The sequence below is a fragment of the Crenalkalicoccus roseus genome (assembly GCF_004761865.1).
GTDB lineage: Bacteria > Pseudomonadota > Alphaproteobacteria > Acetobacterales > Acetobacteraceae > Crenalkalicoccus > Crenalkalicoccus roseus.
In genome coordinates, this window is sequence record NZ_SJDM01000008.1 from 55736 (window position 1) to 110555 (window position 54820).

The following is a 54820-nucleotide window of genomic DNA, read 5'->3' on the forward strand; positions in this document are numbered from 1 at the left end:
GCCCGGCGGAGAGCACGAGGCGCGGCCAGGGCGGGCGCAGCGCCCCGCGCGCCGCAGGCGCCAGCCCGGCCCGCGTCGGCCAGGGCCAGGGCAGCCGCGCCAGCGGCCCCCATTCCAGCGCAAGGGCGCGGAACGGCGCCCCCAGCCGCTCGGCGATGCCGAGCGCCTGCGCCGCGGTGCCCGCGCGCGGGTCGGCCAGCACCCACACCGCTTCCTCCGTCATGGACGGCGCGGGGTGCTGCGGCTACGAGAGGCCGACCGCTGGAGGACGCTTGCCATGAGCGCGCATCATGCCTCGGACTGGGACCGCGACGCGGCGCTGACCACCGCGCGCATCCTGCTGGAGATCAAGGCGGTGAATTTCCGGCCCGAGGAGCCCTACACCTTCACCAGCGGCTGGAAGAGCCCCGTCTACATCGACTGCCGCAAGATCATCTACTTCCCCCGCGCGCGCAACCGCATCTGCGACCTCGGCGTGGAGAAGATCGGCCGCCACGTCGGCTATGAATCCATCGACGTGGTGGCGGGCGGGGAGACGGCGGGCATCCCCTTCGCCGCCTGGATCGCCGACCGCATGCTGGCGCCCATGGCCTATGTGCGCAAGAAGCCGAAGGGCTTCGGCCGCGGCGCGCAGATCGAGGGCGACGTGCCGGAGGGGCTGCGGACGCTGCTGGTCGAGGATCTGACGACGGACGGCGCCAGCAAGATCCGCTTCGCCCAGGCGCTGCGCGACGCGGGCGCGATCTGCGACCACACCTTCGTCGTGTTCTACTACGGCGTCTTCCCCGGCAGCTTCGAGACGATGAAGCAGATGGGGCTCGCGCTGCACCATCTCTGCACCTGGTGGGACGTGCTCGAGGTGTGCCGCGAGCGCCCCTATTTCGAGGAGAGCGCGCTCAAGGAGGTGCGGAAATTCCTCGAGGACCCGGTGGCCTGGTCCAAGGCGCATGGCGGCATCGGCTCGGTCGAGGAGGCGCGCGCGCCCCGCGACGCGGCGGAGTAGCGGCGGCGCGGCCGACGGCGGCCGCGCCCCGGCCCGCTCAGGCGAAGGCCTGGTACACGAGCTGGCGGATGGCGTAGCGGTAGTACAGCCGGTCCGAGGGCCCCTGCATCATCAGCACCGCGTAGAGCTCCTCCCGGGGGTCCACCCAGAAGTAGGTGCCGGTCGCGCCGCCCCAGAAGTAGTCGCCGACGCTGCCGGGCACCGGGCTGCGCCCCTGATGCGTGCGCACCGCGACGCCGAGGCCGAAGCCGTACCCGGTCTCCGGCGCGGGGGCGAGGCCGCCGAAGATCGGGAACAGGCCGGGGCCGTACTGCACGCCCGGCGGCAGATGGTCCGCGGTCATGAGCTGGACCGTCTTGGGCGAGACGATCCGCGCCTCGCCCAGGCGGCCGCCGTTCAGCAGCATCTGGCAGAACCGCGCGTAGTCCATCGCCGTGGTCACCATGCCGCCGGCCAGGCCGGCCATGCCGCCGCCACCCGAGAACAGGCGCGGCCGCTCGAGCGCGTCGGAGATGGTCATGCGCTGCCCGGTCGCGGGATCCACCTGCGCCCTGGCGATCCTTCCGGCCGCCTCCGGCGGGTTCTGGAAGCCGGTGTCGGCCAGGCCGAGCGGCGCCGAAATGCGCTCGCGGATGAAGCGGTCGAGGTCCATGCCGGAGACCACCTCGACCACCCGGCCCAGCACATCCGTGGAATGGCTGTACTCCCAATGCGTGCCCGGCTGGTAGCGCAGCGGCAGCCGGGCCAGCCGGGCCACGAATTCCTCGCTCGTCTGGTTCGGATCGTTGACCCTCGCCTCCGCATAGGCCTGCTGCACCGGATCCACGGCGCCCCCGCCGGCGACCGGCAGCGCGCCATAGGTCAGCCCGGAGGTGTGGCGGAGGAGATCGAGGATGGTCATCCCCCGCTGCGCCGGCGCGCGCTCCATGCCCACGGCCTGCTCGCGGAACGCCGGCAGGTAGCGGCTGACCGGATGCCAGAGCATGAGCCTGGCTTCCTCCATCAGGATCAGCGCGGCGAGGGAGGTGATGGGCTTGGTGAGGGAGGCGATGTGGAAGATCGCGTCGGCGGTCATGGGCGCGCCGGCGTCGCGGTCGCGGAAACCCACCGCCTCATGGTAGGCGAGCCTGCCGCCCCGGCCGACCGCCACGACGGCGCCGGGGATGCGCCCGGCCTCCACCTCGGCGCGCAGCCAGGCGGCGATGGCGCCCAGCCGCTCCGCGGAGAGGCCGACATCCTCCGGCCGCTCGGCGCGGGGCAGGGCGGCGGGCGCGCGGGCCGCCGCGGTCGGGGCCTCCGCCTGCTGCGCGGCGGCCCGCCGCGAGGCGGCGCCTCCCGCAAGGGCGGCGCCGGCGATGAGCGACAGCGTGGCGCGTCGGTGCAGCATGCGTTCTCCCCCTTTCTCGCCCGCCGCGGCGGGTTGTGCGGCATCGTATCATATCGCGGCCCCGCGGCGTTGACGCTCCCGTGACGGCCACGCCGGAAGGGCGCCGCGGGCGGTCGCAATGCCTCCGGCCCGCTCAGCCATCCTCCACCGCCGGCCGCCCGGTCACGAACCGCCAGTGGTGCCAGAGCAGCCGCGCGGCGAGCGCGCGCCAGGGCCGCCACGCCTCGGCGATGGCGCCGAGGGCCGCGGGCGAGGGGCGCGCCGGCAGGCCGAGGAGATGCGCCGCTGCCGCCGCCAGCGCCAGATCGCCGGTGGGAAAGACATCCGGCCGCTGTTCGGCGAAGAGGAGGTGGATCTCCGCCGTCCAGCGGCCGAGGCCGCGGATGGCGGCGATGTGCGCCACCGCCGCCTCGTCCCCCATCCCCGCCAGCGCCGCGAGGTCGAGCCGTCCCTCCAGGCAGGCGGCGGCAAGGGCGCGGGCATGCGCCGCCTTGGGCCGCGACAGCCCGGCGACGCCGCAGAGCGTGGCATCGTCCAGCGCCAGCAGCCCGGCGGGTTCCAGCGCCCCGGGCAGGGTGGAGAGGCGGCGCCAGATCGCCGCCGCGGCCTGGTTGCTGATCTGCTGGCCGCAGATGGCGCGGAGCAGCCCGGGAAAGCCGGGCGGGCGGGTGCGCCAGGGCAGCGGCCCGGCCGCCGCCTCGATGCCGGCGAGTCGTGGATCGGCGGCGGCCAGCGCGGCGAGGCCGGCACGCGCCCACGGCGGCGGGTGGGGAAAGGGGGGCGGCGGGGAGGCCATGGGGGAAGGGGGAGCCATCCCCGCCGCCTTAGCGGGTCGGGCGCCGGGCGCCAGACTCGATCGGCGCGGCGGCCCCGAGGGGGGCGGGGCGTTGCCGTCCGGTGGCGGCAAGATGGGGATGTTTTGGTCTCGAGCCTACATCCGGGAGGTTGTGAATTGTAACGAAATGCAACAAGGCGCGTTGCGGCAACCTGCCGCAACAGGTGCCCCGCGCAGCCTCCCTCGGGCGCGCTATGTTACAGCCATGGAGCCGCAACCGCATATCCTGGTCGTGGATGACGACCGCGAGATCCGCGACCTGCTCTCGAGATTCCTCGAGCGCCAGGGCATGCGCGTCAGCGCGGCGCGCGATGCCAAGGAGGCGCGGCGCCTCTGGCCGCTCGGCCGCTACCATCTCGTGGTGCTGGACCTGATGCTGCCGGGCGAATCGGGCCTCGACTTCGCCCGCTGGCTGCGCGCCCAGGACGACGTGCCGATCGTGATGCTCACCGCCATGTCGGAGGAGACGGACCGCATCGTCGGGCTGGAGCTCGGCGCCGACGACTACCTCGCCAAGCCCTTCAACCCGCGCGAGCTGCTGGCGCGCATCCGTGCCGTGCTGCGCCGCGCCGGCGGCGAGGGCGGCGGGCCGAAGGAGCCGCCGGCGCGGGCGATCCGCTTCGCCGGCTGGACGCTGGAGCCGGCGCGTCGCCGCCTGCTCAACCCGGAGGGGGTGGAGGTGCCGCTGACCGGGGGCGAGTACGAGCTGCTGCAGGTGCTGGTCGAGCGGCCGAACCGGGTGCTGACCCGCGACATGCTGATGGACCTGCTGCACAACCGCCAGGCCGGCCCCTTCGACCGCGCCATCGACGTCGCCGTCTCGCGCCTGCGCCGCAAGCTCGAGGATGACGGGCGCAACCCGACCCTGATCAAGACGGTGCGCGGGGGCGGCTACGTGCTGGCCGCGACGGTGGAGCGCGCATGAGCGAGGCGGCGCTGCCGGCGGAGGCGGCTGCCGCCCCGGAGCGGAGACCTGGTCTGCTGCGCCGGCTCTGGCCGCGCAGCCTCGCCGGCCGCACCGCCCTCGTGCTGCTCTTCGGCCTGACGCTGGTGCAGGCGGCGGGGCTGCTGATCCACGCGCTGGACCGCGTGGACCTGCAGCGGCTGATCCAGGCGCGGGAGATCTCGGGGCGCACCTTCGCGGTGTGGCGCACCGCGGTGCTGACGCCGCCCGACCGGCGCGCCGCCATGCTCGCCGACATCGAGCTGCCGCAGGGCCTCGCCGTCTCGCTCGACGAGGCGCCGCTGGTGCCGCCCGGGGCGCCGCCGCCCCCGCCGCACATCGTGCGCCTGTTCCGCCTGGACCAGATCGCCACGGCCGGCCCGCGCCACTTCCGCCCGCGCGAGGCGCGCTTCGCCGCCCTCGGCCCGCCCGACGCCTTCGCCGCCGCGCTGCGCCTGCCCGACGGGCTGTGGCTGAACCTGCGCGTGCACCTGCCGCCGCCCAGGCCCTGGCATTCCGAGACCTTCCTCGCCGCCTTCGCGGTGATGACGCTCACCGCCGTCGCGCTGACGCTCTGGGCGGTGCGGCGCCTGACCCAGCCGGTGCGGGCGCTGGCCGCCGCCGCCGAGCGGCTCGGGCGCGACGTCAACGCCCCGCCCCTGCCCGAGACCGGGCCGGCCGAGGTCGCCACCGCCTCCCGCGCCTTCAACACCATGGCCGAGCGCATCCGCCGCTTCGTCGGCGACCGCACGCAGATGCTCGCCGCCATCGGCCACGACCTGCGCACCCCGATCACCCGTCTCCGCCTGCGCGCCGAGTTCATGGAGGACGAGGAGCAGCGGCGGAAGATGCTCGCCGACCTCGACGAGATGGAGGCGATGATCACGGCAACCCTCGCCTTCGCCCGCGACGACGCGGCGGCAGAGCCCTCGGTGCCGCTCGACCTCGCCGCGCTCTGCCGCACCGTGCTCGACGAGGCGGCGGATGCGCGCCCCGAGGCGGCCGAGCGCCTGGCCTATGCCGGGCCCGGGCACCTGACCGTGCAGGCGCGCCCGACCGCGCTGAAGCGCGCGCTCGCCAACCTGGTCGGCAACGCGCTCGACTATGGCGGCGCGGCACGGCTGACCCTGACGCCGCCCGAGGCGCCGGGGCGGCCGGTCCGCCTGACGGTGGAGGATGACGGGCCCGGCATCCCGCCCTTCGCGCTGGAGGCGGTGTTCCAGCCCTTCCACCGCCTCGAGGCCAGCCGCAACCGCGAGACCGGCGGCGCCGGTCTCGGCCTGCCGATCGCGCGCAACATCCTGCGCGCCCATGGCGGGGATGTGGTGCTGCGCAACCGCCCCGGCCGCGCCGGGCTGCTCGCCGAGGTGACGCTGCCGGGCTGAGGGGCGCCCGGCCCGCGGCGCCGCCCCCTTCGCGCGGGGCCGCGTCACAGCCGCGGGAAGCCGGCCGCCGCCGCCGCGCCCGCGCGTTGTGGCGGCGACGGATCCTTCCCGGAGGAGAGTGACCGATGTCCCCTTCGCTGCGCGCCGCCCTGCTCGGGGCGGCCCTTCCGCTCCTCGCCCTGCCCGCCGTCGCGCAGGAGCGCGCCACCGGCACCGTGACCATCGAGCGCCCGCCGCCCGAGCCGCGCGGCTTCGTCGTCGAGCAGCCGGGCCGGCCGGGGACGGCGGTGGAGGTGCCGCGCGGCGCCGCGGCCGACATCCGCGGCGCCGACGTCGTGGTGGTGCAGGAGACACCGCGCGGGGCGCGCCTGACCGTGCAGAACGACGTGCTGTTCGACTTCGACCGGGCGGAGCTGCGCCCCGAGGCGCGGGAGGCGCTCGGCCGCGTCGCCGAGATCATCCGCGAGCGCCAGCCGCGCGCCGTGCGCATCGTCGGCCACACCGATTCGATCGGCTCCGAGGCCTACAACCAGGAGCTGTCGCTGCGCCGCGCGCGGGCGGTGGAGCAGTGGCTCGCCGCCAACGCCCCCGGCCTGCCGCCGATGCAGGTGGAGGGCCGCGGCGAGGCGGAGCCGGTCGCGCCCAACACCATCGGCGGCCGCGACAACCCGGAAGGCCGGCAGCAGAACCGGCGGGTGGAGGTGCTGCTCGAACGCTGAACCGGCGGCGGCCCTACCGCTCCGCCAGCATCCGCCGCGGATGCACGAAGCCATGGGCCGGCCAGACGGTGGCGCCCCAATCGCCGCGCGGCGGATACCACACCCGCACCAGCGACCAGTCGTTGCGCGGCGAGACGTCGCGCACCGGCTGGTCGCGCGCCACCCGGCCCTTGCCGGCGCCCGAACCCCAATTCGCGTGGTCCACTCGCAGCTCCCGCGCCGAGACGATGCGCGAGACCACCGCGACATGCCCCTGCGGCAGCCGGGCGGTGCGCGCCAGCACCAGCACGCTGCCCGGGCGCGGCGCCCGGCCGCGCTCGTAGCGCCCCGCCGCCTCCTCCCACCAGCGCCAGGCGTCGCCGCTGAGCTGGATGCCGGAACGGGTGCGGGCATAAGGCACGCAGGACCAGACGCCGCCCTCGCGGCCGGGCGCGGCGACGCGCGCCGTGCCGCAGGCGGCGAGCGGCAGCAGGGCGAGAAGCGCGGCGCGGCGCGCGAAGGCGTGCATCCCCTCGGAACCCCCTCCGTCCCGGCCCGCAGCCTAGACGAGCGGGGCGGGCGGCGGAATGCCGACTCGAGGGCGCAGGCGGGCCGCGCCCCCCTCCCGCGCGCCGCGAATCGGGCGTGCGGTGGCAGGTTTGCCATGCCGCGCCTCCGTTGCGCAGAACGGGATTGACCGCGCCGCCAAAGCGGAGGATGCGGCACTTCGCCCGACCGAGGGGCACGCGGCGGCGGATGCGGCCGCCGCGGACATGCTTGAACGCGAGGCCCGATGACCGAGAGACTCCCTGACGCCCGGCCCGAGCGGCGCGGTTCGGCCCGACGGGCCGGCGCCGCGGCCCTGACCGCCGCCCTGCTGCTCTCCTCCGCCGCCGTGGCGGCGACCCGCTGCCCGGACGAGCAGCACCAGGCCATGCACGAGGTGGCCGCCCTGAAGACCGAGCTGCTGGTGGTCGCCCTCGCCTGCAAGCAGGAGGACCGCTACAACGAGTTCGTCACCCGCTTCCGCCCCTATCTCGGCGAGAACGACAAGGCGCTGCTGCGCTACTACACCGGCACCCGCGGCCGCGCCGGGCAGCGCGACTACGATGCCTACGTCACCAACCTCGCCAATGCCCGCGCCAAGCTCGGCCAGGAGCTGGGCAGCGACTTCTGCCCGCGCAACAGCGCCCTGTTCGCCGAGGTGATGTCGCTGTCGGGCGGCAACGATCTGCCCGCCTACGCCGCCGGCAAGGACCTCGTTCCCGCCACTCTCGGCGCCTGCGCGGCGCAGGCGGCGGCCCCGGCCGCCGCGGTGCGGCCCGCCGCGGCCAGCCGGAGCCGCGGCCGATGAGGCATGCCCTGCCTCTCGCCGCCCTGGTGGTGGCGCTCGCCGGCTGCGCCCAGCAGCCGCAGCCGGTGGCCGCGCCCCAGGCGCGGGTCTTCGCCGTGGACATGCAGGGCGGTGCCCGGGTGTGCAACGCCACGCAGAACGTCGCGCTCGACCCGGCGCGGCCGGCCGAGGCGCAGATGGTGCTGGTCAATGACGGGGGGTGGTGCGGCATCTCGGTCGCCCAGCCCGGGCCGCGGCCCTACGCCGCCGGCCTGGTCACGGCGCGGCCCGCGCATGGGCGGGTGCACATCCGCACCGTCGGCGACCGCACCCGGGTGGACTACATCCCGGACCGCGGCTTCGCCGGCACCGACAGCTTCGCCGTGCGCATGCTGCCGGGCGGAGCGCAGATGCGCGTGGCGGTGACGGTCCAGCCCGGCCAGATCGCCGCCACCCCGGCGGCGGCGACGGGCCGCTAGAGCAGATCCCGTTCAGGCGGATCCGCCTGAACGGGTGAAGATGCCCGCACATCGAAAGACTGGAGCGTTTGCCGCGAGCCAGGGCGAACGGAAGGCGCTCCAGGGCGGATCGCGGAGGGCCGGAAACGGCCGGCCGCGCGACTCCGCCCCGCGAAGAGGCCGGCGCCGTTGCCGCCTCATGCTCGCGGCAACGGCGCCAGGAGCGTCAGCGCCCCGCCCCCTCCTCCGTCCAGGGGGGCGGCGCGTCGTGCTCGGGCCGGCCGCGGCGCATCCGGCCGCGGGAGAGCTCGGTCACCACCCCGTGCAGGGTGCGCAGCTCCTGCTCCGTCACCTCGCCACGCTGGAACCAGTGCCGCAGGTTGCGCACCATTCCGGCGCGCTTCTTCTCGTGGTCGAGGAAGCCGCTGGCGTCGAGCTCGGCGACCAGGCGCTCCAGGAATCCCTCCAGCTCGCCCTTCGCCGCCACGCGCGTCTCATGGGTCGCCAGCAGGCGCGGCGGCGCCGTCTCGGCCACGGTCCACCACTCATAGGCCAGGATCATCACCGCCTGCGCCAGGTTGAGCGACATGTGCGCCGGATTCAGCGGGTAGCGCACCAGCGTGTCGGCGCAGGCGATGTCGTCGTTGTCGAGGCCGCTGCGCTCGGGTCCGAACAGCACGGCGGCGCGCAGGGACCGGGCGTTGATCGCGCGCAGCTCCCCGGCGGCGGCGCGCGCGGTCAGCACCGGCTTGACGATGTGGCGCGGCCGCGGGCAGGTGGCGAGGACGCGGTGGCAGTCCGCCACCGCCTCGGCCACCGTGGCGTGCACGGTGGCGGCATCCAGGATGCGGTCGGCGCCGGAGGCGGTGCGCCAGGCGCGATCCTGCGGCCATCCGTCGCGCGGCGCCACCAGGCGCAGGTGGAACAGCCCGCCATTGGCCATGGCGCGCGCCGCGGCGCCGATGTTGTCGGCAAGCTGCGGGCGCACCAGCACGACGACCGGGCTCTCCCCCGGCGGCGGCGCCAGCGCCGCGCGCTCGCGCGAGCCGCGGTCCCACGCCTCCGGCAGCACGCGCCGCAGGCCGAGGGCGAAGGCGAATTCCGGCCGCAGCGTCCAGCCGCCCTCGCCGGGTGCGGCGATCAGCGCCAGCGGCTCCTCCGGCGGTGCGGCGCCGAGCGCGGCAGCCAGCGCGGCGGCGAAGGCGCGGTATTCGGCGATGGGGCGGCCGGTGGCGGCCTCCAGCGCCGCACTGTCGGCACGGCAGCCCGGGGCGGCGAGGTGGGCGCGCAGCCAGGCGCGTACCGCGTCGGTCAGCGCCACGCGCTGCAGCGCATCGGCCCAGGCCTCGGCGGAAGGGGTCATGCCCGGCGCCAGGTCGTTCCCCGCGGCCCGTCCTCCAAGATGATGCCCCTGGCGCGCAGCGCGTCGCGGATGCGGTCGGCCTCGGCGAAGTCGCGGGCCTTGCGTGCGGCGAGGCGCGCGGCGATGGCGGCCTCGATCCAGCCCGTATCCTCCCCGCCGTGCAGCCAGCGCACGGGATCCCCGCCGCAGAGGCCGAGCACCCCCGCCGCTTCGCGGAAGGCGCCGGCGGCCAGGCCCGGCAGCGCCGGCCAGTCGCGACCGACGCGCTTCAGCACCGCGGTGGCGCTGCCGCCGACGGTGGCGGCGTTCTCCAGCGTGCGCAGATCGCGCAGCCGGGTCAGCGCCAGGGGGGTGTTGAGGTCGTCGTGCAGCGGCTCCAGCGCCCAGGCCGCCATTTCCGCCCGCACCGCCTCCCGCTCCGGCGGCGCGGGGGCGCGGGAGAGCATGGCGTAGTCGTCGTCGAGCTCCGCCTTCGCCTCCTCGAGCGCGGCGAAGGTGAAGTCGAGCGGCTGGCGGTAATGCGTCTTCAGCGTCAGCAGCCGGAACGCCTCCCCCGCCCAGGGGCCGCGCTGCAGGATGTCGCGCACGGTGTGGAAGTTGCCGAGCGACTTCGACATCTTCTCCCCGTCCACGCGCAGCATGCCGTTGTGCATCCAGTAGCGCGCCATCAGTGCCGTGCCGAAGGCGCAGCGGGTCTGCGCCACCTCGTTCTCGTGGTGGGGGAAGATCAGGTCGTGCCCGCCGCCGTGGATGTCGAACACCTCGCCGAGATGCTGCCAGGACATGGCGGAGCACTCGATGTGCCAGCCGGGCCGGCCGCGGCCCCAGGGGCTGTTCCAGCCCGGCAGCTCCGGCGGGCTCGGCTTCCACAGCACGAAATCGCCGGGGTCGCGCTTGTAGGGCGCGACATCCACGCGGGCGCCGGCCAGCAGCTCCTCCGGGCTGCGGCCGGAGAGCCGGCCGTAATCGGGGAAGGAGGAGACGGAGAACAGCACGTGCCCCTCCGCCACATAGGCGTGGCCGCGCGCGATCAGCCGCTCGATCAGCGCGATCATGGCGGCGATGGATTGCGTGGCGCGCGGCTCCACATCCGGCGGCAGGGCGCCGAGGGCTTCCATGTCGCGGTGGAAATCCGCCGTGGTGCGGGCGGTGATGCTCTCGATCGGCTCCCCGGTCTCGAGGGCGCGGGCGTTGATCTTGTCGTCCACGTCGGTGATGTTGCGGACATAGGTGACGCGCGGGTAGAGCCGGCGCAGCAGCCGCACCAGCACGTCGAACACGATCACCGGCCGCGCATTGCCGAGATGCGCCAGGTCGTAGACGGTGGGCCCGCAGACATAGAGGCGCACATGCGCGGGGTCGAGCGGCTCGAAGCGCTCCTTGCGGCGGGTGAGGCTGTTGTGCAGGTGGAGCTCGGGGGTCATCGGGCGCATCCATAGGCCAGCCGGGCGCGGAACGCATCAGGCCGGCGAAGGAGGCGGTCCCTTCCCAGGGCGAAAGGGGCGGCCGCGCCGGCCGCCCCCTTCCCTTGCCGGGATTCGGCCGAAGCTCAGTTCGCGGGCTCCAGGCGGAACACCCGCCCGTGGATCTCGTCGGTCAGCACGTAGATGTGCCCGTCCGGCCCCTGGCGCACCTCGCGCACCCGCTGGCCGATGCGCAGCGATTCGTGCTGCGTCACCCTGTTATTGTCGTCGAGGACGACGCGGCGGATGTCCTGGGTGGCCAGCCCGCCGGCGAGCACGGAGCCCCGCCAGTCGGGGAAGCGCTCGCCGTCATAGACCGCAAGGCCGGAGGCGCCGATCACCGAGGTGGTCCAGACCAGGACCGGATCCGCCATCCCCTCCTGCGAGCGCTGCCCGGTGCCGATCGGCGTGCCGCCGACATAGTCCCTGCCCCAGCTCACCACCGGCCAGCCGTAATTCTGGCCCGGCCGGACCAGGTTCAGCTCGTCGCCGCCGAGCGGCCCGTGCTCGGTGGCGAAGATCCGTCCGTCCGGGTGCCGCGCCAGCCCCTGAACGTGGCGGTGGCCGTAGGAGAAGATCTCGGGCCGCGCATCCTGCCGCCCGGCGAAGGGGTTGTCGGGCGGCGCCGAGCCGTCGTCGCGCAGCCGCAGGATCTTGCCGAAATGGCTGTTCAGGTCCTGCGCCTTCTCGCGCACCAATCCTCCGCCCACCGAAACGGGCGGGTTACCGCCATCTCCCACGCTGAGCAGCAACGTGCCGTCCGGCAGCCACAGGATCTTGCCGCCGTAGTGCTGGAACTCCGGCTTGCCCTCCGAGACCTCGAAGATCACCTGCAGGTCGGAGAGCGCGTTGCCCTCGAGCTTGGCGCGCGCCAGGCGCAGCCGGTTGTCCTGCGCGGTGCCGTGGGCGTAGGTGAGGTAGATCAGCCGGTTCTCGGCGAAGTTGGGGTGCGGCGAGACCTCGAACAGGCCGGACTGGAACACCAGCCCGCGCTCCGGCGCGACGAGCACGGGCGGCGTGCCGGAGATCGGCTCGGGATCGAGCCGGCCGTTGCGGATGGCGCGCAGCCGCCCCGGCCGTTCGGTGACCAGCGCCGTGCCATCCGGCAGCCAAGCGATGGACCAGGGATGCTCGAGCCCCTCCGCGACCGCCACCTGGCGGAAGCCGACGTTCAGCGGCGGATCGCCTGATGCCTCGTAGGGCTGGGCGGACAACGCGGCAGTGCCGAAGACGATGGCGGCGGCCAGGGCCGCGCCTGCCGTTCTGCGTCGCATGGTCTCTCCCTCGGCGCCGCCTTCTTCGGGTGGCATGGACGGGTCCGCGGGCGGCGCGCCGAGACGCTAGCGGGCGCGAGGCGCCGGCCGCAATTCCCTGTTCCAGCCATGGCGGAAGCGGCGGGGGTGATCGCGGCATCGTGCGCGGCGCGCCGCCTCCCCCCGCGCGCCGTTGCGGCGGCAGGCGGTCCGTGCCCGGTCAGCCCCCCCCGGCGCTGAGGCGCAGGCGCGCCGCCACCCGCTCCCGCCCGATCAGCGGCAGCAGCGCGCGCAGATCCGGCCCCTGCTCCTCCCCGGTCAGGGCCAGGCGCAGAGGACGGAACAGCGCCCTGCCCCCGCGGCCGGTGGCGGATTTCAGTGCCGCGGTCCAGGCGGACCAGGTGGCCTCGTCCCAGGGTTCGGGCGGCAGCGCGTCCAGGGCGGCGCGCAGGAAGGCCTCCTCCCCCTCCTGTACCGGCGGCACGATGGTGCCGGCGACCACCTGCCACCACCCCCGCGCCTCCCCGAGCAGGTCGAGATTGCCGCGCACCGCCTCCCAGAAGCGCGCATCGGCGCCCGCGGGCAGCCGCTCCCGCACCGCCTCGAAGGGGGCGGATTGCAGCCAGCGGCGGTTCAGCGCCAGAAGCTGCCCCACATCGAACCGCGCCGGGGAGCGGGAGATGGCGGAGAGGTCGAACCCCGCGACGAGGTCGCGCGGCATCCCCGGCACCGGGTCGCGCGCGGTGCCGAGCGCGGCGAGGTAGCCGGCCAGCGCCGCCGGCTCCACCCCGTCCCGCCGGAGCTGGCGGAGCGAAAGCGAGCCGAGGCGCTTCGAGAGCGGCCCGCCCTCCGCATCGGTCAGCAGCGGCAGATGGGCAAAGGAAAGCGCCGCCGGATCGCCCCCCAGCGCCTCCCACAGGTCGAGCTGCACGCCGGTGTTGGTGACGTGGTCCTCGCCGCGGACGATGTGGGTGACGCCGCACTCCAGGTCGTCCACCACCGAGGTGAAGGTGTAGAGCGGCGTGCCGTCGGCCCGGATCAGCACCGGGTCGGAGAGGGAGGGCAGCTTCACCTGCCGCTCCCCCAGCACGCCGTCGCGCCAGGAGACGGTGCGGGAGGAGAGCAGGAAGCGCCAGTAGGGCTCCTTGCCATTGGCCCGCGCCCGCGCGAGCTGCTCCGGCGTCATGCGCAGCGCGGCGCGGTCGTAGACGGGCGGCCTGCCCTGGCGCAGCCGCTGCTCGCGCTTGGCGCGGAGCTCCTCCTCGCTCTCGAGGCAGGGGTAGAGGCGCCCGGCGGCCTTCAGACGCTCCGCCGCCGCCTGGTAGCGCGCCATGCGGTCGGACTGGCGGAAGCTCTCGTCCCAGTCGAGGCCGAGCCAGCGCAGATCCTCCTCCAGCGCCGCGGCGTACTCCGCCCTGCTGCGGGCGGTGTCGGTGTCGTCGAGGCGCAGCAGCACCGTGCCGCCATGCCGGCGGGCCAGCAGCCAGTTCACCAGCGCCACCCGGGCGTTGCCGACATGCAGCAGCCCGGTCGGCGAGGGGGCGAAGCGGAGCCTCATGGCGCGCGCCCCGGCGCGTCCCGGTGGCTCACTCCTCCTCCTCCGCCTCCCCATCCTCGTCGCGGCGGGGGTCGAGGACGCGCCAGTTCCGCTCCTCGGCATCGCGCACCGGGCGCGCGGCGAAGTCGGAGAGCTCGGCGGCACTGTGCCAGCCCTCGCCGCCGGCGCCGACGACCTCGGCATCCTCGCCGAAGGCGAACCAGGCGGCGATCACCGCCTCGGCCGACATGCCGGCGGCGCGGCAGCGCTCCACGCTGTCGCGCACGTAGCGGCGGGCGAAGGCGTTGGCGTGCTCCAGCGTGCGGAAGCCGCGGATGGTCTCCACCGGCTCCGCGCCGTTGCCGCCCGAGAGGTCCATGATGCGCACGGCGTAGCCGCCCTGCCGCCCGAACAGCCCGGTGTCGAAGACGCCGCCCTCCCGCCCGCTCACGACACCAGCTCCGTGTAGCCGTTGGTGATGGGATAGCGCCGGTCGCGGCCGAAGGCGCGGCGGGTGATCTTCACCCCGGGTGGCGCCTGGCGGCGCTTGTACTCGGCACGGTCGAGCAGGCGCCATACGCGCAGCACCGTGGCGCGGTCGTGCCCCTCCGCCACCAGCGTGTCGACGCCCTTCTCGCCCTCCACCAGCCCTTCCAGGATGGCGTCCAGCACCTCGTAGGGCGGCAGGCTGTCCTGGTCCTTCTGGTTCGGCCGCAGCTCGGCCGAGGGCGGCTTGGTGATGACGCGCTCCGGCATCACCGGGCCCCGCGGCCCCTTCGCGTCCGGCGGCACATGGGCGTTGCGCCAGCGGCTGAGCGCGAAGACGGTGGTCTTGTACACGTCCTTCAGCACCGAGTAGCCGCCGGCCATGTCGCCATAGAGGGTGGCGTAGCCGGTGCTCATCTCGCTCTTGTTGCCGGTGGTCAGCAGCATGTCGCCGAACTTGTTGGACAGCGCCATCAGCGTCACGCCGCGGATGCGTGCCTGGATGTTCTCCTCGGTGATGTCGGGCGGGCGATCCCCGAAGGCGGGCGCGAGCATCGCCCGGAAGGCCTCCATCGCCGGGACGATGTCGATGGTCTCGTACCGGATGCCGAGCAGCCCCGCGCAGGCGGCCGCGTCCTCGAGGCTCTCCGGGCTGGTGTAGGGCGAGGGCATCGCCACCGCCCGCACCCGTTCCGGCCCCAGCGCGTCCGCCGCCACCGCGGCCGAGAGCGCGCTGTCGATCCCGCCCGAGAGGCCGAGCACCACGCCGGGGAAGCGGTTCTTCTCCACGTAGTCGCGGAGCCCGAGCATCATCGCGCGGTAGATCTGCTCGAGCCGCGGCACCTCGGGCGGGATGGGCTGCGGCGCGCAGACCAGGCGCTCCCCTTCCCGCCGCCATTCGGTCAGGCGGATCTCCTCCTCGAACAGACGCATCGCCACCGCCAGGCTGCGGTCCGGGTTGAGCACGAAGCTCGCCCCCTCGAACACCAGCTCGTCCTGGCCGCCCATCTGGTTGAGGAAGACGAAGGGCAGCCCGGTCTCCACCACCCGCCGCACCGCGAGGTCGACCCGCCGCCGCGGCTTGTCCGCCTCGAAGGGAGAGCCGTTGATGGAGAGCAGGATCTCCGCCCCGCTCTCCGCCAGGGTCTCGCTGACGCCGGGGAACCACCAGTCCTCGCAGATCATCAGGCCGAGGCGGAAGCCGCGGAACGCCACCGGCCCGGGGCAGGGCCCCGGGTCGAAGACGCGCTTGTCGTCGAAGACGCCGTAGTTGGGCAGCTCGTGCTTGGCCCGGCGGGCGAGGATGCGCCCGCCCTCCAGCACGAACAGCGCGTTGTGGAGCCTGTCGCCCTCCTGCCACGGGCCGCCCACCACCAGACCCGGCCCGCCATCGGCGGTCTCGGCGGCGAGGTCGGCGATGGCCGCGGCGCAGTCGGCGACGAAGGCGGGCTTCCTCACCAGGTCCTCGGGCGGGTAGCCGGCGATGGAGAATTCCGGCGTCACCACCAGCGCGGCGCCGAGCCGCGCGCCCTCGGCGCGGGCGGCGCGGATGCGCTCGGCATTGGCGCGCAGCGCGCCCTCATGCGGGTTGATCTGGGCGAGGGCGATGCGCAGGGTGTCGGCCATGGACGGAAGCTAGGGTTCGGGTTGCGGGGGGTCAACGCGCGGGGCCGGGGGCGGTGCCCGGCCGCCCCGGCGTATCCGCTCCGGAGCGCGAGCCCCTTGCGTGGACCGCGCTTCCGGCCGTTTCCAGCCCTCCACAATCCGCCCCGCAGCGCGATCCGCTTCGGCGGATCGGGCGCTAGCCCGGCACCCCGCCATTGCGCCGCCGCCCGCCGTTGCGGCGCAGCAGGAACTCGCGCCCCACCTTCACCCGCGGCGCGCCGTCATAGGCGACGATGTCGGCGGTGGCGTAGGTCTCGGACCACACCTCGGGGATGAAGCTGCCGGTGCCGACCACGTCGATCGGCGCCTTCGCCTCGGCCATGACGCGGCATTTCTGCACGTTGAAGCCGGAGGAGGCGACGATGCGCACCCCCTCGAAGCCCGCCTCGTCCAGCGCCTCGCGCATCCGCCAGATGGCGGCGGCGGAGACGCCAGTGCCGACCAGGTGGCGCAGCTCCGTCTCGCTGCGGTAGCGGCGGATCGCCGCCGGCGCGTGGCGCTCCAGCACCGCGTAGCTTTCCGCCGGATCGAGCCCCTCCAGGAAGCGCCCGCCATGGGTGTCGAGCCGCACCGCCAGCCGCCCGGCGGCGGCGAGTTCCGGGAAGCGGCGGCAGACCGCGAGCGCGTCCGTCACCTCCCGCCCGAAATAGTCCACGAGGACGGTCAGGTCCTCCTCTGGGAAGGTCTCGTGGAACATCTCGGCGGCGCGGACGGTGGAGTTGGCGTAGCCGATCAGCGCGTGCGGCATGGTGCCGCGCCCGCGCGGACGCTCGCCGCCGAACCAGTGCGCCGTGGCGTCCGTGGCGTTGCCGATGAAGCCCCGCGCCCCCTCCGCGCGCGCCGCGGCGCTGCCGACCGAGGCGGCGTAGGCCATCATCTCCTGCATCTCCGCCCCCGCGCAGTGCCGCGCATCCATGGCGAGGAAGGCGACCTTCGGCAGCTCCAGGCACATCTGGTAGGCGTTGTGCGCGGCGACGCAGGGCGGCCCGAGCTTCTGCAGGTAGAGGGTCTCGAGGTCCACCAGCTCGGCGAAGGAGCCCGAGAGGTAGAGGATGGGATCGCCGGCGCCGACCCAGCTCCCCTCCGGCCGCATCACCTCGATGTCGAAGGTGGTGCCGCGCGCCTTCGCCACCGCCGCGATCCAGTCGAGCATCAGTCTCGGGGCGCTGATGACCGGGCGGCGCATGAACACCGCATAGGTGACGTGGCAGTCCCCGAAGCGGCGGACGATGGCGCGGGTGCGATTGAAGTAGGTGTCGGTACGCGCCGCGATGGCGGCGTCCGGGCCCGGCGCGGCCTCGGTCGTCCTGCCGGCCCGTCCGCCGCTCATCGCGCGCCCCTCACTCCGCCGCCTGCGCCGGCCGGCGCTCGGGCCGGGCGCGGCGGGCCTTCAGCTCCTCGGCGATGAGGAAGGCGAGCTCCAGCGACTGCTCGGCGTTCAGCCGGGGGTCGCAGAAGGTCGCGTAGTTGGCGGCGAGGTCGGCCTCGCCCAGGCGGTGCGCGCCGCCGAGGCATTCGGTCACGTCGCGCCCCGTCATCTCCACGTGCACGCCGCCCGGGATGGTGCCCTCGGCGTCGTGGGCGGCGAAGAAGCGGCGCACCTCGGAGAGGATGGCGTCGAAATTCCGGGTCTTGTAGCTGCCGGCGGTCACGGTGTTGCCGTGCATCGGGTCGCACAGCCAGGTGACGTTGCGCCCGGCGCGCTGCACCGCGCGCAGCAGCGGCGGCAGCCTCGCCTCCACCTTGTCCGCGCCCATGCGGGAGATGAGGGTGAGGCGCCCCTTCTCGTTCGCCGGGTTGAGCGCGCGGGTCAGCTCCACCAGCTCCTCCGGCTCCATGCTCGGCCCGACCTTCATGCCGATCGGGTTCCTGACGCCGCGCAGGAACTCCACATGCGCGCCCTCCGGCTGGCGCGTGCGGTCGCCGATCCAGAGGAAATGCGCCGAGCAGGCGTACCAGTCGCCGGTGGTGGAATCGACGCGGGTCAGCGCCTGCTCGTAGGGCAGCAGCAGGGATTCGTGCGAGGTGTAGAAATCCGTCTCGCGCACCTGCGGCAGGTCGGACATGCCGCAGGCCTGCATGAAGGCGAGCGTCTCGTCGATGCGGTGCGCGAGGTCCTGGTAGCGGTCGGCGAGCGGGCTGCGCGCCACGAAGCCGAGGTTCCAGCGATGCACCTGGTGCAGGTCGGCGTAGCCGCCGGTGGCGAAGGCGCGCAGCAGGTTCAGCGTCGCCGCCGACTGCATGTAGGCGAGCTCCATCCGCTGCGGGTCCGGCACCCGCGCCTCGGCGCTGAATTCCGGACCGTTGATGATGTCGCCGCGGTAGGAGGGCAGGGTGATCCCCTCCCGCGTCTCCACCTCGGAGGAGCGCGGCTTGGCGAACTGCCCCGCCATGCGGCCGAGCTTCACCACCGGCAGGGAGCCGCCGAAGGTCAGCACCACCGCCATCTGCAGCAGCACCCGGAAGGTGTCGCGGATGACATTGGCCGTGAAGTCGGCGAAGCTCTCGGCGCAGTCGCCCCCCTGCAGCACGAAGGCCTGCCCGTCCCCGGCGCGGGCCAGCGCCGCCTTCAGCCGGCGCGCCTCCCCGGCGAAGACCAGGGGGGGAAAGCGGGAGAGCTTCGCCTCCATCGCCGCCAGCCGGGCCGGGTCGGGGTATTCGGGCACCTGCCGGATCGGCATCTCCCGCCAGCTTCCGGGGTGCCACGCGCGCGCAACCATGTCAGCCATCCCTCATCCGGCCGTGACAGTAGCGGCGCGACCGGGCCTGGCCAAGCGCCACCCCCCTCCTCTCCGGCGGGCGCTGGCGCCCGCGGCACCGGGCGCGCATGATGCTCCGCGCCCCTGGCCTGCACATGGAGGAAGCATGGAGCGACGGATCCTCGGCCGGCGGAGGCTCGGCCTCCTTCTCGGCGCCGCCCCGGCACTGGCCGCCCTTCCGGCCCGGGCGCAGGGGCGGGAGCGCGTCGTCGTCGCCTCGAAACTGGACACCGAGGGCGCGCTGCTCGGCCACATGATCCTGCTCGCGCTCGAGGCCGAGGGCGTGCCGGTGGAGAACCGGCTGCAGCTCGGGCCGACGCGCGTGGTGCGCGAGGCGCTGCTGGCGGGCGAGATCGACCTCTACCCCGAATACACCGGCAACGGCGCCTTCTTCTTCCGCAGGGAGGAGGATCCGGCCTGGCGCTCCCCGCAGGCCGCCTACGACATGGTGCGGCGGCTCGACGCCGAGGCCAACCGCCTCGTCTGGCTCGACCGCGCCCCGGCCAACAACACCTGGGCCATCGCCGTGCGCGGGGACGTCGCGCGGCGGGAGGGCCTTGCGACCATGGAGGATTTCGCCGCCGCCGCCGGGCGCGGCGTGCTGCGCCTCGCCGCCTCGGCCGAGTTCGTCGAGAGCCCCGCCGCCCTGCCCGCCTTCGAGCGCGCCTACGGCTTCGCCTTCCCGCGCGAGCGCATCGTGGTGCTGCCGGGCGGCGACACGGCGGTGACCATGCGCGCCGCCGCGCAGGGCATCGGCGGGGTGAACGCGGCCATGGTCTACGGCACGGACGGGGCGATCGCGGCCCTCGGCCTCGTCGTCATGGCGGACAGCAGGGGGGCGCAGATCGTCTACGAGCCGGCGCCGGTGGCGCGCGCCGCGGTGCTGGAGCGCCATCCGCGGATCGCCCCCGCCCTGGGGCGCATCTTCCCCGGGCTGACGGCGGAAACGCTGCGCGCGCTCAACGCCCGCATCGCCGTGGAGGGCCAGCCGCCGCGCGAGGTGGCCAGGCGGCACCTCGCCGAGGCCGGCCTGCTGCGCTGACCGCGCCGCCCCCGCGGGCCGGGGACGCCGCCCCAGCCCTGCCGCTCCTCCTCGCCGGCCTTGCCCTGTTCGGCCTCTACGCGCTGGGCTGGCTGTCGGTGGCGCCGAACCGCCTGCTGCCGGGCGAGGCCATCGGCGCCCCGGCGGCGCTCGGCCCGGCGGCGCACCTGCCGGCGCTGCTGCTGGGCGGCGCGCTCCTGGCCGGCCGGCTCCGGTCCCGCCTGGCGCCGGCGCTGCCGCTGGCCGGAATCGTGCTGGCCCTGGCGGCGACCGGCCTCGCCGCCGCGCGGCTGATGGAGGGGCAGCCGCCGGCGGCGCGGGCGAGCCTCGGGGCGGGGTTCTGGCTGTTCCTGGCGTCGGCCGGTCTCCTTGCGCTGGAGCAGGCGCGCGCCGCCGGGCTGCGGCCGGCCTGGGCCGGCCTCGCCGCCCTGCTCGCGGGGGTGGCGCTGTGGCGCTGGGGGCTGCTCGACGCCCTCTCGCTCGCCGTGGAGTACCGGGCGCGGCAGGAGGCGGTGCAGGCGGCGCTGTGGCGGCACCTGGCGCTGTCCGCCGCCGCCCTCGGCCTGGCCCTGGCCGTGGCGCTGCCGCTCGGCTGGTGGGGCTTCCGCTCGGCACGGGCGGAGGCGGCGATCGGCGCGGCGCTCAGCTTCGTGCAGGTCGTGCCCTCGCTCGCCCTGTTCGGGCTGCTGATCCCGCTGCTCTCCCTGCTGCTCGGCGCGGTTCCCGCGCTGCGCGCGGCGGGGCTGCAGGCGATCGGGCCGGCGCCGGCGCTGATCGCGGTCGCCGCCTATCTCGCCCTGCCGCTGTGGCGGGCCCTGCTGGGCGGCCTCGGCGCCGCCGATCCGGCGGCGGTGGAGGCGGCGCGGGCCATGGGCATGACGGAGCGGCGCATCACCGCCGAGATCCGCCTCCCCCTCGGCCTGCCGGTCTTCGCCGGCGGGCTGAGGGTGGCGGCGGTGCAGGCGATCGGCCTCGTCGCCCTGGGCGGGCTGATCGGCGCCGGCGGGCTCGGCGCTCTGGTCTTCGAGGGCATGGCGCAGTTCGCCGCCGACCTGATCCTGCTCGGCGCGCTGCCGATCATCCTGCTCGCGCTCCTGGCCGACGCGGCACTGCGCGGGCTGGAGACCCGCCTTGCGGAGGGCGGGCGGTGATCGCCTTCGAGGGCGTCTCCGTCGTCTTCGGCGGGGTGCGGGCGCTGGAGGGCGTCACCCTCTCCGTCGGGCGCGGCGCGCTCTGCGTGCTGGTCGGCCCCTCCGGCTCGGGCAAGTCCACCCTGCTGCGCCTGGTCAACCGGCTGGTCACGCCGAGCGCGGGGGTGGTGCGGGTGCGCGGCGAGGATGTCGCCGCGCTGGACCCGGCCCGGCTGCGCCGCTCCATCGGCTACGCCATCCAGTCGGTCGGGCTGTTCCCGCACCGCACGGTGGCGCAGAACATCGCCACCGTGCCGCGCCTGCTCGGCTGGCCGCGGGCGCGCATCGCGGCGCGGGTGGAGGAGCTCATGGCGCTGCTGCGGCTCGATCCCGCGCTGGCGGGACGGCTGCCGGCGGCGCTCTCCGGCGGCCAGGCGCAGCGTGTCGGGCTGGCGCGGGCGCTTGCCGCCGATCCCGACATCCTGCTGATGGACGAGCCCTTCGGCGCCGTGGACCCCATCATCCGCCGCGGGCTGCGGGCGGAGCTGCAGCGCATCCACCGGGAGACGGGGAAGACCATCCTGCTCGTCACCCACGATCCGGGCGAGGCGCTGGAGCTCGCCACCCATCTCGTCGTGCTGAGGGAAGGCCGGCTGGTCGCGGAGGGGGCGCCGCTGGCGCTGACCGAGCCGCCCGTCCACCCCTTCCTGCGCGCCCTGCTGGGGGATGGGGAGCTCGGCCTCCGGCGGCTCGATCTGCTGCCGGTGGGCACGGCGGCCGCCGGCGCGCCGCCGCCCGGCGCCCCTTCCATCGCCGCCTCCGCCAGCCTGCGCGCCGCCCTCTCGCTCATGGTCGAGACCCGGAGCGCCGCACTCGCGGTGCTGTCGGAGGAGGGGGCGCCGCTCGGCGCGGTGACGCTGCAGGCGATCCTGGAGCGGCGGGCATGAGGGGGCGTCCGGGCCTCGCCCCGCTGGCGCTCGGCGCGCTGCTGGCGCTGGCGGCGCAGGAGCCGGTCGCGGGGCGCGTCTGGGCGGGGCTCGGGCGGGAGGGCGAGGCCTTCCCGAGCCCGCGGCTGCTCGACCTCGCCGCCGCGCATGCCGCCCTGGCGGTGCTCAGCGCCTTGGCCGCGGCGGCGATCGGGCTCGGCCTCGGCCTGCTGGTGACGCGCCGCGCCGGGCGGGGGCTGCGCCCGGCGGCGGATGCCCTGGCCGCCGGGGCGCAGGCGGTGCCGCCGGTGGTGGTGGTGGCGCTGGCCTTTCCCGTGCTCGGCTTCGGCCTGGCGCCGACGGCGCTCGCCCTGCTGCTCTACTGCGTGATGCCGGTGCTGCGCGGCACGGTGGCGGCGATCGAGTCGGTGCCCCCGGCGACGCGGGAGGCGGCGGAGGCGATGGGCTTCACCCCCCTGCAGGTGCTGCGGGAGGTGGAACTGCCGCTGGCCTGGCCGGTGATCCTCGCCGCCCTGCGCGTGGCGCTGGTGCTGGCGGTGGCAACCGCCGCGGTGGGTGCGCTCGCCGGGGCGGCGACGCTCGGCACGCCGATCATCCTCGGCCTGCAGAACCGGAACGAGCTGCACATCCTGCAGGGCGCGGCGGCGACGGCGGCGCTGGCGCTGCTGGCCGAGGGCGCGCTGCTGCTGCTCGCCGGGCGCGCGCGAGTCGGGCGGAGCGGCGCCTCGCAGGAGACGGCCGGCTAGGCTGCCGCGGCGAGCGGCTCGGTAGTTGCGCCTCACCCCCAACATCGCGCATGGGTTGCACGCCCCCGCGGGGCGGTGCTAGCGATTGTCGTGCCGGACGCGCTGCGCCACCCGGCGCCAGCGGAAAAGGGGGAACGGAAGCCGCATGACCACGGCCGCGCTGAAGCCCGCCGCCCTGCTCGCGGCGACAGGCGAGATGCTGTCCTTCCTCGCCCGGCGCGGCGGCGCCTCCGCGGCCGCCCCCTCTCGCCCCCAGGCGCCGCCCGACGCGCAGGCCGCCCCGCCCCCGCCGGAGCCTTCGCCGGGGCAGGAGGAGGCGGCGCTTTCGGAAGCGCGCGCGCTGCTGCAGGCCGGCCGCGCCGAGGCCGCGCTCGGCCTGCTGCGGGCGCTGCCGGACCGCGGCGCCTCGCGGGCGCAGTCGGTGGCGCTGGCGATCGCCGCGGCGCAGCTCGACCCCGAATTCCGCGACCTCGTCGCCCGTGCCGACCAGGCGCGGGACGAGCGCGACTGGGCGCGGGCGGAATACCTGTACTGGCAGGCGCTGCGGCTCTACCCGCTGCATGCCGGCTACACCGTCCAGTACGGCCACTGCCTGAAGGAGCAGGGCAAGCTCGAGGACGCCGAGGTGGCCTACCGCTCCGCCCTTGCCCTTGGCGCGCCTGAGGAGGATGTGCGCCAGCATGTGCTGTACGTGCACGCGGCGCAGGGCCTTGGCGAGGCGCGCTTCCCGGCCGCGCCCGCCGCCGGCGGCCAGCCGCTCGACATCCCGCCCTGCCGGGCGGATGTGGAGGCGCTGTTCGCGCTGCTGCTGCAGCGCAAGCCCCGGAGCCTGTCCGAGATCCTGGAGCTGATGCGCGGCGCCGCCACCTGCCGGGAGGTGGCGGCGCACCTGGTGCGGCACGCGGAATTCCCCGCCGCCAACCGGGACCTGATGGTCCTGCTGGCGCAACCGGCCCGAGGCCCGGCATGAGCCCGCCCCGCATCTCCGTCGTCATCAACACCTGCGACCGCGCCGCGCATCTGCGCGAGGCGCTGCGGGGGCTGCGCACCCTCCGCTACCCGGCTTTCGAGGTGGTGGTGGTCAACGGCCCCTCCACCGACGAGACCGCGGCGGTGCTGGAGGAGTGGGCGCCCGGCATCAAGCGCGCGGACTGCCCGGAGTTGAACCTCTCCGTCTCGCGCAACATCGGCATCGCGGCCGCGGCGGGCGAGATCGTCGCCTTCCTCGATGACGACGCCGTGCCGCATCCGGACTGGCTGGCGCGGCTCGCGGAGCACTACCGCGACCCGCGCATCGGCGCCGTCGGCGGCTTCACCGTGGACAACACCGGCCTGCGCTGGCAGGCGCGCAAGACCGTCTGCGACCGCTACGGCAACGCGCACCACGTCTCCGACCACTTCGACGAGCGGCCGCTGAACCGGCCGGGCACGCCCTTCTACCCCAGCCTGCTCGGCACCAATTCCAGCTTCCGCATGGCGGCGCTGCGCCAGGTCGGCGGCTTCGACCACGCCTTCGCCTACCTGCTGGACGAGACCGACCTCTGCCTGCGCCTCGTGGATGCCGGCTGGCACGTGGTCTACGAGCCGGAGGCGCTGGTGTACCACCAGTTCGCCGCCAGCCACATCCGCACCCCGAAGCGCATCGCGCGCACGCTCTACCCCTCGGCGGCGAGCAAGGCCTACTTCATCGCCCGCCACGGCGCACCGGCGAATCGCGGCCGCGCCGCCGCGGAGCTGGAGCGCTACCGGCGCGAGATCCTGGACGCCAACGCCTGGCTCGAGCAGCACCGCGAGATCACCGGGGCGCACCGCGCCTCGCTCGACCAGGACCTCGCCTGGGGGCTGAAGGAGGGCGAGGCACTGGCCCGCCACCGCGGCGGCCGTGCCGGGGGCGACCTCGACGCGGAGGCGGCGCCGCCCCCCTTCCATCGCTTCGCGCCCGGCGGCGGCCTCGGCATCTGCATGGTCAGCCAGGGCTTCCCGCCGCGGGTGGAGGCCGGCATCGCGCGCTGGACGGAGATGGTGGCGCGCGAGCTGGCGCGCCGCGGCCACCGCGTGCACGTGCTGACCGGCACGGCGGAGGACGAGGAGGAATCCGTCCGCTTCGAGGACGGGCTCTGGCTGCACCGCATGACGCCGGAGGCGGAGGGGGCGGAGGCGGTGATGCTCAACCTCGACCTGCCGCCCAACATCGCCGCCTGGAACCGCCGCGTCTGGCGCGAGGTGCAGGCGGTGAAGGGCTTCGGCCTCGACGTGCTCTCCTTCCCGATCTGGGATCTGGAGGCGGCCGCCTGCCTCGGCGATCCCTCGATCGGCGTGGTCATGAGCCTGCACACCAGCTACGCCATGGCGAGGCCGCACAAGCCGGAATGGGCGGCGCGCCCGCTCTACGAGCACTTCATGGTGCGGAAGATGATCGCGGCGGAGGCGCGGGCGCTGGCCGCCGCGCCGATGGTGCTGGCGAACTCCCGCGCCATCCTCGCCGACCTGCAGGCGGCCTACGGCGTGGCGCCCGACCCCTCGCGCGTGGTGCTGGCGCCGCACGGCACCGAGGACCTTCTGGAGGGCGCCCCGCCGCCGGCGCGAAGGGGCGGCTACCGCGTGCTCTTCGTCGGGCGGTTCGAACCGCGCAAGGGCTTCGACCTGGCCGCCGCCGCCGCCCTGCGGCTGCTCGAGGCGATGCCGGAGGCCGAGATGGTCTTCGCCGGCGGCGTGCTGGACGCCGAGGCCGAGGCGGCGCTGGCCGCGGCGGGCGCCGCCGGCCTCGCGGGGCGGCGCGGGGTGCGCTTCCTGGGCGTGCTGGACCGGCCGGCGCTGGAGGCGGCCTACCGCGACTGCGACGTGGCGCTGGTGCCGAGCCGCTACGAATCCTTCGGCCTGGTGGCGATCGAGGCGATGTCGGCCGGCAAGCCGGTGGTGGCGCTGGCCGCGGGGGGCCTCGCCGAGGTGGTGACGGAGGGCGAGGACGGCCTGCTGGTGCCGGACGGGCCGGAGGCGGTGGAAGGGATCGCCGCCGCTCTGCTGCGCCTCGGCCGCGATGCGGCGCTGCGCGCGCGCCTGGCGGCGGGCGCCCGCCGCTCCTTCGAGGCGAAGTACACGGTGAAAGCGATGGTGGACGTGCTGGAGGCGGCCTATCGGCGCGCCGCCGCGACCCGTCCTGCGCGGGAGGCAGCCTGATGGAGTTCGGCCCCGCCGCGGTGCGGCACGTGCTGGCGATGTTCGAGCCCGGCCCGGTGCCGGCGGAGGAGGCGGCGCGCCTCTCCGCCCTGGTCGGCTCCTGGGAAGAGATGCTGGCGCACCTGCTGCTGCGCCGCGGCACCCTGACGGCCTATCCGGAGCTGGAGGCGGGGATCCGCGCGCGGGCGGAAGCCTATCGCGGCGGGCCGGCGACGCGGCGCCCGCCGGGCGGGGATATGCGGCGCCTGGCGCAGACCGAGGAGGCGCTCGAGGAGGCGCTGGCGGCGCTGCTGGCGGCGGAGCGGGAGACGCGGAAGCTCGCCGACCGTGCCCTCGAGGCATGGCGGGCGCATGTGGCGGAGCGGCCGGCGGGGAGATGTGATGTGAGGCTGCGGATCGGGGCGGGGGTGGGGTGATGGCACGCGCGGAGCTGACCGATGAAGGGCTGGAGCGCCTGAACTCGCCCGCCTCCGTCTGTCTCGTGACCGTGATGAAGAGCGGCACGCACTGGGCACGCTATCTGCTGGCCAATTATCTGAAGATCATGGTGCGCGGCTCCGACTGCAGCCGTGCCACGTACGAGGAGCTGCAGTCGGTCTTCTCCCCAAACGATCGGAGGCTCTGCCTTCGCACGAAGACCGAACCCGTACGATCCCCGCTGTATCCGGTGTTCGGGTACCAGGATGTCATGTGGCAGCATGTTTCGGAGGATTTGTCGGCATACAGGGGCAGAATAGTCTTCCTGTTCCGGAACCCGCTCGACTATTTGATATCTCGGTATCACTACGACAAGGTGCTGTGGCAAAGCGAAGGACGCGATGTTTCCTCGCCGGCGGCAACCATGGACTGGTCACTTCGGTGGTATGCGGAATCCCTCAGCTTCATGTTGAAGCTGGTTCGGCAGAAGCGCGACGCCGTGGTGCTGACTTATGAGAATCTTAAACAGGCGCCGCAAGTGAGCCTGGAAATCATGCTTCGCTCTCTTGGCATTCCGGTGCGTCGCGATGCGCTCCAGCTCGCTGTCGAACGGTCGGATGCCAGGAAGGTGGCAGCCGAGGAGGTGGAGAGAGGGCGGGCGATCGTCGGACCGACAACCTCGGGATACTTTGTTAGAGACTCTGGGGTTGGTCAGTGGAAGAACCACCTTACCGATGAAGATCTTCGGCGAGCTGAAAAGATTCTTGGTGGATATGGATTACGTCTCGCACATTTCCAGATTGAATAAATAGATAAGTCGCCCCATGTTGGTGATTATTGCTATTTCCTGCGATATCACCAAGAGGCAGATTTTTATTTCCACCTCAAATGACGTGAGATTTAAGACAGATGCATGAACCTATTATTGACAGGAAACAGTACGTACAGCAGAATTTTTTGTTCGAATCGATACAAAATGCGCCCTCATTGATGAACCTGCCACAGAGGCTGGTATTGTTTAGCCTTATCCTGGGCCTTGCCCCGAAAAATTATCTGGAATTGGGGACTGCCCGTGGCGGTTCCGCACTGATCGTGCAGAAAGCGATCCAGTGTCTGGGAAACCCGGATTTCCAGGGTGCCTGCATTGATGTTAGCTTTTCCAGGATATCTCCTGAACACAAGACTGATCTTGAACGCCATTTCCGGTTTATAGAGGCATCCATCTCCGTTTCGAGCATCATCCGTGCCCACCGAGCCATTGGTGATTTCGAAATCGTCTTGATTGACGCCCTGCATGACATCGACAACGCGCGATTTGACGCCATGACGGTGTTCCCCTTCGTCAGGCCGGGAGGGGTAATTTTGTTTGATGACGCGAACTACTTCGAGGTGCGGGACGCCATCCGTGAAATCGTGACAATCCTGCCGGTCGAGGATTGCGGCTATCTTTCCAGGCACGGCGGACAGGACGCCGCACCGCTGCGACCAGAGAATGACCGCTGGCGTGGGGAAGAGATCATTTGGGGCGGCCTCTACATGCTGCGCAAGAAGCTAGGCTCACCCTCGGCAAGCGAAGCAAAATCGGGTCCATTGCCTGGAAAATTTGTTGTTCCTAGTCGAAAATATTGATGACTTCGGGTGGTCTGCGCCATCAAGGCGCGTACCTCTGCCTTTGCAGGGATGCATGAGGCGGAGCGGCTTCATTTCGGTTTCTGGCTTTTTCGGGCGGCTTTCCCTCGGCAACCATGTGAGCCTCTTCTGGACGCCTGCGCTCCCACCTAAGGGGCAGGACATACGCGGGGCGGCGTGATACGCCCCGCCCCCATGCCCGCCCCCGCCCTGGCCGATCCCTCCTCCCGTGCCCTCATCCTCCGCCTGTGGCGCGAGCAGCTCTCGCGCCACAGGCCGCGCATCGCCGCCGCGCTCGCCTGCACCCTGGCGCTCTCCGCCATCACCGCCCTCTACCCCATCGTCATCCAGCAGGCCTTCGACCGCTTCGCGCGCAACGACCCCGACGTGGTCTGGCTGCTGCCACCGGTCATCCTCGCCGTCACCGCCGCCCGCGCCGCCGCCCTCTACGGCCAGCAGGTCACGGTGCACGGCACGGTGCTGCGGGTGATCGAGGGGCTGCAGCGCATGCTGTTCCGCGCCCTCACGCGCGCTGACCTCGCCGTGGCGGCGCGCGATGCGCCGGCGCGCCACGCCGCCCGCTTCACCACCGACGCCGCGGCGATCCGCGAGGCGCTGACGCGCGCCATCGGCGGCATCGCCAACATCCTCACCATCCTCGGCCTGGTCGGCTCCATGCTGTGGCTGGACTGGGCGATGGCGCTGCTCGCCGCCGCCCTCTACCCGCTGGCGGCGGTGCCGATCCTGGCGCTCGGGAGGCGCATCCGCCGCGCCTCCTCCGGCATGCAGGACCGGGTGGGAGAGACGGCGGCGCTGCTGACCGAAAGCTTCGCCGCCGCCCGCGTGGTGCGCGCCTACCGGCTGGAAGCGGCGGAGGAGGCCCGCGCCGCCCGCGCCTTCGAGAATCTCCGCCGCGCCCTCTACGCCATCGCCCGCACTCGCGCCCGCGTCGATCCGGTGCTGGAGGTGCTGGGCGGGCTGACCGTGGCGCTGGTGCTCGGCTTCGTCGGCTGGCGGGTCGCGGCCGGCCAGGGCACGGTCGGCCAGTTCACCGGTTTCGTCGCGGCGCTGCTGATCGCGGCGCAGCCGGTGCGCCAGCTCGGCTCGCTGAACGCGGCGCTGCAGGAGGGGCTGGCCGGCCTCGCCCGCGTCTTCGCCGTGGCCGACACGCCCCGCCGCGTGGTGGACACGCCCGGCGCGCGCCCGCTGCCGCCCGGGCGCGGCAGGGTGGAGTTCGATGCCGTCGCCTTCCGCTACGAAGGCACGCCGGACGCCGCGCTCGAGCATCTCAGCTTCGTCGCCGAGCCGGGGCAGACGGTGGCGCTGGTCGGGCCCTCCGGCGCCGGCAAGTCCACCGCCCTCGCCCTGGTGCCGCGGCTCTACGACGTCACCGCGGGGGCGGTGCGGGTGGACGGGGCCGATGTGCGGACGGTGACGCTGGCCTCGCTGCGCGACGCCATCGCCTATGTCGGGCAGGAGGCGGTGATCTTCGACGACACCGCGCTCGCCAACATCGCCTGCGGCCGCCCCGGCGCCACGCGGCAGGAGGTGGAAGCGGCGGCCCGCGCCGCGGCGGCGCACGACTTCATCGCCGCCCTGCCGCAGGGCTACGACACGCCTCTCGGGCCGGGGGGCGGGCGGCTCTCGGGCGGGCAGCGCCAGCGCATCGCCCTCGCCCGCGCCCTGCTGCGCGACCCGCGGGTGCTGCTGCTGGACGAGGCGACCAGCGCGCTCGATGCCGAGAACGAGGCTCTGGTCACCGCGGCGCTCGCCCGGCTGCGCCAGGGCCGCACCACGCTGGTGATCGCGCACCGCCTCTCCACGGTGCGGGAGGCCGATCGGATCGTGGTGATGGAGGCCGGGCGCGCGGTGGAGCAGGGCACCCATGCCGAGCTGATGGCGGCGGGCGGCCTGTATGCGCGGCTGGTCCGCACCCAGGCCTTCGGTGCCGCGCCGCAGGAGGCCGCGCCGGCAGGCTAGGCCATTTCCCGTTCGCCCCGGCTCGCGGCAAATGCCCTCGCCTCTTGATCTGCGGGCGCCCTCCCCCGTCCGGACGGGATCTGCCCCTGGAGCCGCTCCCGATCGGCCGGGCTCGCGCAAACGGCCCCAACCCATTGCCCGCGAAGCGGAGGCGCGCTCCCGTCGAGTTTGCCGCCGCGGATCAGGCGCTACACCGCCCGCCGCGCCTGCAGCGCCGCCGCGAGCGTGCCCTCGTCCAGCACGTCCAGCGCGCCTCCGATCGGCACGCCCTGCGCCAGCCGGGTCACCCGCACCCCCAGCGGGCGCAGGCGGTCGGTGAGGTAGTGGGCGGTCGTCGCCCCGTCCACGGTGGCGGGGAGCGCCAGGATCACCTCCTCCACCCCCCCTTCCGCGACGCGCGCCAGCAGCGGCTGCACGGCGAGGTCCTCCGGCCCCACCCCGCCGAGGGCGGAGAGCGTGCCGCCGAGCACGTGGTAGAGCCCGCGATGGGCATGGGCCCGCTCCAGCGCCCAGAGGTCGGCCACCCCCTCCACCACGCAGATCAGGCTGCGGTCGCGCCGCGGATCCCGGCAGACATGGCAGGGGTCCTCCGCGTCCAGATTGCCGCAGACGCGGCAGGGCCGCACCGCCTCGGCCGCGCGGCGCAACGCCTCCGCCAGCGGCAGCATGGTCTCCCCCGGACGCATCAGCATCCGCAGCACGGCGCGGCGCGCGCTGCGCCGACCAAGGCCCGGCAGCTTCGCCAGCAGCCCGACCAGGTGCTCGATGGGGTCGTCCGTCTGCGCCATGCCCGCGCCGCGCACCAGGAAAGGCCGGGACGGCGCCCCTAGAAGGGCAGCTTCATGCCGGGCGGCAGGCTCAGCCCGGCGGCCGCCTTCTGCATCTCCTCGGCCATCGTCGCCTCGACCTTCTGCCGGGCGTCGGCGTGGGCGGCGACCAGGAGATCCTCGAGCACCTCGCGGTCCTCGGCGGTCATCAGGCTCGGGTCGATGGAGACGCGCTTCAGGTCGCCCTTTCCGGTCAGCGTCACCTTCACCATGCCCGCACCGGCGGCGCCCTCCACCTCCGTCGCCTCCAGCTTCGCCTGCATCTCCTGCATGCGCGACTGCATCTGCTGCGCCTGCTTGAGCATGTTCGAGAGGTTCTTCATGGGTCCTCCGGTGGGAAATCGTCGTCGAAATCGGCGGCCCCGGCCTCCGGCTCCTCCGTGCCGCCAGGCGGCGCGAGGCCCGGAGCCTCGGCGCCGGGCGGGGAAGCAGCCAGGGGCAGCCCGTAGGCGTCCGTGGCGGCATCGCGCACCGCCTCGATGCTGGCGCCGGGGAAGGCCGCCAGCACGGCCTGCACCAGGGGGTGGCTCGCCGCCAGGCTGCGGCGTTCCGCCTCGGCGGCGCGCCCCTGCTCGGCGAGCGTCGGCTCGCCTTCGGCGTTGCTGAGCGCGATGGTCCAGCGCGCGCCGGTCGCCTCCAGCAGCAACGCCCCGAGCTGGGCGGCGAGGTCGCGGGGCGCCTCGGGCCGGACGCGCATCTCGATGCGCCCCTCGGCGATGCGCACCGGATGCACGCTGTGCAGCAGGTGCGCGTGCAGCATCGGCCGCCGCCCGGAGGCGAGGGCCACCACCTCCCGCCAGGAGCGGGGCGCCTGGGCGGGCCGGGCGGACGGCTCCGGTGCCAGGCGGGGGGGCGGCCCGCCGCCGGCCACGGCGCGCAGGGCACCGCCCGCCGGCGGGTCCGGCACCACGCTCCCCCGCGCCGCACTTCCCGCCGGCGCCGGGGGGCCGCCCTCCGGCGACGGCCGCGATCCGCCCGCCGCCGCGCCGCCATCGCCGAGGCGGCGGAGGATGTCGCCCGGCGTCGGCAGCTCCGCCACATGGGCGAGGCGGATCAGCACCATCTCCGCCGCCGCGCGGCGGTCCGGCGCCTCGTTCACCTCGGCGAGGCCCTTCAGCAGCATCTGCCAGGCGCGCCCCAGCACGGGAATGGAGAGCCGCTCCGCCAGCGCCGCGCCGCGGCCGCGCTCCTCCTCGCCGAGCGAGGGGTCGGCGCGCAGCGCCGGCACGCTGGCCAGGCGCGTCAGGGTGTGCGCCAGATCCAGCATGTCCGAGAGGATCACGCCGGGGTCGGCGCCCCGTTCATGCGCGCGGTCCATCAGCGAGAGGCAGGCGGCGACGTCGCCCCTCATCGCCGCCTCCATCAGGTCCATCACCAGCCCGCGGTCGGCGAGGCCGAGCATCTCCGCCACCAGCGCCGCGGTGACGCCCGTGCCCTCGGCACCGGCCAGCGCGATCGCCTGGTCGAGCAGGGAGAGGCCGTCGCGCACCGAGCCGTCGGCGGCGCGGGCCAGCATCGCCAGCGCCTCCTCCTCTGCCGCCACGCCCTCCTTCGCGGCGATGGCGGCGAAATGGGCGCGCAGCGCCGGCTGCGCGACGCGGCGCAGGAAATGCGTCTGGCAGCGGGAGCGGATGGTGGTCGGCACCTTCCTGAGCTCCGTCGTCGCCAGCATGAACTTCACCTGGGCCGGCGGCTCCTCCAGCGTCTTCAGCAGGGCGTTGAAGGCCTGGTTCGAGAGCATGTGCACCTCGTCCAGGATCAGCACCTTGAAGCGGCCCTGGGCGGGGCGGTAGCGCAGCGTCTCGCGCAGCTCCCGCACGTCGTCCACGCTGTTGTTGGAGGCGGCGTCGAGCTCCAGCACGTCCGGGTGGCGGTCGGCCAGGATGGCGCGGCATTCGGGGCAGGTCCCGCAGGGATCCACGGTGGGGCCGCCCCGCCCGTCCGGGCCGACGCAGTTCAGCGCGCGGGCGATGATGCGCGCGGTCGTGGTCTTGCCGACGCCGCGCACGCCGGTGAGCAGGAAGGCGTGCGGCACGCGGTTCTGCGCGAAGGCGTTGCGCAGGGTGCGCACCAGCGCCTCCTGCCCGATCAGCTCGGCGAAGGTGGTGGGGCGGTACTTGCGCGCGAGCACACGGTAGGGGGCGGCCTCTGCGGGAGGCGCGGCCGGCGCATCGCCGAACAGGCCCGGCCCCTCGGGCGGGGGCGGCTCGGGCAGGCGTTCCGCCTCCTCGGGCGGCGCCTCGGTGCTCGGGGCTGCGGAGCCGAAGAGGTCGCTGGCCATGCGGCAGGTGTCTCGGTGGCGGGGCCGGCCGCGGGGGCGACCAAAAAAGCGTCGCGCCGCCTGCGGCGCGAAGGTGGAAGACCGGCGAAGCGACCCGGGCGGAAACTCGTTACGGCTGCTTCCTTCCGGACCTGACCGGGTTGGCGAGGCGCCCGTCCGTCACCGGCCTTCCACGCCCGAATATCGTGCCTCCGCCCCGCCGGGGCAATGCCCCCCGCGGCATATCGCCGGTCCTTCCGCCCGCGGGATCCTTCCCGCGGGCGATGTCCGGCCCCGGGCGCGCCCCTTGCCGATGGTCCCGGGGCCTGCGGAGGGGCGGGCCGGGGGCGTCAGCCCTTCCGCGTCGCGCCGGAGACGGCCTCCAGGCACTCCGCGATGTAGGGCGGCAGGTGGAAGGCGCAGGCGTGGATCTCCGGCGTCCAGTAGCGCGTCGTGCCGAGGATGCCGGCCTCGGCGGCGCGCCGGCGGATCTCCTCGGCGCCGAGGTGGCGGCAGGAGGCGTCCTTGGCCGCCCAGCCGAGCGTCATGAAGCCGCCGACATAGGTCGGCACGGCGGCGACATAGGCCCAGACGTCGGGGAAGGCCTTGGCGCGGCGGAGCGAGGTCTCGCGCAGCTCCTCGGCCTGCATGAAGGGAACGCCGGACTGGTTCACCACGAGCCCGCGCTCGCCGAGGAGACGCGCGCAGTTGGCGTAGAACTCGTCGGTGAACAGCACCTCCCCGACCCCGATCGGATCGGTGCTGTCCACGATCACGACATCGAAGCTGCCGGCCGGCGCCTGCCGGACGTAGTCGATCCCGTCGCCGACGATCACCTCGGCCCGCGGGTCGGACCAGGCATCCCCGCCGATGCGGGGCATGTGCTCCCTGGCGAGGCGGATCACCTCGCCGTCGATCTCCACCATCACCGCCCGCTCGACGCCCTTGTGCTGCAGGACGCGGCGCAGGACGCCGCCATCGCCGGCGCCGATGATCAGGACCCGCCGCGCCGCGCCGTGCGCCAGCAGCGGCACATGGGCCAGCATCTCCTGATAGACGAACTCGTCCGCCTCGGTGATCTGCACCACGCCGTCGAGCAGCATGACCCGGCCATGGCTGTCGCTCTCGAACACCATGATGTCCTGAAAGCCGGACTGCACGCGCGCCAGCTCGCGCTTGACGCGGAACCGCTGCCCCCAATCCGGGTAGAGCGTCTCGTTCACCCAGGAATCGGTCGCCATGGAACTCTCCCGCACATGCACAAGGAAAGGGCCGGGCGCGAGAGGCCCGGCCCCGATCCTGACCGGAACGCGGCGTCAGCCCACGAGGCCGCGCTTGTGCTCCGCCAGCGTGACTCGCTCAGGCAGGAATCCCTTCTTCAGGACGGGAACGGCGTTGTAGGGGTTGCACGCGCCACAGACGAAGATGTCGATGGCGGCGAAATCCCGCTCCGGCCAGGTGTGGATGGAGACATGGCTCTCCGCCAGCACCAGCACGCCGGACACGCCGCTGCCGGGCCCGAAGTGATGGAAATGCCCGTGCAGGATGGTCGCACCCGTGGCGATGGCCGCCTCGCGCAGCACCGCATCGATGTGCTCCGGATCCGCGAGGTTGGTCGCGCCCCAGAGGTCGATGATCAGGTGCGTGCCGGCGAACTTCACGCCGTCACGGGTGACGAAATAATCCTTGGCCTCGCTCACCGAGGTTGCGGAGTTCTGGGCGTTGCTCGGGAGCGTCTCCGAGACCATCCCCAGTTGGACGAGAGCTTCCATCGCGGGCTCCTTCCCACCAGCAGATGACCAGGGCGATCGGGTATCGATCAGGTCAACGGCCGCCGCATATGGGGCACCCACCCCCTGGGTGCAAGCGGTTTTGGGACGGGAAGGCCGAAAAAATTGCCGCCCTCTCCCGCGTGGCGCACGGGACTCAGCGCGTACCGAGGCTGGCTGCCCGCAATGGCTCCAGCCCGGCGGGAAGGGCGCGGAAGAGCTGCAGCTCGCGCTGCAGCCGCGGCAGATCCGCCAGCCCGCGCAAGGGATCGGCGGTCAGCGCCGCGAAGGGCTCGGCCAGAGGGCCGTTGCGCATCCGCGGCCCGAATTCCGCACCCAGCGCAGCGAGGTCCCCCGCCCTGCCAGCCAGGGCGAGCAGCGCCGCCTGCCGCAGCAGCACGCGGCGGTGGGACATCTCAAGCGCCGCCGGCGAGGGCGGCAGCACGTCGCGCAGGTGCTCCTGCAGCACGGCGGCGGCACCCGCCCAGTCCTGCCTTTCCGCCAGAAGCTCGGCCAGCGGCTCCGCGCCTGGCGGGCCGAGCGCGCGCAGCGACGCCATCGCCTGCGCCATGTCGCCCCGAAGCGCCTGCGCCCGGGCTCGGAGCACGGCGCGCTCCTGAGCCAGGGCCTCGGGCAGCGCCGGCGATGCCGTCTGCTCCAGCACCGCCAGCGCCTGCGCGGCCTCGCCCGCGGTGAGGCGCAGGCGAGCCAGGCGCAGGCCAAGCGCGGCGCGCTGGGCACCACTCGCCCCTTCCACCGCCCGCCGCAGCAGCGCCGCGGCACGATCCGTGAGGTCAAGGGCAATCATGCGGTCGGCGAGCAGCATCACCGCCGCCTCGCCCTCCAGGCCGGCGGGCAGCAGGTCGGGATGCGCGTCGAACACGGCCACCGCGCCGAGCGGAGGCTCGCTTTCGAGGGCTGCGAGGAAGGCCTCCTGCAGCTTCGGGCGCAAGCCGGAAGCCTGCTCGGGGAACAGCGCGCCGGTCTCCTGCAGCAGCGCCAGAGCGCCCCGCGCCTCACCGGCCTGGAGCCGCAGCCTTGCCAGGCGCAGCCGCGTGGCGAACTCCTCCTGATCGCCGCGCCAGGCGACCAGCGCCGCTTCCAGCGCCTGTGCGGCCTGCGCCGGATCCATCCGGCCGGTGGCGAGGCGAAGCTCAATCCCCCGTCGCAAGGCCCTGACCCGCACCAGGCGGTCCCGCCCCCGCGTCAGGGCATCGTAGGCGGCCAGCGCCTCCTCGGTGTGCCCTTCGGCCTCCGCCAGCGCCGCCCGGGCCAGCGCGAGGTCGGCCCGTCCTGGCGCTGCGGCGACCAGCCGGGCCAGCGCCTCGCGCTCCCCCTTCTCCATCAGGGTATGGGCGACCAGGGGCAGAAGCCGTGCCCGCACCCCCTCGGGATATTCCAGCACCAGCGGCAGGGTTGCGGTGAAGCCCGGCGCGGCGGCACCCGCCTCCCCCCGGATCGCCGCCAGGACGGCCCGCCACAGGATCAGCTCGTCGCAATCCTCCAGATCCGGATGCATCAGGCCCTCGGCTTCGGCCGGGCGGCCGGCCAGGGCGGCGGCGGCACCGGAAAGGGCCGCGATGCCGGAATCCTCGGCAGCGGCAGGGTTCTCCAGGCGAGCGAGTGCCAGAACCGCCTGCGCCTCCTGCGGCAGGCCCAGCGCGAGCAGCGTCTCGGCCGCGGCGCGGCGCAGGGCAAGCCTCGCCAGGGGTGGTGCCGCGGCGATGGCCGCCTGCTCGGCACGTTGGCGCTTGACCAGAACGGGGACGGGCAGGTCGGGGATGTCGAAGAGCCGTGTCATCGGCGGCTGCGGTACGCCGGTCGCCACCGCCGGGTCGATGGAAAGGGCCCCTCCGCCGGCGGCGCCGAGCAGGAATCCGTCCGGCGCGGCCCGCAGCGTCACGTGATCCGAACGCGCCAGCACCGCCGCGCCCAGAAGCGTGGAGGGCAGGTCGGCCTCGGGCAGCCGCCGCGGCTGCGGCACATGCCCGGCCGGCTCCCGCATCGTGCCCAGCAGCAGGGGCAGCCCGGTCAGCGGATCGCTCAGGGCGACGACGCGCCCGGGATGGGACGCCCGCAGCAGCAACTGCCCGCTGCCTTCGATCCCGATCGCCAGCGCACCGTCGGGCGATGCCTCGCCGGCGGCGCCGGGATGCGCCGCCTCCAGCGCCCAGGCCCCGTCCAGCCGCCGCGCGCGCAGCGTCGCGGGCGGGTCGAGCCTGAGCGCGATCTGCGTGCCTCCGGGCAGGATCTCCGCCGTCATGGCGCCCAGCACCGGGTCGCGCCGCAACGCCGAGAGGTCGAGCGGCTGGGCCTTGTCGAACACGGCCAGGACCAGGTCTCCCCGTCGCAGCAGCGCCAGCCCGACCTCGGCCCCGAAGGGCAGCAGGGCGGCGCGCGGCTGTCCTGGGGCGCCAATCAGCCGGACCGGCAATGCCGAAGGGGGCGGCAGGCTGACCGAGGCCGCGTTCAGCGCCGCCGCGCCGAGGCCCGACTCGGGCGGCCGGACGGCGTCGGCCACGGCCGGTGTTGCCGGAACATCCGGCGCCGGAGGCGCTGGAGGGGGCACGGGCTGGGCCGCCGTCCCGGATCTGGCGGTGCCCTGCGCATCCTGCGCGTCCTCCGCCCGCGGCGGGGGGGCAGGCGGCGCCTCCGGGGCAGGATCCAGAAGATCCACCACCACCCAGGGGCCATGCCGGAAATGCCGCGCCCTGACGCCCGGGCGCACCGTGATCTCGACCCCCTCGGCGACCGCCGCAACCCCGGTGACGTTGCGCACCGGACGGCGGACCCCCGCCAGATCCAGCTCCGCCGGAGCGCCGAAGCGCAGCAGCACGCGGGTGCCATGCTGCTCAAGCCGGTATGGCGGAGGCTGGGGCCAGTCGAAGACGATGCGGCCATGTGCCGCATGATCCCCCACCCTGACGCCGATGAATTCCCGCGCCACGCCCGCGGCGGGCATCATCAAGGCGGCGGTCAGCAGCCAGGGGAGGAGGCGCGTCATTCGAAGCTGGCCAGCAGGCGGTCTATGTCCTGCTGCGAGGCCGCGCTCGCGGGCAGTTGCGGGCCGCTGGCCAGGGCCTCGCCCTCGGTGCGGGGCGGAGACGCCGCCTCGCCCGCCCCGGGGCAGCCGAAGGCGTGGGTGGCAGCGGCGACGCGCCGCTCGATCGTCTTCAGGGCCGTCACCACCTTGCCTATGCGCTGGCCGGTGATGTCCTGGAAGCTGCAGGCCTCGTAGATGCGGGTCACGGCGTCCGACAGGACGGAGGCCGCCTCCTCGGGCAGGCGCGGCCGCAATCCCTCCAGGGCCTCGCAGCTGTCGAGGATTTCGTTCGTCGCCGCGGCGGTGTGCGCGACGACGGCATCCAGCTCGTCGGTCGCCGCCGGGATCTGGCTTGCGGTGATGTCGTCGGCCTGCAGCGCCGCAATCTCGGACTTGGCGCGCGCCACCTCCCGCCCCAGGGCCTCCAGCTCGGCCAGAAGCGCTGCCTCGCGGGGGGTAAGCTCGCTGGGCAGGAGGCCCAGCACCACGCGCACCGGCCCGTCCGCCGGGTCCGCGCCCAGATTCCCGTCAGGCATGGCCCAGCACCTTCTCGATCTTGTCGCGCAGGGTTTCGGCGTTGAACGGCTTGACGATGTAGTTGGAGACGCCGGCCTGCTTGGCGGCGACCACGTTCTCCGTCTTGCTCTCGGCGGTGACCATGATGAAGGGCGTGTCCTTCAGCCTCTGGTCGCCGCGCACCTCCTTCAGCAGGTCGAGGCCGGTCATCGGCTGCATGTTCCAGTCGCTGATTACCAGGCCGAAATTCCCGGCGCGCAGCTTGGCCAGCGCCTCCTGCCCGTCGGTGGCCTCCTCGACGTTGTTGAAGTCGAGCTGCTTCAGAAGGTTGCGGATGATCCTGAGCATGGTCTTGTAGTCGTCCACGATCAGGACCGAGATGTTCTTGTCCATCGGCATGAGCCGCCTCCTGTCCAATCCGATGTCGTGCGAGGGATGCGAGGCGCCGGCCTCATGGCGCCGGCGCGGCGCCGGCCCGAACCCGCGCCAGCTCCGTGGTGAGCAGCCGGGCGCGGTCGGGGCGCATGGCGCCCAGGATCGGCGCCGCCTTGCGCTCCGCCATGCGGCCCATGATCTCGACCAGGACCGGCATCTCCAACTCGTCGAGGATGGCGGCCGCATCGCGCGGCCGCATCCCTTCGTAGAGCTTCACCATCTGCCGCCAGCCGGCCTCCTCCTGCTCGCCGCGGGCGCGTTCGGCCGCCTCGAGGCGCTGCTGCAGCGCCGCCAGCTCCTCGACGCGCTGCGCCAGGCGGCGCTCGGCCGCCGCCAGGACCATCTCGCGCGTCGCGATGGACTGCTCGCGCGCCTCGAGCTCGGCGCGCCTGGCGCGCAGCCCCTCGAGAAGGGCGCGTTCCGCCGCCTTCTCGTCGGCGGTGGCGGCCGGCGCCGGCGGGGCGGGAGGCGTCGGTGACGCCGCCGTGCCGACCGCCTGCGCGGCACCGATGATCCCGACATCCGGCATGGCCAGGCTCGGCCCGTGGCGCAGGCCGGCCAGCTTCAGCCCGAGCAGCGCGATCATGGCGCCCAGCAGGACCGGCAGCAGGCGGAGCTTCGGCAGGCGCATCGTCATGATCCCTTCGACGCGGTGCGGGCGAGCGCGCGCAGCAGCTCCCGTTCCGCCCGGCTGCGCACGGCCTGCGGCGTCTCCGGCGCCTCCGGCTGCGACATGCCGCGCGCCGCCCGCACCAGGCCGTCAAGGCGGTCCGCCAGGGCCTCGGCGCGCTCCACGAGATAGCGCAGATCGTCGCGGATCGGCTCGGCGGCGGCGAGCTTCTCGGCCACCTGCCGCCCCGACGCCTCGGCGGAGGCGCGGAGCCTCAGGGAGGCGGCTTCGGCGAGGCGCGTCGCCTCCGCCAGCCCGGCGGCGCTGCCATCCAGCGCGGCCCGGTCGCGGCGCAGCGCGCGCAGCTCCCGCTCCAGCCGCAGCACGAAGGGCATGGCGCCCGCCAGCAGCGCCACCACCAGGATCTGCACCGACCATTCCAGAAGGCCCATGCTCATCCCTCCTGCACCCGCAACTCGCGCACGATCCGCACCGCCAGGCGGTTCTCCTTCTGGCCGAGCTCGGCCTCGAACAACGGCACGTCCCCGCAGCGCAGGCGCACCGGCGCCCCCGGCGCCACGCCAAGCGTGATCCGATCGCCGCGGCGCAGCGACAGCACGGAGGAGAGCGGCATGGTCTGCTCGTCCAGCACCACGTCGAGGGAAAGCTCCGTATGGCGGAGCTGCTCGGCGAGATGCGTCTCCCATATGGAGTCGCGGCCGAACCTCTCCCCCATGAACTGCTGCAGCAGGAGCTCCCGTACCGGTTCCAGCGTGGCGTAGGGCAGGAGCAGCTCGACCTTGCCGCCGCGGTCTTCCATGTCCACGCGCAGCCTGACCAGGACGCAGGCATTGGAAAGGCGCGAGATCGCGGCGAAGCGGGGGTTCACCTCCAGCCGCTCGAACCGGAAGTGCACGTCGCACAGCGGCTCGAAGGCCTCCGACATGTCGTTCAGCACCACCGCGATCAGGCGCTCGACCAGCGTGCGCTCGATGGTGGTGTAGGGGCGCCCCTCGATGCGCATGGCGGCCGTGCCCCGGCGGCCGCCGAGCAGGACGTCCACCACCGAGTAGATCAGCGGGCTGTCGACGACCAGGAGGCCGTAATTGTCCCATTCCTGCACCTTGAAGACGGCCAGCATCGCGGGAAGGGGAACCGAGTTCAGGTAGTCGCCGAAGCGGAGCGACAGGATGCTGTCTATCGAAACCTCGACATTGTCGCTGGTGAAGTTGCGCAGCGTCGTGGACATGATGCGCACCAGCCTGTCGAACACTATCTCCAGCATCGGCAGCCGCTCGTAGGCGACCAGCCCGGCGCTGACGATGCGCTGGATGCCGCTCTGCTCCTCCGGCGCCGCCTCGCCGCCGCCGAAGCCGAGCAGGCTGTCGATCTCGGCCTGGTTGAGGACGCGGGTGGAGTCCGGCTGCGGCGGCGCGGCAGGGGCCGTTTCCGCGCCCAGCGCCTCGGCCCAGGCTTCGGCCATCTCCTCCTCGGACGCGGTCACTGCTGCAGGATCTCCAGGAACAGGACATCGGTGATGCGCGCCGGCGCCTCGCCGCGGCCGGCCGGCGGCGGCACGGCGACATTGGCGCGGGCGACGAGCTCCTCCCGCAGGCGGTAGGTGCCGGCGCTGCCGCGAAGCTCTTCCGGCCGTACCTCCCGCAGGTAGGTGGTGAACAGATCCACGAGCCGGGGCATCGCCGCCTGCACGGCGGCCGCATCCTCCGCCCCGGCGAGCTCGAGCTTGCTGCGCAGCTTGATGTAGCTGGCGCGCCGCCCCCCGGTATTCAGGTTGGCGATGATCTCCGGCATCTCGAGGAACACCGGCTGCCGCGGCGCGGGCGCGGCAGCCGGCTTGCCGCCGCCGAACAGGCCCATCGCCCACCCCCCCGCGCCGGCGCCCGCCAGCAGGAGGGGAGGCAGGACGAACAGGACGAGGCGCCGCCGCCCGCCTCCCTTGCCTTTGGCCTGCTTCGCCTCAGCCTCCGCCATCGCCCTTCACCTCCGGGCGAAGCTTGTCGCAGGGACCGCTTAACGAAGCCTTGCCCGGCAAGGCCGGACCGCCCGGAGCGGCAAGACCTGCCGTCCGGAGGCAATCGCGACCGGCGCCGGCCCATGGCGCAACCTGGCATGCCGGTTGCTAGTCCACCCTCGGCAGCCGCCATCCGGCCGCGGCACCGCCAAGGGGAACGCGTCATGGACACGCCAGGCTATGTCATCCTCTCGCGCCTGGGCGCGCAGCTCCGCGCCACGCAGGTGCTGGCGAACAACGTCGCCAACGCGGACACGCCGGGCTTCCGCGCCGAGCGGGCCATCTTCGTGCAGCATCTCGAGCGCCACCGCGACCTGGCCGCCCCCCCGGGCCAGCGGGAGGTCGCCTACGCCCTCGACCGCGCCACTTGGCGCGACATGGCGCCCGGGGCCGTCTCCGTCACCGGCAATCCGCTCGACGTCGCGATCCAGGGGGAAGGCTTCTTCGCCGTCGAGACGCCGCGCGGCGAGCGCTACACGCGCGCGGGCCGCTTCGCGCTGGACGCCGAGCGCCGGCTCGTGGACGCGGAAGGGCACCCCGTGCTCGACGCGCGCGGCATGCCGATCGCCTTCGCCATCAACGACTCCCGCATCGAGATCCGGGGCGACGGCACGGTGCGCACCGAGAACGGCGCGGTCGGCCAGCTCCGCGTGGTGCGCTTCGCCGACCCGCAGCGCCTGCAGGCCGAGGGCGGGCGCCTCTTCGCCAGCGATGATCCGCCCGAGCCGGTTGAGCGCCCCGCCCTGGTGCAGGGGGCCGTCGAGGGCAGCAACGTCAGCGCGGTGCAGGAGATCACGCGCCTGACGATCGAGCTCAGGGAGTTCCAGTTCGCCGCCCAGTTCGCCGAGCGCGAGGGCGAGAGGCTGCAGACCGCGGTCGAGCGCATCCTGCGCCGCCGCTGAACGCAAGGGGAAGGACGCGGATGAGGGCGCTCCAGATCGCCAGCACCGGCATGCTGGCGCAGCAGACCAACGTCGAGGTCATCTCGAACAACATCGCCAACATGAGCACCACCGGCTACAAGCGCCGGCGGGCCGAGTTCCAGGACCTGATCTACCAGAACATCCGCCGCGTCGGCTCGCAGAGCTCGGACGACGGCTCCATGCTGCCCTCGGGCGCGCAGATCGGCCTCGGCGTCAGGACGGCGGCGGTCTACCGCATCGCCGAGCAGGGCAGCCTGCAGCAGACCGAGAACCGCTTCGACCTCGCCATCCGCGGCAACGGCTACTTCCAGATCCAGCTGCCGACCGGCGAGATGGCCTATACGCGCGACGGCACCTTCGGCCTCTCGCCCGAGGGCCAGATCGTGACCGCCGAGGGGTTCCTGGTGATGCCCGGCATCGTCATCCCGCCCGCGGCGCGCGACGTCACCATCAACGCGGCCGGCGAGGTGCTGGCGAAGATGGACGGCCAGGTGGCGCCGCAGAATGTGGGGCAGATCCAGACCGCGATCTTCGCCAACGAGGGCGGCCTGGAGGCGATCGGCGACAACCTGCTGCTCGCCACCCCCGCCTCGGGCGAGCCGCAGCTCGCCCCGCCCGGCCAGCCAGGGCACGGCCAGGTGCTGCAGGGCTTCATCGAGACCAGCAACGTCAACGTGGTGCAGGAGATCACCAGGCTGATCACCGCCCAGCGCGCCTACGAGATGAACAGCAAGGTCATCACGGCAGGCGACGAGATGCTCTCCACCCTGTCGCGCATGCGCTGAGGAGAACGGCAATGCGGCTCCTGCCCCTGCTTCTGCTCCTGCTCGCCCTTCCCGCCGCCCCGGCGGCGCGCGGGCAGGAGATCGTCTCGATCCGGCCGCTCTCGGTGGTGGAGGAGCCGGTGCTGCGGCTCGGCGACGTGTTCGAGGGCGCAAGCGGCCGCGGCGGCCTCGCGATCGGCGCCGCGCCGGCGCCCGGGCGGCGGCTGGTGCTGGAAACCCCGCACCTGCTCGCCCTCGCGCGGGCGCATGGCCTCGCCTGGCGCCCGCTCTCGCCGCACGAGCGGGTGGTGGTGGAGCGGCCGGGCCGGCCGGTGCCGCGCGAGGAGATCGAGGCGGCGCTGCGGGCCGAACTGCTCCGCCTCGGCCTCGACCCCGAGGCGGAGCTCGAACTCGGCGCGCTGCTGCCGGCCATGGTGCCGCCCGCCGCGCCGCTCGATCTCTCGGTGGAGGGCGCGACGCTCGATACCGCCACCGGGCGCTTCGCCGCGGTGCTGGTGGTGATGGCCGAGGGCATGCCGGCGCTGCGCCAGCGCGTCGTCGGGCGCGCTGTGCCGACCGCGCCGGCGGTACTGGCGACACGCCGCCTCGCCATCGGGGAGGTGGTGCGGGAGGAGGATGTGCGGGCGGTGCGCCTGCGCGCCGAGCGGGTCCGTCCGGGAACCGCGCAGGACCCGGCGGAGGTGGTGGGCCAGCAGCTTCGCCGCCCGCTCGGCAGCGGCCTGCCCTTCCTGCTGTCGGATCTCGGGCCACCGGCCCTGGTGGAGCGCAACGCCGTGGTGACGCTCGTCCTGGACGGGCCCGGCATGCTGCTGACGACGCAGGGCCGGGCGCTGGAGGCGGCGCCGCGCGGCGCGCTGGTGCCGGTGATGAACCTGACGAGCCGCAGGGTGGTGGAAGGCGAGGTGGTCGGTCCGGGCCGGGTACGCGTCCTGCCGGGCGCGGTGCCGCTCCGCTGAACGAGGGGGATGAAGCAATGCGCGCGCTTCTGATGCTGCCGATCGCCGCGATGCTCGCGGGCTGCGGCTCGATGGAGAGGCTCTCGCGGGTCGGCCGCGCCCCGGAGATGTCGCCGGTGACCAACCCCGTCGCCCATCCCGCCTGGCGGCCGGTGAGCATGCCGATGCCGGCGCCGCAGGACCCGCCGCCCGTCGCCAACAGCCTGTGGCGGCCCGGCAGCCGCACCTTCCTGCGCGACCAGCGCGCCGCGCAGGTGGGCGACCTGATCACCATCCTGGTCAGCATCCAGGACGAGGCGCAGCTCCAGAACCGCACGCAGCGGGCGCGGAACGGCAGCGACCGGATCGGCCTGCCGGAGGTGTTCGGCATGCAGACGCGCTGGCTGCCGCGCGGCGCCAATCCGGAGACGCTGCTCAACGCCTCCGGCAGCCAGGTGACGGATGGCAACGGGTCGGTGCGGCGGAACGAGACGGTGATGCTGCGCCTCGCCGCCACCGTCACCCAGGTGCTGCCCAACGGCAACCTGGTCGTCTCAGGGCGGCAGGAGGTGCGGGTGAATGCCGAGCTGCGCGAGCTGCAGGTGCAGGGCGTGATCCGCCCGCAGGACATCGCCAGCGACAACACCATCCGCCACGACCGCCTGGCGGAGGCGCGCATCTCCTACGGCGGGCGCGGCACCCTCTCCGACCTGCAGCAGCCGCGCTACGGGCAGCAGCTCCTCGACATCTTCCTGCCCTTCTGACCGGCGCGCCCCCGCCCGCGGGCGGGGGCGCCGCGTCAGGCGAGCCTCCGCTTCAGCGCCTCGTTCACCAGGGCCGGGTTGCCCTTGCCCTGCATGGCCTTCATCACCTGGCCGACGAAGAAGCCGAACAGCTTCTCCTTTCCCGCCCTGTACTCGGCGACCTTGTCGGCATTGGCGGCGAGCACGGCCTCCACCGCGCGTTCGATGGCGCCGGTGTCGGTCACCTGCCGGAGGCCGCGCTCCTCGACGATGGCGCCGGGAGACTTCCCGCTCTCCACCATCGCCTCGAACACCTCCTTGGCCAGCTTGCCGGAGAGGGTGCCGTCCCGCATCAGGTCGAGCAGCGCGCCGAGATGCTCGGCCCGCACCGGCGGGTCCTCGATGGTGCGCTTCGTGCGGTTCAGCGCGGCGAACAGGTCGCCCATCACCCAGTTGGCGGCGAGCTTGGGGTCGCGCCCCTTGGCCACCGTCTCGTAGTAGAGGGCGGTCTCCTTCTCCGCCGTCAGCACCTGCGCGTCGTAGGGCGAGAGGCCGAAGTCGCGGATGTAGCGGGCGCGGCGCGCATCCGGCAGCTCCGGCAGCCCGGCCCGGAGCTCCTCCACCCAGGCGGCGTCGAGCACCAGCGGCGGCAGGTCGGGGTCGGGGAAGTAGCGGTAGTCGTGCGCCTCCTCCTTGGAGCGCATGCTGCGCGTCGCGCCGCGGACGGTGTCGAACAGCCGCGTCTCCTGCTCGACCTCGCCGCCCTCCTCCCACACCTCGATCTGGCGCCGCGCCTCGGCCTCCACGGCCTGCATGACGAAGCGGATGGAGTTGACGTTCTTCACCTCGCAGCGCGTGCGGTAGCCCTCGCCGGGGCGGCGCACGCTGACGTTCACGTCGGCCCGCAGGCTGCCCTCGTCCATGTTGCCGTCGCAGGTGCCGAGGTAGCGCATGATCTGCCGCAGCTTGGCGAGGTAGGCGCCGGCCTCCTCCGGGCTGCGCATGTCCGGCTCGGAGACGATCTCCATCAGCGCCACGCCCGAGCGGTTCAGGTCGATGAAGCTCTTGGCCGGGTGCTGGTCGTGCAGGCTCTTGCCCGCATCCTGCTCCAGGTGCAGGCGGGTGATGCCGATGATCTTCGTGGTACCGTCGGCGAGCTCGATCTCCACCGCGCCCCGGCCGACGATCGGGTGCGCGTACTGGCTGATCTGGTAGCCCTGCGGCAGGTCGGCGTAGAAGTAGTTCTTGCGGTCGAAGCGGGACCACAAGTTGATCTGCGCCTTGAGGCCGAGGCCGGTGCGCACCGCCTGCGCCACGCATTCGCGGTTGATCACCGGCAGCATCCCCGGGAAGCCGGCGTCTATGAAGGAGACCTGGGTGTTCGGCCCGGCGCCGAAGGCGGTGGCAGCGCCGCTGAACAGCTTGGCGCGGCTGATGACCTGGGCGTGGACCTCGAGGCCGATCACCAGCTCCCAGGGGCCGGTCCTTCCCTCGATCGTGTAGGTGGTGGTCGTGCTCATGCCCCCGCCCTCAGCCCCGGCAGCGCGCGGAAATCCGCCGCCCGCTCGATCGCGGCGCCGACCGCGAACACCGTCTCCTCGTCGAAGGCCCGGCCGATCACCTGCAGGCCGAGCGGCAGGCCCTGCGCGTCGAGCCCCGCCGGCACCGCGAGCCCCGGCAGGCCGGCGAGGTTCGCCGTGACGGTGAAGACGTCGTTCAGGTACATCGTCACCGGGTCGTCCTGCTTCTCGTCCATGCCGAAGGCGGCGGAAGGCGTCGCCGGGGTGACGATGGCGTCCACCCTCTCCCAGGCCCGCTCGAAATCCTGGCGGATCAGGGCGCGCACCTTCTGCGCCTTCAGGTAGTAGGCGTCGTAGTAGCCCGCGCTCAGCACATAGGTGCCGATCATGATGCGCCGCTTCACCTCGGCGCCGAAGCCCGCGGCGCGGGTGCGCTCGTAGAGATCGCGCAGGTCGCCGTCGGCCTCGGCGACGCGCAGGCCGTAGCGCACGCCGTCGTAGCGGGCGAGGTTGGAGGAGGCCTCGGCGGGCGCCACGATGTAGTAGGTGGGCAGCGCATACCTGGTGTGCGGCAGGCTGATCTCCACCGTCTCCGCCCCCTCGGCGCGCAGCCACTCGAGGCCCCGCTGCCACAGCGCCTCGATCTCGGTGGGCATCCCGTCCAGCCGATACTCCTGCGGCACGCCGATGCGCAGCCCCCTCACGCCGCGGGCGCAGGCGGCCGCGAAATCCGGCACCGGCACCTCGGCGCTGGTCGCGTCCTTCGGATCGAACCCGGCCATGGAGCGCAGCAGGAGGGCGCAGTCCTCCACCGTGCGCGCCACCGGCCCCGCCTGGTCCAGGCTGGAGGCGAAGGCGACGATCCCGAAGCGGGAGCAGCGCCCGTAGGTCGGCTTGATGCCGGCGATGCCGCAGAAGGCCGCGGGCTGGCGGATGGAGCCGCCGGTGTCCGTCGCCGTGGCGCCGAGCGCCAGCCTGGCCGCCACCGCCGCCGCGGAGCCGCCGGAGGAGCCGCCGGGCACCAGCCGCGCATCCGGGTCGTTGCGCCGGCTCCACGGGTTCTCCACCGGCCCGAAGGCCGAGGTGGTGTTGGAGGAGCCCATGGCGAACTCGTCGAGGTTCGCCTTGCCGAGGAACACCGCGCCGTCGCGCAGCAGGTTGGCGGTGACGGTGCTCTCGTAGGGCGGCACGAAATTGCCGAGGATGCGGCTGCCCGCGGTGGTGCGCACGCCCTCGGTGCAGAACAGGTCCTTGATCGCCAGCGGCAGCCCCTCGAGCGGCCCGGCCTCGCCGCGCGCCCGCCGCGCGTCGGACTCCCTCGCCCGCGCCAGCGCCTGCTCGGCGGTGACGGTGATGTAGGCGTTGATCCGCGGGTTCAGCCGCTCGATCGCGTCGAGATGCGCGCGCGTCAGCTCCTCGCTGCTGATCGCGCCTTCCGCCAGCGCGTCGAGCGCGCCGCGCAGGGAGAAATCGGTCGGGTGCATCACTCCACCACCTTCGGCACGGCGAAGTAGTCGCCGATGCGGTCCGGCGCGTTGGCCAGCACCTTCTCCGCGATGCCGCCCTCGGTCACCTCGTCCGCGCGCATCCGCATCCCGCCGGCGGCGGGCAGCGGGGAGCCGCCGGCCATGGGCTCCACCCCTTCCGTCGGCACCGCCTGGAGCTGCTCGATCCAGCCGAGGATGCCGTTGAGCTCGGCCTGCATGCGGCCGACCTCCTCCTCCTCCAGGCGGATGCGGGCGAGCGAGGCGATGCGCCTCACCATGGCGGTATCGAGCGACATGCGGCTCCTTGGGGCTTCCGGGGGCGAAGGCGGCGGACCATAACGGCGGCCATGCCCCTCTTCAACCTCAGGGACTTGCGCGCCGCCCTGCCCCGCGGGCAGCGGCTGATCGGCCTCGATCCGGGATCGAGAACGATCGGCGTCGCGCTCTCGGACGTGACGCTGCTGCTCGCCTCACCCTACGGCTCGCTGAAGCGCGGCAAGCTGCGCGCCAACGCGGCGGAGATCCTGGCGATCGCGCGCAAGGAGGGGGCGGGGGGGCTGGTGGTCGGCCTGCCGCTCGGCATGGACGGCTCCTTCGGCCCGGCGGCGCAGGCGGCGCGGGACTGGGCGCTGGCGCTGTCCGAGGCCACCGGCCTGCCGGCGGCGCTGTGGGACGAGCGCCTCTCCTCGGCCGCGGTCACCCGCATGATGGTGGCGGAGGCCGACCTCAGCCGCGCCAGGCGGGCCGCGGCGGTGGACCGCGCCGCGGCGGCCTGGATGCTGCAGGCGGCCCTGGACGCGACGCGCACGCCCTGACGCCGCCCCCCATGCGCCTCGCGCGGACCTGCCCGGCGGGCGCGCGGCGCGAAGGCGGCCTTGCGCCCTGCCCGCCGGTCGCACACATGCCCCCCGCCTCGGGAGCCGCGCCAGGCCGGTTCCCGCCCCCCTTGCGGGGATCGGGCAAGGATCGGGGAGACCGCATGGCGCAGGGTGCCATCGCAGCCGGAATGGCGGGGCGCGACCGGGGCATTGCCCTGGCTGCGGGGATGGTGGTGCTGCTCGGCGCCCTCGGGCTCGGCGCCGCCCATGGATGGCGGCAGGGGGCGCTCTGGGTGGTGGGAGCGGCGCTCGGGCTCGCGCTCTACCACGCGGCCTTCGGCTTCGCCGGCGCGTTCCGTGCCCTGCTGCGGGAGGGCCGCGGGGCGGGGCTGCGCGCGCAGATGCTGATGCTGGCCGCGGCGGTGCTGCTGTTCCAGCCGGCCCTCGCCGGGGGCGAGCTGTTCGGCCAGCCCGTGCGCGGCTTCGTGTTTCCGGTCGGGGTTGGCGTGCTGGTCGGCGCCTTCCTGTTCGGCATCGGCATGCAAATCGGCGGCGGCTGCGCCTCCGGCACGCTCTACGCGGCCGGCGGCGGCGGGGTGCGCAACCTGCTGACGCTGCTGTTCTTCGTCGCCGGCGCCACCCTGGCGGCGTCCCTGGCTGGTTACTGGCAGTCCTGGCCCGCCCTGCCGCCGGTGTCGCTGCCCGAGACCCTCGGCCTCTGGCCCGCGGTCGGGCTGGCGCTGCTGGTCTTCGCCCTTGTCTGGTGGGGTTCCGCGCGGATCGAGCGCCGGCGCCACGGGCGGGCGGAGCCGATCCTCGGCGGCCGGGCGGCGCTGCTGACCGGCCCCTGGCCGCTTGCCTGGGGGGCGCTGGCGCTGGCGCTGCTCAACTTCGCCACCCTGGCCCTGGCCGGCCATCCCTGGGGGATCACCGGGGCCTTCCCGCTCTGGGGCTCCATGGCGCTGGACCGGCTCGGCTGGGCCGACCCGGCGTTCTGGACCTATTGGGAGGATCCGACGCGGGCGGAGGCGCTGTTCCGCCCGCTGCTCTCCAACCGCATCACCGTGCTGAACCTGGGTCTGGTCGCCGGGGCGCTGCTGGCGGCGGGCCTCGCCGGACGCTTCGCGCCGGACTGGCGGATTGGCCTCGGCCCGGCCCTGGCCTCGGTGTCCGGGGGGCTGCTGCTCGGCACCGGGGCGGTGCTCGCCTTCGGGTGCAACATCAGCGCCTATTTCTCCGGCATCGCCTCCGGCAGCCTGCACGGCTGGGTATGGATCCTGCCGGCCCTGCTCGGCAATTGGGTGGGGCTGCGCCTGCGCCCCCTGTTCCGCCTTGGCAGCCGATGATCCTCGCGCACATTCTTCTGCCATCCGCACGGTTGCGGCGGCTGAAGGCACGGCGCGGGGCGACGCCGGATCGCCCCCTTCGCCGCGAGGAGGAGAGGCAAGGCATGGAACGGATCACGGCGGCGCTCGGCATGGTGGGGCTGCTCGTCCTGGGGGTGGCGGCGCCCGCCGCCGCCACCGGGCCGGCGCCCCTCGCCGCGCAGGGCTGCCTGGGATGCCACGGCCCGGGCGGGGCCGGCATGGCCTCGGTGCCGCCGCTCGCGGGCCGGGACGCGCAGCAGATCGAGGCGATGCTGAGGGGCTTTCGCGACGATGCCCTGCCGGGCACGATCATGAACCGCATCGCCCGCGGCTACACGGATGCCGAGATCGCGGCGCTGGCCGCCTATTTCGCCGCCACCCGCTGAGGAGGGGCAGAGCATGGCCACCGCCCTGACCCGCCGCGCCGCGCTCGGCACCGCCGCCTCCGCCCTCGGCCTGCTCGCCGCCCCGGCCTTGTCGCGCGCCCAGGGGACGGCGCGGCTGCTGGTGATCGGCGGCGGCTTCGGCGGCGCCTCCGCCGCCCGCTTCGCCCGCCTCCACCATCCGGAGGTGGAGGTGACGCTGGTCGAGCCGCTGACCCGCTTCGTCACCTGCCCCTACGGCAACCTGCTGCTCAGCGGCTTCCGCGGCATCGGCGACATCACCCACTCCTACGACCGGCTGCGCGGCCGGGGGGTGCGGGTGGTGCATGACCGCGCCGAGGCGATCGACGCCGCGGCGCGCACCGTGCGCCTCGCCGGGGGCGAGACGCTGCGCTACGACAAGCTGATCCTCTCCCCGGGCATCGCCCTGCGCTGGGGAGCGATCGAGGGCTATGACGAGGCGGCGGCCGAGCGCATGCCCCATGCCTGGGTGCCGGGGGATGGCGGCCAGATCCAGCTCCTCCGCCGCCAGCTCGAGGCGATGCCGGATGGCGGGGTGGTCGGCTTCGCCATCCCGCCCAACCCCTTCCGCTGCCCGCCCGGCCCCTACGAGCGGATCAGCATGGTCGCCGCCTACCTGAAGCGGCACAAGCCCCGCTCCAAGATCCTCGCCCTCGATGCGAAGGACGCGTTCAGCAAGCAGGGGCTGTTCCAGGACGGCTGGCGCGCCCTCTACGGCGGCATGATCGAGTGGGTGCCCGCCAGCCAGGACGGCAGGGTGGTGCGGGTGGATCCCGCTGAGCGCGTGCTGGAGACGGAGTTCGGCACCAGGCATCGCGTCGACGTCGCCAACGTCATCCCGCCGCAATCGGCGGCCCGGATCGTGCTCGACAGCGGCCTCGCCGACACCAGCGGCTGGGCGCAGGTGGATCCCGCCACCTTCGCCTCCCGCGCCGCCGCCGACATCCACGTGGTGGGGGATGCCGGCAACGGCGCGCCGATGCCGAAATCCGGCTACATCGCCAACAACACCGCCAAGCAGGCGGTGGCGAGCGCCATCGCCGCGCTGCGCGGCGTGCCGCCGCCGGAGCCGCTCTACTTCAACACCTGCTACAGCCATGTCGGCGAGGAGTACGGGATCTCCATCGTCGGCATCTACCGGGTTGGGCCGAACGGGATCGTGGAGGTGCCGAATTCCGGCGGCGTCTCCCCGCGCGGCGACCTGCCCGAGCAGCGCCGGCTGGAGGCGCTGCACGCCGATTCCTGGTATGCCAGCATCACCGAGGACATGTTCGGATGACGACGGCAAGCCGCCGCGCCCTGCTGCTCGCCCTGGTCGCCCTTCCCGCCGCGGCGCGCGCCGATGCCGCGCTGGAGGCGGCGATGCGCGAGGCGGTGGGGCCGGCGGAGCCGGAGGAGGGCGGGATGGCGCTCCGCCTGCCCGCCCTCGCCGAGAACGGCGCGCAGGTGCCGCTGACCGTCACCGTGGACAGCCCGATGACGGCGGAGCAGCACGTCGTCTCCATCCACCTCTTCGCCACCCGCAACCCGACGCCGGGGGTGGCGAGCTTCCACCTCTCCCCGGCGCTGGCCCGCGCCGAGGTGCAGACCCGGATCCGCCTGGCCGAGGACCAGCAGGTGGTGGCGCTCGCCGTGCTCTCCGACGGCCGGGTGCTCCGCGCCACGGCCGAGACCCGGGTCGCGGTCGGCGGCTGCCTCGGCTGAGGAGGGAATCATGAGCAGCGGCCTGGCCCAGCCCCGCATCCGCATCCCGCGCAGCGCCCGCGCCGGCGAGGCGATCGAGATCCGCACCCTGATGGAACACCCGATGGAGAGCGGCATCCGCGGCGCCAACCATGCCGCGGTGCCGCGCAACATGCTGTCGCGGATGGTGGTGCGGATGAACGGAGAGACCATCTTCGCCGCCGATCTGCGCAACGGCACCGCGGCCAACCCCTACCACGTCTTCTTCGTGCGCCTGCAGCGGAGCGCCGAGTTCGAGTTCGTCTGGACCGACGAGGCCGGACGCAGCGTCCGCGCGACGGCGCGGGTGGCGGTGAGCTGACGACCGGTCCGCGGTGGCGGCCTCGCCCGGGCGATCGTCCGGCGGGGCGCGGAGGCGGGACCCATCGCGGCTGATCCCGCCCCGGCCGGGAGAATCCCGGCCGTCCCGGCGCCGGACCGGCGAATCAGCCTGACGTTCCGCGGGCGCCGCCCCGAGTTTCCGGCCGCCGCCGCCGGCGCTGGAAAAAATGCGGGCGCCCCCTGATTTCCGCTTTCCAGCCCTCCGGGCGCGGCCTATATGCGCGCCCAGACGCAGTACGCACGTGCCTCTGGCCCCAGGCCCACGGAACCGCGGCGCCCCTCCACCAAGGCGCCGGCTCAGGCGGTCACCGCGGCGCAAGGTTTACGCAACGACGTCAAGCGTTCTGGCAACCCCGTCCGGTCCGCCGGGCGGTCCACTTGGTCGCTGGTTCGTTCGACCGTTTCGTCAACTTGGGGCCGCCGCCCGCGCAGGGGCGGTCCTTCGACATTACGAAGGAGGCTGCGATGACCCCCAAGGTCGCGCAATTCCTGAACGACGTCGCGCCGGCGACGCCCTGCCTGGTCCTCGACCTGGACCGGGTGGAGGAGAATTTCCGCCGCCTTCAGGCGGCGATGCCGCTCGCCCGCATCTACTACGCCGTGAAGGCCAACCCGGCCGCCCCGATCCTGACGCGCCTGGTGGGCCTCGGCTCCTTCTTCGACGCCGCGAGCTTCGAGGAGGTGGAGGCCTGCCTCGCCGCCGGCGCGCGGCCGGAGGCGATCAGCTACGGCAACACCATCAAGAAGGAGAGCGCGATCCGCGCCGCCTATGCGCGCGGCGTGCGCATGTTCGCCTTCGATTCCGAGCAGGAGCTGCGCAAGCTCGCCCGCTCCGCGCCCGGGGCGAAGGTGTACTGCCGCATCCTGGTCGGCAATGACGGCGCGGAATGGCCGCTCAGCCGGAAGTTCGGCTGCGAGGCGGAGATGGCCAAGGAGCTGATGCTGCTGGCCGGCGAGCTCGGCCTCGACCCCTTCGGCCTCTCCTTCCATGTCGGCAGCCAGCAGACCCGCACCGCCGCCTACGAGGCCGCGATCGCCAGGGTGGCGATGCTGTTCACCGACCTGCGCGAGGCCGGGCTCAACCTCCGCATGGTGAACCTCGGCGGCGGGTATCCGGTGCGCTACCGGCAGGAGGTGCCGGAGATCGACGAGATCGGCGCCGCGATCATGGGCGCGCTGGCCGAGCATTTCGGCAACGCGCTGCCGGAGATCGTGGTCGAGCCCGGCCGCTTCATCGTCGGCGACGCCGGCGTGCTCAGCACCGAGGTGGTCCTCGTCTCGCGCAAGGCGAAGGACGATCCGGTGCGCTGGGTCTATCTCGACATCGGCCGCTTCGGCGGCCTGGCCGAGACCGAGGGCGAGGCGATCAAATACGCCTTCGCCACGCCGCATGACGGCACGCCGGAAGGGCCGGTGACCATCGCCGGGCCGACCTGCGACAGCACCGACACCCTGTACGAGAAGGCGAATTACCGCCTGCCGCTGGCGCTGGACGCCGGCGACCGGGTGACGCTGCTCGCCACCGGCGCCTACGTCACCACCTATGCGAGCCAGGGCTTCAACGGTTTCCGCCCGCTGGCCGAGCACTACCTCTGACCGACCCTCCGCCGCGGCGGCCTCGGGCCGGTCCGCGGCGGCGGGGCATCCGCCCGTGGCCGCTTCTGCCCGCATTCCAGCCGTCCGCGATCTGCTCTAGGCTGGCGGCATGGACGAGATCGACCGCAACCTCGTGGTTGCGCTGCAGCTCGATGGCAGCGCGGGCCTTGCGGAGCTTGCCAAGGTGGCGGGCCTTTCCGTCTCCGCGACCGCGGAACGGGTCAAGCGCCTCGAGGAGCGGGGCGTCATCCGCGGCTGGCGCGCCGACCTCGACCCCGCCGCCGTCGGGTGCCCCCTGCTTGCCTACGTCCTCGCCGCCGTGTCGCCGGGGCGCGACGACGCCGCCTTCCGCAAGGCGATGCGGCGGCAGGAGGCGGTGCTGGAGTGCCACGCCGTCACCGGCGCCTGGACCTATCTGCTGAAGATCCGCCTGCCCGACCTCGCCGCCCTCGACGGCTTCCTGAACGAGGAGATCCGCGCCCAGGCGGGCGTGCAGAGGGTGGAGACGCTGCTCGCCATCGCCACGGTCAAGGAGACCTCCATCCTTCCCGTGGCGCCGGCGACGGAGGAGTGACGTCAGGCCTCGCGGATCGCGGCCGATCCGCCCTCGGACGCCGGCGCGCGCCCGGCTTCGCCGCATGAGCGGCGGCGGCCATCCGGCCGCCTTCGCCGGGCGCAGGTCGCGCCCAGCGGGATCCGGATGGCATCGCCGGACGCGAGATCAGGGACATGCCGGCGGCCGCGCCACGGCCATGCGGGCCGGTGGGGCGGCCGCCGGCGCGAGGGGGCGGCACCGCGCCGCCCCCGCCGCTCAGTTGCCCGCCGGCCGCGCCGACATGGCGGTGGTGCGCTCGTCCATGCGCGGCTCGTAGACGACGCCGCGGCGCGTGGCCCAGAAGTTGACGAGCTGGAACAGCGGGATGAAGGCGGTCTCGTCGGTGACCATCTTCACCGCCTCGCGCAGCATCGCCTCGCGCTTCTCGTCGTCCAGCGTCGCCGCGGCGCGCTCGGTCAGCGCGTCGAGTTCCGGGTTGGAGTAGCGGGAGTTGT

The 54820-nt window shown here is 73.8% G+C and carries 56 protein-coding genes and 1 other RNA gene (2 of these 57 cut by a window edge); 28 read left to right on the plus strand and 29 right to left on the minus strand.

Annotated features, from left to right (window positions below):
• Positions 1-223 carry the 5' end (the start) of a mitochondrial fission ELM1 family protein gene (locus ET526_RS08995; RefSeq protein ID WP_135467358.1) on the minus strand. It extends 719 nt beyond the left edge of the window, so the window shows 223 of its 942 coding nt (coding positions 1-223); it begins with the start codon at positions 221-223; its stop codon lies beyond the left edge, outside the window.
• 54 nt (positions 224-277) lie between these two features.
• Between ET526_RS08995 and ET526_RS09000 the strand changes: the two genes are divergently transcribed.
• Positions 278-1003, plus strand: a complete 726-nt coding sequence (locus ET526_RS09000) for an orotate phosphoribosyltransferase (RefSeq protein ID WP_135467359.1) — start codon at positions 278-280, stop codon at positions 1001-1003.
• 37 nt (positions 1004-1040) lie between these two features.
• Here ET526_RS09000 and ET526_RS09005 read toward each other — a convergent pair whose 3' ends face one another.
• Both ET526_RS09005 and ET526_RS09010 read right to left on the minus strand, forming a co-directional pair.
• On the minus strand, positions 1041-2390 hold the full coding sequence (locus ET526_RS09005; RefSeq protein WP_135467360.1) for a serine hydrolase domain-containing protein: 1350 nt from the start codon (positions 2388-2390) through the stop codon (positions 1041-1043).
• Positions 2391-2523: 133 nt separating this feature from the next.
• Complete coding sequence (locus ET526_RS09010; protein WP_204623572.1) at positions 2524-3204, minus strand: DNA-3-methyladenine glycosylase family protein; 681 nt, start codon at positions 3202-3204, stop codon at positions 2524-2526.
• 226 nt (positions 3205-3430) lie between these two features.
• Here ET526_RS09010 and ET526_RS09015 point away from each other — a divergent pair, with 226 nt between their 5' ends.
• The 3 genes from ET526_RS09015 (at position 3431) to ET526_RS09025 (ending at position 6272) form a co-directional block, all read left to right on the plus strand.
• Positions 3431-4150, plus strand: coding sequence for a response regulator (locus ET526_RS09015; RefSeq protein ID WP_135467361.1), 720 nt, complete (start codon positions 3431-3433; stop codon positions 4148-4150).
• Positions 4147-5553, plus strand: a complete 1407-nt coding sequence (locus ET526_RS09020) for an ATP-binding protein (protein ID WP_135467362.1) — start codon at positions 4147-4149, stop codon at positions 5551-5553. The genes ET526_RS09015 and ET526_RS09020 overlap by 4 nt, the downstream gene beginning before the upstream one ends.
• A 125-nt stretch (positions 5554-5678) precedes the next feature.
• The gene (locus ET526_RS09025; protein ID WP_135467363.1) at positions 5679-6272 is read left to right on the plus strand and encodes an OmpA family protein; all 594 of its coding nucleotides are present in this window, start codon (positions 5679-5681) and stop codon (positions 6270-6272) included.
• Between the two features lie 13 nt (positions 6273-6285).
• On the opposite strand, the gene ET526_RS09030 is transcribed toward ET526_RS09025, so the two are convergent.
• Complete coding sequence (locus ET526_RS09030; RefSeq protein WP_135467364.1) at positions 6286-6780, minus strand: CHAP domain-containing protein; 495 nt, start codon at positions 6778-6780, stop codon at positions 6286-6288.
• 264 nt (positions 6781-7044) lie between these two features.
• Between ET526_RS09030 and ET526_RS09035 the strand changes: the two genes are divergently transcribed.
• Together ET526_RS09035 and ET526_RS09040 are read left to right on the plus strand one after the other, a co-directional pair.
• Entirely contained in the window at positions 7045-7605 is a 561-nt protein-coding gene (locus ET526_RS09035) for a hypothetical protein (protein ID WP_135467365.1), read from the plus strand.
• Entirely contained in the window at positions 7602-8063 is a 462-nt protein-coding gene (locus tag ET526_RS09040; RefSeq protein ID WP_135467366.1) for a putative periplasmic lipoprotein, read from the plus strand. Before ET526_RS09035 ends, ET526_RS09040 begins: the two co-directional genes overlap by 4 nt.
• Before the next feature lie 205 nt (positions 8064-8268).
• Here ET526_RS09040 and ET526_RS09045 read toward each other — a convergent pair whose 3' ends face one another.
• From ET526_RS09045 to ET526_RS09080, 8 genes are all read right to left on the minus strand, one after another.
• Positions 8269-9069, minus strand: a complete 801-nt coding sequence (locus ET526_RS09045) for an RNA methyltransferase (protein ID WP_135467427.1) — start codon at positions 9067-9069, stop codon at positions 8269-8271.
• 332 nt (positions 9070-9401) lie between these two features.
• Positions 9402-10838: a cysteine--tRNA ligase gene (gene cysS / locus ET526_RS09050; protein WP_456305110.1), complete on the minus strand. Its 1437-nt coding sequence runs from the start codon at positions 10836-10838 to the stop codon at positions 9402-9404.
• 116 nt (positions 10839-10954) lie between these two features.
• Entirely contained in the window at positions 10955-12142 is a 1188-nt protein-coding gene (locus ET526_RS09055; protein WP_135467368.1) for a PQQ-dependent sugar dehydrogenase, read from the minus strand.
• Positions 12143-12341: 199 nt separating this feature from the next.
• Complete coding sequence (gene gltX / locus ET526_RS09060; protein ID WP_135467369.1) at positions 12342-13679, minus strand: glutamate--tRNA ligase; 1338 nt, start codon at positions 13677-13679, stop codon at positions 12342-12344.
• Between the two features lie 28 nt (positions 13680-13707).
• Entirely contained in the window at positions 13708-14037 is a 330-nt protein-coding gene (locus tag ET526_RS09065) for a hypothetical protein (protein ID WP_135467428.1), read from the minus strand.
• Between the two features lie 68 nt (positions 14038-14105).
• Entirely contained in the window at positions 14106-15770 is a 1665-nt protein-coding gene (locus ET526_RS09070) for an NAD+ synthase (protein ID WP_135467370.1), read from the minus strand.
• 175 nt (positions 15771-15945) lie between these two features.
• On the minus strand, positions 15946-17139 hold the full coding sequence (locus ET526_RS09075) for a nicotinate phosphoribosyltransferase (RefSeq protein WP_135467371.1): 1194 nt from the start codon (positions 17137-17139) through the stop codon (positions 15946-15948).
• 10 nt (positions 17140-17149) lie between these two features.
• Positions 17150-18529 carry a class II 3-deoxy-7-phosphoheptulonate synthase gene (locus ET526_RS09080; RefSeq protein ID WP_135467372.1) on the minus strand — a complete coding sequence of 460 codons (1380 nt, stop codon included), beginning with the start codon at positions 18527-18529 and terminating at the stop codon, positions 17150-17152.
• 145 nt (positions 18530-18674) lie between these two features.
• Between ET526_RS09080 and osmF the strand changes: the two genes are divergently transcribed.
• The 10 genes from osmF (at position 18675) to ET526_RS09130 (ending at position 29636) form a co-directional block, all read left to right on the plus strand.
• Positions 18675-19610, plus strand: a complete 936-nt coding sequence (osmF, locus tag ET526_RS09085) for a glycine betaine ABC transporter substrate-binding protein OsmF (protein WP_135467373.1) — start codon at positions 18675-18677, stop codon at positions 19608-19610.
• Positions 19611-19708: 98 nt separating this feature from the next.
• Complete coding sequence (locus ET526_RS09090; protein ID WP_204623574.1) at positions 19709-20761, plus strand: ABC transporter permease subunit; 1053 nt, start codon at positions 19709-19711, stop codon at positions 20759-20761.
• On the plus strand, positions 20758-21687 hold the full coding sequence (locus tag ET526_RS09095; protein ID WP_135467375.1) for an ABC transporter ATP-binding protein: 930 nt from the start codon (positions 20758-20760) through the stop codon (positions 21685-21687). Before ET526_RS09090 ends, ET526_RS09095 begins: the two co-directional genes overlap by 4 nt.
• Entirely contained in the window at positions 21684-22433 is a 750-nt protein-coding gene (locus tag ET526_RS09100) for an ABC transporter permease subunit (protein ID WP_135467376.1), read from the plus strand. Before ET526_RS09095 ends, ET526_RS09100 begins: the two co-directional genes overlap by 4 nt.
• A gap of 145 nt (positions 22434-22578) precedes the next feature.
• Positions 22579-23403, plus strand: coding sequence for a tetratricopeptide repeat protein (locus ET526_RS09105; RefSeq protein WP_135467377.1), 825 nt, complete (start codon positions 22579-22581; stop codon positions 23401-23403).
• Complete coding sequence (locus tag ET526_RS09110) at positions 23400-25610, plus strand: glycosyltransferase (protein WP_135467378.1); 2211 nt, start codon at positions 23400-23402, stop codon at positions 25608-25610. The genes ET526_RS09105 and ET526_RS09110 overlap by 4 nt, the downstream gene beginning before the upstream one ends.
• The gene (locus ET526_RS09115) at positions 25610-26026 is read left to right on the plus strand and encodes a hypothetical protein (RefSeq protein ID WP_135467379.1); all 417 of its coding nucleotides are present in this window, start codon (positions 25610-25612) and stop codon (positions 26024-26026) included. Before ET526_RS09110 ends, ET526_RS09115 begins: the two co-directional genes overlap by 1 nt.
• Positions 26026-26835: a sulfotransferase domain-containing protein gene (locus ET526_RS09120; RefSeq protein WP_135467380.1), complete on the plus strand. Its 810-nt coding sequence runs from the start codon at positions 26026-26028 to the stop codon at positions 26833-26835. The genes ET526_RS09115 and ET526_RS09120 overlap by 1 nt, the downstream gene beginning before the upstream one ends.
• Before the next feature lie 182 nt (positions 26836-27017).
• A complete protein-coding gene (locus ET526_RS09125; RefSeq protein ID WP_204623576.1) occupies positions 27018-27656 on the plus strand; it encodes a class I SAM-dependent methyltransferase in 639 nt (212 codons plus the stop codon).
• Positions 27657-27851: 195 nt separating this feature from the next.
• Positions 27852-29636, plus strand: coding sequence for an ABC transporter ATP-binding protein (locus ET526_RS09130; protein WP_135467382.1), 1785 nt, complete (start codon positions 27852-27854; stop codon positions 29634-29636).
• A 188-nt stretch (positions 29637-29824) separates the two neighbouring features.
• Here ET526_RS09130 and recR read toward each other — a convergent pair whose 3' ends face one another.
• The 13 genes from recR to ET526_RS09195 form a co-directional block, all read right to left on the minus strand.
• On the minus strand, positions 29825-30424 hold the full coding sequence (recR, locus tag ET526_RS09135; protein WP_135467383.1) for a recombination mediator RecR: 600 nt from the start codon (positions 30422-30424) through the stop codon (positions 29825-29827).
• A 38-nt stretch (positions 30425-30462) separates the two neighbouring features.
• Positions 30463-30786, minus strand: a complete 324-nt coding sequence (locus ET526_RS09140; protein WP_135467384.1) for a YbaB/EbfC family nucleoid-associated protein — start codon at positions 30784-30786, stop codon at positions 30463-30465.
• A complete protein-coding gene (locus ET526_RS09145; RefSeq protein ID WP_135467385.1) occupies positions 30783-32744 on the minus strand; it encodes a DNA polymerase III subunit gamma/tau in 1962 nt (653 codons plus the stop codon). The genes ET526_RS09140 and ET526_RS09145 overlap by 4 nt, the downstream gene beginning before the upstream one ends.
• A gap of 76 nt (positions 32745-32820) precedes the next feature.
• Positions 32821-32912: signal recognition particle sRNA small type (ffs, locus tag ET526_RS09150), an RNA gene on the minus strand.
• Between the two features lie 161 nt (positions 32913-33073).
• Positions 33074-33964, minus strand: coding sequence for a polyamine aminopropyltransferase (speE, locus tag ET526_RS09155; RefSeq protein ID WP_135467386.1), 891 nt, complete (start codon positions 33962-33964; stop codon positions 33074-33076).
• Positions 33965-34039: 75 nt separating this feature from the next.
• The gene (speD, locus tag ET526_RS09160; protein ID WP_135467387.1) at positions 34040-34495 is read right to left on the minus strand and encodes an adenosylmethionine decarboxylase; all 456 of its coding nucleotides are present in this window, start codon (positions 34493-34495) and stop codon (positions 34040-34042) included.
• A gap of 154 nt (positions 34496-34649) precedes the next feature.
• Positions 34650-37496, minus strand: a complete 2847-nt coding sequence (locus tag ET526_RS09165; RefSeq protein ID WP_135467388.1) for a hypothetical protein — start codon at positions 37494-37496, stop codon at positions 34650-34652.
• Entirely contained in the window at positions 37493-38071 is a 579-nt protein-coding gene (locus ET526_RS09170) for a protein phosphatase CheZ (protein ID WP_135467389.1), read from the minus strand. Before ET526_RS09170 ends, ET526_RS09165 begins: the two co-directional genes overlap by 4 nt.
• Positions 38064-38450 (minus strand): chemotaxis response regulator CheY, encoded by a 387-nt coding sequence (locus ET526_RS09175; protein WP_135467390.1) that lies wholly within the window; start codon positions 38448-38450, stop codon positions 38064-38066. The genes ET526_RS09170 and ET526_RS09175 overlap by 8 nt, the downstream gene beginning before the upstream one ends.
• A gap of 52 nt (positions 38451-38502) precedes the next feature.
• Complete coding sequence (locus ET526_RS09180) at positions 38503-39123, minus strand: MotE family protein (RefSeq protein WP_135467391.1); 621 nt, start codon at positions 39121-39123, stop codon at positions 38503-38505.
• The gene (locus ET526_RS09185) at positions 39120-39548 is read right to left on the minus strand and encodes a DUF6468 domain-containing protein (RefSeq protein ID WP_135467392.1); all 429 of its coding nucleotides are present in this window, start codon (positions 39546-39548) and stop codon (positions 39120-39122) included. Before ET526_RS09185 ends, ET526_RS09180 begins: the two co-directional genes overlap by 4 nt.
• A 2-nt stretch (positions 39549-39550) precedes the next feature.
• The gene (fliM, locus tag ET526_RS09190) at positions 39551-40600 is read right to left on the minus strand and encodes a flagellar motor switch protein FliM (protein WP_456305111.1); all 1050 of its coding nucleotides are present in this window, start codon (positions 40598-40600) and stop codon (positions 39551-39553) included.
• Positions 40597-41088, minus strand: coding sequence for a flagellar basal body-associated FliL family protein (locus ET526_RS09195; RefSeq protein ID WP_135467393.1), 492 nt, complete (start codon positions 41086-41088; stop codon positions 40597-40599). The genes fliM and ET526_RS09195 overlap by 4 nt, the downstream gene beginning before the upstream one ends.
• A gap of 204 nt (positions 41089-41292) precedes the next feature.
• Here ET526_RS09195 and flgF point away from each other — a divergent pair, with 204 nt between their 5' ends.
• The 4 genes from flgF to flgH are packed head-to-tail and all read left to right on the plus strand — an operon-like array spanning position 41293 to position 44535.
• Entirely contained in the window at positions 41293-42030 is a 738-nt protein-coding gene (gene flgF, locus ET526_RS09200; RefSeq protein WP_135467394.1) for a flagellar basal-body rod protein FlgF, read from the plus strand.
• A gap of 20 nt (positions 42031-42050) precedes the next feature.
• Positions 42051-42836, plus strand: a complete 786-nt coding sequence (flgG, locus tag ET526_RS09205) for a flagellar basal-body rod protein FlgG (RefSeq protein ID WP_135467395.1) — start codon at positions 42051-42053, stop codon at positions 42834-42836.
• 11 nt (positions 42837-42847) lie between these two features.
• A complete protein-coding gene (gene flgA / locus ET526_RS09210; RefSeq protein WP_135467396.1) occupies positions 42848-43792 on the plus strand; it encodes a flagellar basal body P-ring formation chaperone FlgA in 945 nt (314 codons plus the stop codon).
• Positions 43793-43809: 17 nt separating this feature from the next.
• Complete coding sequence (gene flgH, locus ET526_RS09215) at positions 43810-44535, plus strand: flagellar basal body L-ring protein FlgH (RefSeq protein WP_135467397.1); 726 nt, start codon at positions 43810-43812, stop codon at positions 44533-44535.
• A 35-nt stretch (positions 44536-44570) separates the two neighbouring features.
• Here the strand turns inward: flgH and gatB are convergent, their stop codons facing one another.
• The 3 genes from gatB to gatC are packed head-to-tail and all read right to left on the minus strand — an operon-like array spanning position 44571 to position 47817.
• Positions 44571-46034, minus strand: coding sequence for an Asp-tRNA(Asn)/Glu-tRNA(Gln) amidotransferase subunit GatB (gatB, locus tag ET526_RS09220; RefSeq protein WP_135467398.1), 1464 nt, complete (start codon positions 46032-46034; stop codon positions 44571-44573).
• On the minus strand, positions 46031-47518 hold the full coding sequence (gatA, locus tag ET526_RS09225) for an Asp-tRNA(Asn)/Glu-tRNA(Gln) amidotransferase subunit GatA (protein WP_135467399.1): 1488 nt from the start codon (positions 47516-47518) through the stop codon (positions 46031-46033). The genes gatB and gatA overlap by 4 nt, the downstream gene beginning before the upstream one ends.
• Positions 47518-47817, minus strand: coding sequence for an Asp-tRNA(Asn)/Glu-tRNA(Gln) amidotransferase subunit GatC (gene gatC / locus ET526_RS09230; protein WP_135467400.1), 300 nt, complete (start codon positions 47815-47817; stop codon positions 47518-47520). Before gatC ends, gatA begins: the two co-directional genes overlap by 1 nt.
• Before the next feature lie 51 nt (positions 47818-47868).
• Between gatC and ruvX the strand changes: the two genes are divergently transcribed.
• The 8 genes from ruvX to ET526_RS09270 all read left to right on the plus strand — a co-directional run bounded on the left by ruvX (position 47869) and on the right by ET526_RS09270 (position 54344).
• On the plus strand, positions 47869-48336 hold the full coding sequence (gene ruvX / locus ET526_RS09235; RefSeq protein WP_135467401.1) for a Holliday junction resolvase RuvX: 468 nt from the start codon (positions 47869-47871) through the stop codon (positions 48334-48336).
• 164 nt (positions 48337-48500) lie between these two features.
• Complete coding sequence (locus tag ET526_RS09240; protein WP_204623577.1) at positions 48501-49685, plus strand: YeeE/YedE family protein; 1185 nt, start codon at positions 48501-48503, stop codon at positions 49683-49685.
• Between the two features lie 104 nt (positions 49686-49789).
• On the plus strand, positions 49790-50092 hold the full coding sequence (locus tag ET526_RS21240; protein WP_158295534.1) for a c-type cytochrome: 303 nt from the start codon (positions 49790-49792) through the stop codon (positions 50090-50092).
• A 13-nt stretch (positions 50093-50105) separates the two neighbouring features.
• A complete protein-coding gene (locus ET526_RS09250) occupies positions 50106-51389 on the plus strand; it encodes an NAD(P)/FAD-dependent oxidoreductase (protein WP_135467403.1) in 1284 nt (427 codons plus the stop codon).
• On the plus strand, positions 51386-51814 hold the full coding sequence (locus ET526_RS09255; RefSeq protein ID WP_135467404.1) for a thiosulfate oxidation carrier protein SoxY: 429 nt from the start codon (positions 51386-51388) through the stop codon (positions 51812-51814). The genes ET526_RS09250 and ET526_RS09255 overlap by 4 nt, the downstream gene beginning before the upstream one ends.
• A gap of 10 nt (positions 51815-51824) precedes the next feature.
• On the plus strand, positions 51825-52154 hold the full coding sequence (locus ET526_RS09260) for a thiosulfate oxidation carrier complex protein SoxZ (protein WP_135467405.1): 330 nt from the start codon (positions 51825-51827) through the stop codon (positions 52152-52154).
• A 485-nt stretch (positions 52155-52639) separates the two neighbouring features.
• Positions 52640-53770 carry a type III PLP-dependent enzyme gene (locus ET526_RS09265; protein ID WP_135467406.1) on the plus strand — a complete coding sequence of 377 codons (1131 nt, stop codon included), beginning with the start codon at positions 52640-52642 and terminating at the stop codon, positions 53768-53770.
• Between the two features lie 109 nt (positions 53771-53879).
• The gene (locus tag ET526_RS09270; protein WP_135467407.1) at positions 53880-54344 is read left to right on the plus strand and encodes an Lrp/AsnC family transcriptional regulator; all 465 of its coding nucleotides are present in this window, start codon (positions 53880-53882) and stop codon (positions 54342-54344) included.
• Between the two features lie 237 nt (positions 54345-54581).
• Here the strand turns inward: ET526_RS09270 and ET526_RS09275 are convergent, their stop codons facing one another.
• On the minus strand, positions 54582-54820 hold the 3' end of the coding sequence (locus ET526_RS09275; protein WP_135467408.1) for an ABC transporter substrate-binding protein. Its footprint extends 1369 nt past the window's final position; 239 of the gene's 1608 nt are visible here — the last part of the coding sequence; its start codon lies beyond the right edge, outside the window; the stop codon is at positions 54582-54584.

Bases quoted from the DNA above. Each gene is read 5' to 3' on its own strand.
- gatB (WP_135467398.1), bottom strand. From the start codon at position 46,034: ATGAGCACGACCACCACCTACACGATCGAGGGAAGGACCGGCCCCTGG.
- ruvX (WP_135467401.1), top strand. From the start codon at position 47,869: ATGCCCCTCTTCAACCTCAGGGACTTGCGCGCCGCCCTGCCCCGCGGG.
- recR (WP_135467383.1), bottom strand. From the start codon at position 30,424: ATGGCGCAGACGGACGACCCCATCGAGCACCTGGTCGGGCTGCTGGCG.
- ET526_RS09255 (WP_135467404.1), top strand. From the start codon at position 51,386: ATGACGACGGCAAGCCGCCGCGCCCTGCTGCTCGCCCTGGTCGCCCTT.
- ET526_RS09040 (WP_135467366.1), top strand. From the start codon at position 7,602: ATGAGGCATGCCCTGCCTCTCGCCGCCCTGGTGGTGGCGCTCGCCGGC.
- flgF (WP_135467394.1), top strand. From the start codon at position 41,293: ATGGACACGCCAGGCTATGTCATCCTCTCGCGCCTGGGCGCGCAGCTC.
- ET526_RS09005 (WP_135467360.1), bottom strand. From the start codon at position 2,390: ATGCTGCACCGACGCGCCACGCTGTCGCTCATCGCCGGCGCCGCCCTT.
- ET526_RS09175 (WP_135467390.1), bottom strand. From the start codon at position 38,450: ATGCCGATGGACAAGAACATCTCGGTCCTGATCGTGGACGACTACAAG.
- ET526_RS09125 (WP_204623576.1), top strand. From the start codon at position 27,018: ATGAACCTGCCACAGAGGCTGGTATTGTTTAGCCTTATCCTGGGCCTT.
- ET526_RS21240 (WP_158295534.1), top strand. From the start codon at position 49,790: ATGGAACGGATCACGGCGGCGCTCGGCATGGTGGGGCTGCTCGTCCTG.
- ET526_RS09030 (WP_135467364.1), bottom strand. From the start codon at position 6,780: ATGCACGCCTTCGCGCGCCGCGCCGCGCTTCTCGCCCTGCTGCCGCTC.
- ET526_RS09115 (WP_135467379.1), top strand. From the start codon at position 25,610: ATGGAGTTCGGCCCCGCCGCGGTGCGGCACGTGCTGGCGATGTTCGAG.
- ET526_RS09080 (WP_135467372.1), bottom strand. From the start codon at position 18,529: ATGGTTGCGCGCGCGTGGCACCCCGGAAGCTGGCGGGAGATGCCGATC.
- flgG (WP_135467395.1), top strand. From the start codon at position 42,051: ATGAGGGCGCTCCAGATCGCCAGCACCGGCATGCTGGCGCAGCAGACC.
- ET526_RS09120 (WP_135467380.1), top strand. From the start codon at position 26,026: ATGGCACGCGCGGAGCTGACCGATGAAGGGCTGGAGCGCCTGAACTCG.
- gatC (WP_135467400.1), bottom strand. From the start codon at position 47,817: ATGTCGCTCGATACCGCCATGGTGAGGCGCATCGCCTCGCTCGCCCGC.
- ET526_RS09075 (WP_135467371.1), bottom strand. From the start codon at position 17,139: ATGAGCGGCGGACGGGCCGGCAGGACGACCGAGGCCGCGCCGGGCCCG.
- ET526_RS09100 (WP_135467376.1), top strand. From the start codon at position 21,684: ATGAGGGGGCGTCCGGGCCTCGCCCCGCTGGCGCTCGGCGCGCTGCTG.
- cysS (WP_456305110.1), bottom strand. From the start codon at position 10,838: ATGCGCCCGATGACCCCCGAGCTCCACCTGCACAACAGCCTCACCCGC.
- speE (WP_135467386.1), bottom strand. From the start codon at position 33,964: ATGGCGACCGATTCCTGGGTGAACGAGACGCTCTACCCGGATTGGGGG.
- ET526_RS09185 (WP_135467392.1), bottom strand. From the start codon at position 39,548: ATGGGCCTTCTGGAATGGTCGGTGCAGATCCTGGTGGTGGCGCTGCTG.
- ET526_RS09240 (WP_204623577.1), top strand. From the start codon at position 48,501: ATGGCGCAGGGTGCCATCGCAGCCGGAATGGCGGGGCGCGACCGGGGC.
- ET526_RS09145 (WP_135467385.1), bottom strand. From the start codon at position 32,744: ATGGCCAGCGACCTCTTCGGCTCCGCAGCCCCGAGCACCGAGGCGCCG.
- ET526_RS09180 (WP_135467391.1), bottom strand. From the start codon at position 39,123: ATGACGATGCGCCTGCCGAAGCTCCGCCTGCTGCCGGTCCTGCTGGGC.
- ET526_RS09270 (WP_135467407.1), top strand. From the start codon at position 53,880: ATGGACGAGATCGACCGCAACCTCGTGGTTGCGCTGCAGCTCGATGGC.
- ET526_RS09110 (WP_135467378.1), top strand. From the start codon at position 23,400: ATGAGCCCGCCCCGCATCTCCGTCGTCATCAACACCTGCGACCGCGCC.
- ET526_RS09070 (WP_135467370.1), bottom strand. From the start codon at position 15,770: ATGGCCGACACCCTGCGCATCGCCCTCGCCCAGATCAACCCGCATGAG.
- ET526_RS09015 (WP_135467361.1), top strand. From the start codon at position 3,431: ATGGAGCCGCAACCGCATATCCTGGTCGTGGATGACGACCGCGAGATC.
- ET526_RS09165 (WP_135467388.1), bottom strand. From the start codon at position 37,496: ATGACGCGCCTCCTCCCCTGGCTGCTGACCGCCGCCTTGATGATGCCC.
- ET526_RS09260 (WP_135467405.1), top strand. From the start codon at position 51,825: ATGAGCAGCGGCCTGGCCCAGCCCCGCATCCGCATCCCGCGCAGCGCC.
- ET526_RS09130 (WP_135467382.1), top strand. From the start codon at position 27,852: ATGCCCGCCCCCGCCCTGGCCGATCCCTCCTCCCGTGCCCTCATCCTC.
- flgH (WP_135467397.1), top strand. From the start codon at position 43,810: ATGCGCGCGCTTCTGATGCTGCCGATCGCCGCGATGCTCGCGGGCTGC.
- ET526_RS09020 (WP_135467362.1), top strand. From the start codon at position 4,147: ATGAGCGAGGCGGCGCTGCCGGCGGAGGCGGCTGCCGCCCCGGAGCGG.
- ET526_RS09140 (WP_135467384.1), bottom strand. From the start codon at position 30,786: ATGAAGAACCTCTCGAACATGCTCAAGCAGGCGCAGCAGATGCAGTCG.
- osmF (WP_135467373.1), top strand. From the start codon at position 18,675: ATGGAGCGACGGATCCTCGGCCGGCGGAGGCTCGGCCTCCTTCTCGGC.
- ET526_RS09105 (WP_135467377.1), top strand. From the start codon at position 22,579: ATGACCACGGCCGCGCTGAAGCCCGCCGCCCTGCTCGCGGCGACAGGC.
- flgA (WP_135467396.1), top strand. From the start codon at position 42,848: ATGCGGCTCCTGCCCCTGCTTCTGCTCCTGCTCGCCCTTCCCGCCGCC.
- ET526_RS09265 (WP_135467406.1), top strand. From the start codon at position 52,640: ATGACCCCCAAGGTCGCGCAATTCCTGAACGACGTCGCGCCGGCGACG.
- gltX (WP_135467369.1), bottom strand. From the start codon at position 13,679: ATGAGGCTCCGCTTCGCCCCCTCGCCGACCGGGCTGCTGCATGTCGGC.
- ET526_RS09065 (WP_135467428.1), bottom strand. From the start codon at position 14,037: ATGGACCTCTCGGGCGGCAACGGCGCGGAGCCGGTGGAGACCATCCGC.
- gatA (WP_135467399.1), bottom strand. From the start codon at position 47,518: ATGCACCCGACCGATTTCTCCCTGCGCGGCGCGCTCGACGCGCTGGCG.
- speD (WP_135467387.1), bottom strand. From the start codon at position 34,495: ATGGAAGCTCTCGTCCAACTGGGGATGGTCTCGGAGACGCTCCCGAGC.
- ET526_RS09035 (WP_135467365.1), top strand. From the start codon at position 7,045: ATGACCGAGAGACTCCCTGACGCCCGGCCCGAGCGGCGCGGTTCGGCC.
- ET526_RS09055 (WP_135467368.1), bottom strand. From the start codon at position 12,142: ATGCGACGCAGAACGGCAGGCGCGGCCCTGGCCGCCGCCATCGTCTTC.
- ET526_RS09250 (WP_135467403.1), top strand. From the start codon at position 50,106: ATGGCCACCGCCCTGACCCGCCGCGCCGCGCTCGGCACCGCCGCCTCC.
- ET526_RS09000 (WP_135467359.1), top strand. From the start codon at position 278: ATGAGCGCGCATCATGCCTCGGACTGGGACCGCGACGCGGCGCTGACC.
- ET526_RS09025 (WP_135467363.1), top strand. From the start codon at position 5,679: ATGTCCCCTTCGCTGCGCGCCGCCCTGCTCGGGGCGGCCCTTCCGCTC.
- ET526_RS09010 (WP_204623572.1), bottom strand. From the start codon at position 3,204: ATGGCTCCCCCTTCCCCCATGGCCTCCCCGCCGCCCCCCTTTCCCCAC.
- ET526_RS09195 (WP_135467393.1), bottom strand. From the start codon at position 41,088: ATGGCGGAGGCTGAGGCGAAGCAGGCCAAAGGCAAGGGAGGCGGGCGG.
- ET526_RS09170 (WP_135467389.1), bottom strand. From the start codon at position 38,071: ATGCCTGACGGGAATCTGGGCGCGGACCCGGCGGACGGGCCGGTGCGC.